This window comes from Burkholderia sola, assembly GCF_905400185.1.
Classification (GTDB): Bacteria; Pseudomonadota; Gammaproteobacteria; order Burkholderiales; family Burkholderiaceae; genus Burkholderia; species Burkholderia sola.
The window spans coordinates 1,134,021-1,190,867 of the sequence record NZ_FR989676.1 but is presented as its reverse complement, the minus strand read 5'-3'; the positions used below and the strand labels follow the sequence as shown (position 1 = coordinate 1,190,867).

Sequence of the window (56,847 nt, the reverse complement as noted above, 5' to 3'; positions counted from 1 at the left end):
ATGCATCGAGTTGCCCTTCTTCCTGCCGCCGCAACATGATCGTGACGTGGATGCGTTCTGCCGGATCGCACTGGCCGAGACACTTGGACTCGGCGACGATACGGGGTTCACGGTCGGCTTGAAGATGCCTTGCCATGTTCAGACCCTCCTTGGTACCGCGTTGCACGGAACAGCCAGGAAATCGGACATAGCCCGCGGAAGACGGTTCCGTTCGGTCAGTCGATTCGCGACGGCGCGTCTGCGACGGCGCGTTTGCGACGGCGCGAAGGTAGAGGAAGTTTAGAACAGTCAGACGATTTGCGCGCACGCCCTTCTGCGGCAAGCGTGCGCGCGAAGGCCGGCATCGCGCGCGGCCTGCCTACCCCGCGGCGACCATGCGGCGGCGCTCGGTCTCAGTCCATCGACAACCGCAGGGCAAAACCGATCAACGCAGCGGAAAAAGTCCAGCGCTGCACCGTCTGCGCGAGCGGATGCGCGCGCATCCACGCCGCGATGCGCGACGCGCCGAACACGCACGCGAGGTCGAAGCACACGCCGGCCGCCACCAGCAGCGCGCCGAGCGCGAACATCTGCCAGACGACCGGCCCGGCCTCGGGCCGCACGAACTGCGGCAGCAGCACCGAGCAGAACAGCAGCGCCTTCGGGTTCAGCAGGTTGGTCAGCAGCCCCTTCACGAACGATTGCCGCAACTCGCCCGCCGCCGCGTCGCCGTCGCCGAGCGCGAACACCGGCGAGCGGAACACCTGGATCGCGACGTACGCGAGATAGAACGCGCCGCCGTAGCGGATCACCTCGTACAACCAGGGCGCGCTGCGGATCAGCGCCGCGACACCGCACGCCGACAGCGTCACGTGCGCGGTGCGCGCGAGCGACAGGCCGGCCGCCGCGGCCATCCCCGGCCGCACGCCGCGGCCGATGCTGGTCTGCAGCACGAGCGCCATGTCGGGCCCGGGCACCGCGTAAATGGCCGCCAGCGCGGCGAGATAAATCAACAGCAAATGCGTGGAAATCATGGTCTGCCCCCGTCCTTCAATGACGATATGTTGCCGCTGAAGGCGGAGGGATTATTGGCCAACTTTGGCTCAGGAATGGCGATTCGTAGGGGAATCCGCCACAATCACGAAACTGTAAAAAGGATTCCACCAACATGACCGAGCTCGACAAAACCGACCGCGCGATACTCGCCGCGGTGCAACGCGACGGCCGCCTGCCGATCGCGCGGCTCGCCGAATCCGTCGGCCTGTCCGAGACGCCGTGCGCGCGGCGCCTGAAACGTCTGGAAAACGACGGCTACATCGAGCGCTATCGCGCGCAGCTGTCACGCCAGGCGCTGGGCTTCGGCGTGGTTGCGTTCGTGCTCGTGCGGTTCGCGACGCACGACCGCAAGGTCGCCGACCGGTTCGAACGGGAAGTGCTCGGCATCGAGCGGATCCTCGCGTGCCACAACGTAGCAGGCACGGCCGATTACCTGCTGCAGGTGGTCGCGCGCGACCTCGACGACTACGGCACGTTCCTGCGCGATTCGCTGCGGATGCTGCCGGGCGTGACGTCGATCGAATCGGCGCTGTCGTTGCGCGAGGTGAAGCACGACGCGGGGTTGCCGGTGCCGTGACGCACGCCGGGCCGACAAGCCGCGCGCGCAACGCTTGTTCACATTGTCGGCCGCGCCGGCGTCACACCGCGTCGAGCGACTGATGCGCGCGTTCGAGATCCTCGAGAAACGCTTCGACGACCGGATCGCCGCGCCCGTCGCGCGCCACGACCACGTGGAACGTGACTTCATAGTGCAGCTGCTCGGGATTGAGCGGCGCGAGCAGCCCCTGCGCGACATACGGCGCCGCGAAGTGCTGCGGCAGGTAGCCGAGGTGATGACCGGACAGGATCAGCAGCGCGACGGCCTCCATGTTGTCGGCGGTCGCGGTCACGCGATCGGGCGTCGTCGACATCTGCGCCTCCGGCAGCGGATACGAGCGCCAGGCCCACTCGAAGCCGGCGACGTCGGCCGGCGTCAGCGTGCCGGCGCGTTCGAACAGCGGATGGCCGCGGCCGCAGTACGCGACCTGCCGCTCGATGAACAGCGGCGTGTAGTGCAGCGTCGGCACGCGATGCCAGAAATAGCCGACCGCGATCTGGATCTCGTTGCTCAGCAGCTTTTCCTCGAGATCGCCCGGCGCGCGCACCGAAATCGAGAAGCGCACGGCCTCGTCGCGCGTGCGGAACGCGGCGATCGCCTCGGCGATCCGCGCATTCTGGCTGACCGGCGTATGACCGATCAGGCCGATGTTCAGCGTGCCGACCAGTTGGCGGTCCATGTGCCGCGCGGCCATCCCGAACTCGTCGAGCGCCGCGAGCAGCCTGCGGCTCATCGCGTGGAACCGCTCGCCCTTCGGCGTGAGCCGGAAGCCGCTGCGGCCGCGCTCGCAGAGCCGGTAGCCGAGCCGCGTCTCGAGCGACGACAGCTGCGCGCTGATCGTCGACTGGCCGACGTTCAGCATCGCCTGCGCGGCCGACACGCCGCCCGCGTCCGTGACCGCGAGAAACACGCGGATCAACCGCAGATCGAGGGTCGACAGATTCCCCAGCACGTTCATCCCCTTCCATACATCGATGAAGATCGATGTTTACGTCGATATCTTCGCATTCTTCTTTCCCGGCCGAGCGCGTAAAACTGTGCGCCAGGCCGCGTCGCATGATACGGCAGCCCCACACCGGAAGAGACGACCCCATGAACGACCCCATCCATTTCCAGCCGCTCGGCGGCAATGAAATGCCGCGCTCCGGCGGCATCGCGACGATGATGCGCCTGCCGCACGTGTCGAGCGCCGAAGGCCTCGACGCCTGTTTCGTCGGCGTGCCGTTCGATCTCGGCACGTCGAACCGCACCGGCGCGCGCTTCGGCCCGCGCCAGATCCGCACCGAATCCGTGCTGCTGCGCCCGTACAACATGGCCACGCGCGCAGCACCGTTCGATTCGCTGCAGATCGCCGACATCGGCGACGTCGCGATCAACCCGTACAACCTGCACGATTCGATCGCCCGCATCGAAGCCGCGTACGACGCGATTCTCGAGCACGACTGCAAGCCGATCACGCTCGGCGGCGACCATACGATCGCACTGCCGATCCTGCGCGCGATCCACCGCAAGCACGGCAAGGTTGCATTGATCCACGTCGATGCACATGCCGACGTGAACGACACGATGATGGGCGAAAAGATCGCGCACGGCACGCCGTTCCGCCGCGCGGTCGAGGAAGGACTGCTGCACGGCGACAAGGTCACGCAGATCGGCCTGCGCGGCACCGGCTACGCGGCCGAGGATTTCGACTGGTGCCGCGAGCAGGGCTTCCGCGTGGTCCAGGCCGAGGAATGCTGGAACAAGTCGCTCGCGCCGCTGATGGAAGAAGTGCGCGCGCGCATCGGCGACACGCCCGTCTACATCACGTTCGACATCGACGGCATCGATCCGGCCTACGCGCCGGGCACCGGCACGCCGGAAATCGCGGGCCTCACGGTGCCGCAGGCGCTCGAGATCATCCGCGGCGCGAAGGGGCTGAACATCGTCGGCTGCGATCTCGTCGAAGTCGCGCCGCCGTACGACCCGTTCGGCACCACCGCGCTGCTCGGCGCGAACCTCGCGTACGAGCTGCTGTGCGTGCTGCCGGGCGTCGCGTATCGCGACTGACGACCGATCCCGCTACACGACCTATTCCAAATCAGAGGATTCCAGAGGAGCACACAGAAAGATGGGGACTTCCGTCAAGCAACCGAAGCGGGCGGCGCTCGCGTCGTTCGTCGGCACCACGATCGAGTGGTACGACTTCTATAGTTATGCGACCGCCGCCGCCATCGTGTTCGGGCCGCTGTTCTTTCCCGGCGAAAACCGTTTCATCAGCCTGCTTGCATCGTTCGGCTCGTTCGCGGTCGGCTTCTTCGCGCGGCCGCTCGGCGGCGTGATGTTCGGCTATCTCGGCGACCGCTTCGGCCGCAAGCGGTCGCTGCTCGCGACGCTGATGCTGATGGCCGTGTCGACGGTCGCGATCGGCCTGCTTCCCACGCATGCGCAAGCCGGCGTGATCGCACCGATCCTGCTTGTGCTGATGCGCGTGCTGCAAGGCATCGCAGTGGGCGGCGAATGGGGCGGCGCGGTGCTGCTGGCCGGCGAGCATGCGCCCGAAGGCAAGCGCACGTTCTTCGCGTCGTTCGCGCAGCTGGGCAGCGCGAGCGGCCTGATCCTGTCGATGCTCGCGTTCGGCGCGATCAGCACGCTGTCGAAGGACGACATGATGAGCTGGGGCTGGCGCGTGCCGTTCCTCGCGAGTTCCGTGCTGCTGGTCGTCGGCTTCGTGATCCGTGCGAGCGTGTCGGAATCGCCCGAGTTCGAGGAAGTCAGGAAGAGCGGCAACATCGCGCAAAAACCGCTGCGCGAGGCGCTCAAGGTCTGGCCGCTGCTGCTGCTCGCGATCGGCGCGAACGTGTACGGGATCGCCGGCGTGTATTTCAGCAACATCTTCATGATCAGCTACGCGACCCAGTTCCTGTCGCTCGACCGGTCGATGGTGCTGCATTGCATGACGATCGTCGCGGTGCTGCAGTTCGTCGTGCAGCTCGCGGCCGCGTTCCTCGCGCAGCGCTTCGGCACCACGCGCGTACTGCTGATCACCGGCGCGTGGGCAATGATCGTCCCGTTCGTGATGCTGCCGCTCGTGCATATGGGCACGCCGGTGTCGATCACGGTCGGCGTCGGCCTCGCGACGCTCGCGGAATCGGGCTACTACTCGGTCGTCGCGGGCTTCGTCAGCGGCATCTTCATCGCACGGATCCGCTATACGGCAATTTCGATCGCGTACCAGGTGTGCGGCGCGCTCGCCGGCGGCCTCACGCCGCTCGTCGCGACGCTGATCGCGCAGAACGCGGCCCCGCAATGGTGGCCGCTCGCGCTCCAGTACACGAGCGCCGCCGTGCTGTCGTCGCTGTGCGTGTGGTTGATCTCGCGCCGCGTCAGCATCGACGATGCGGGCGCGCCCGGCAAGACGCGCGAAGCGCTGCCGCGCGGCGCACGCGCCGCGTAGCGCTCGACGCGTAGCGCCTGTCGCACATGCATGCATGACGTAAAACGACCCGCTTTCGCGGGTCGTTTTCTTTGCCGCCCGATCGATGATCGACGATCGGCGACCGCTACCGCCCTGCGTTCGCTGCGTGGTTACCGCACCTGGCTACGCAGCGTCTTCGCCGCGGCGACCATGTTCGTCAGCGCCGGAATCACTTCCTCCCACTGACGCGTCTTCAGCCCGCAGTCCGGGTTCACCCACAGACGTTCCGCCGGAATCCGCTCGGCCGCCTTCCTCATCAGCCCGACGATATGATCCTGCGTCGGGATGTTCGGCGAGTGAATGTCGTACACGCCCGGCCCGATTTCATTCGGATACTTGAAGGTGTCGAACGCATCGAGCAACTCCATGTCGGAGCGCGACGTCTCGATCGTGATCACGTCCGCGTCCATGTCGGCGATCGACGCGATGATGTCGTTGAACTCCGAATAGCACATGTGCGTGTGGATCTGCGTATCGTCCTGCACGCCGTTCGCGGTGATGCGGAACGACTCGACCGCCCACTTCAGGTAGTCGCTCCATTGCGCGCGGCGCAGCGGCAGCCCTTCGCGCAGCGCGGCTTCGTCGATCTGGATCACGCGCACGCCGGCCTTCTCGAGATCGAGCACTTCATCGCGGATCGCCAGCGCAAGCTGGTAGCACGACACCGAGCGCGGCTGGTCGTCGCGCACGAACGACCAGTTCAGGATCGTCACGGGGCCGGTCAGCATGCCCTTCATCGGCTTGTCCGTCAGCGACTGCGCATAGGCGATCCACTCGACCGTCATCGCCTTCGGGCGGCTGATGTCGCCGAACAGGATCGGCGGCTTCACGCAGCGCGAACCGTACGACTGCACCCAGCCGAACTGACTGAACGCATAGCCGTCGAGCTGTTCGCCGAAGTATTCGACCATGTCGTTGCGCTCGGCTTCGCCATGCACGAGCACGTCGAGTTCGAGCGATTCCTGTTCGCGCACGCTGCGTTCGATCTCGGCCTGCATCGCCGCGCGATAGCCGGCTTCGTCCAGCGCGCCGGCCTTGAACCGGCTGCGCGCCTGGCGGATGTCGGCGGTCTGCGGGAACGAGCCGATCGTCGTCGTCGGGAACGCCGGCAGGTTCAGGCGCGCCGACTGCTTCGATGCACGCTGCGTATACGGGCTCGCGCGGTTGCCGAGCGGCGCGTCGATGCGCGCGAGCGCGGCCTTCACCGCCGGGTTGTTCACGCGCGGCGAGCGGCGCCGCGAATCGATCGCGGCGGCATTCGCGGCGAGCGCGTCGGCCACCTTGTCGCGGCCTTCGTTCAGTGCGGTCGCAAGCACCTTCAGCTCGTCGAGCTTCTGCAGCGCGAACGCGAGCCACGAGCGGATTTCCGCGTCGAGCTTCTCTTCGCTCGCGAGATCGACCGGCACGTGCAACAGCGAGCATGACGGCGCGAGCCACAGCCGGTCGCCCAGTTGCTTCGCGAGCGGCTCGAGCCAGTCGAGCGCGGCGTTCAGGTCGGTCTTCCAGATGTTGCGGCCGTTGATCGCGCCGACCGACAGCACGCGCTCCGGCGGCAGTTCGCGCACCAGCGCGTCGACTTCGTCGCGGGCATTGATCGCGTCGATATGCAGGCCGTCGATCGACAGCGACGCCGCGAGCGTCAGATTGTCCTGAAGCTGGCCGAAGTACGTGGCGAGCAGCAGCTTGATGCGGCGCGTTTCCAGCGCCTCGTACGCGATGCGGAATGCCTGGCGCCATTCGGCATCGAGCTCGGTCACGAGAATCGGTTCGTCGATCTGCACCCATTCGACACCCTGCGCGGTCAGCGTGTCGAGCAGCGCGCCGTACACCGGCAGCAGCTTCGGCAGCAGCGCGAGGCGGTCGGAATCGTCCTTCGCCTTGCCGAGCCACAGGTACGTGACGGGGCCGAGAATCACCGGTTTCGCATTCACGCCCTGCGCGGTCGCTTCGGCGAGTTGCTGGAGCAGACGCGACGGATCGAGCGAGAAATTCGTGTCCGCATGGAACTCCGGCACGATGTAGTGGTAGTTCGTATCGAACCACTTCGTCATTTCACCGGCCGCGACCCCGCCGCAGCACGCGGCGTGCTCCTCCGTCGACTGCGCCGAACGGCCGCGTGCGACGCGGAAATAATTGTCGAGCGCATCGCCGTGGAAATCCTGCACGCGCTTCGGCAGGTTGCCGAGCGTGAAGCTCATGTCGAGCACCTGGTCGTAGAACGCGAAGTCGCCGATCGGCGCGAGATCGAGATCGCGCTGGTCGTGCCAATGACGCCGGCGCAACTCGGCGCCAAGCGCCTTCAGTTCGTCGCGCGACGATTCACCCTTCCAGTAGCGTTCGAGACCGAACTTGAGTTCGCGCTTCGCGCCGATGCGCGGAAAACCGAGGTTGTGTGTCGTGACCATGAAGCTGCCGTCCAGAAGAAAGTGTAGATCCGGCAGCCATCATAGGGATTTCAAACCATGAAATAAAATGGCATTATTTCATTCATCCATTAACATTTTTCATGCATCTGCCCGATGCACGCAATCCATGCTGGAACGATTCCATCTCGTCGTCATACGTGAAGTCGAGCGCCAGGGCTCGCTGACCGCGGCGGCCAATGCGCTGCACCTCACGCAATCGGCGCTCAGCCACACCGTCAGGAAAGTCGAGCAGCAGCTCGGCACGGCGATCTGGGACCGCGAAGGCCGCGGCCTGCGGCTCACGCAGGGCGGGCACTATCTGCTGAAGCTGGCGAACCGGCTGCTGCCGCAGTTCGAGCTCGCCGAGGAGCGGATGAAGCAGTACGCGAAGGGCGAGCGCGGCACGCTGCGCATCGGGATGGAGTGCCATCCGTGCTATCAGTGGCTGCTGAAGGTCGTGTCGCCGTACCTGTCGCGCTGGCCCGACGTCGACGTGGACGTGAAGCAGCGCTTCCAGTTCGGCGGCATCGGCGCGCTGTTCGGTTACGACATCGACGTGCTCGTGACGCCCGATCCGCTGAACAAGCCGGGGCTGCGCTTCGACCCGGTGTTCGACTACGAACAGGTGCTGGTGGTCGCGGATTCGCACCGGTTCGCGAATGTCGACTACGTGACGCCCGAACAACTGACCGACGAGATCCTGATCACGTACCCGGTCGAGACCGACCGGCTCGACATCTACAACCAGTTCCTGACGCCGGCCGGCATCGTGCCGAGGCGGCACAAGTCGATCGAGACGACCGACATCATGTTGCAGATGGTCGCGAGCGGGCGCGGCGTGGCCGCGCTGCCGCGGTGGCTTGCCGACGAGTATGCGGACCGGATGCCGGTCGTACCGGTCAAGCTCGGCAAGAACGGCATCGCGAAGCAGATCTTCCTCGGCATCCGCGAAGCGGACGCAGCGATCGACTATCTGGCCGCGTTCGTCGCGCTGGCGCGCGAATCGACGTGGAGCGCGCCGCGCATGCTGCGCTAGGCGCGCCCGGTTGCCCCGCGCGTCAGGCGGCGCGCAGGCCGGCGCGTTCGCCGCGCTCGACCCACGCGCCGAACAGTAGGCCGATCGTCGTCCACATGATCACCTGCATGCCGATGGCCGCCACGCGGAACCTCCACAGCAAGGTCGCCGGGAAATCGGCCGGCAACTCGCTGACCGACGGCAGCCCGATCTGCACGGCCGCGATGATCGCGACGAACACGAGCCCGGCGACGATCGATGCGTTCCACGGGCCGAGCTTCGCCAGCAGATGGCGGCGCACGCCGACCGAGAACACCATCGTCGCGACCGAGATCGCGATCATCAGGAAGAACAGGCCGGTGCGATAGCCGATCGTGTCGGGGTCGCCGACCGACGGCGGATTGGCCGGGTACTTGAGGTTCGGCACGACCACGAGCGCAACGAACGCCGCCAGCGCGAGCCATGCGGCCAGCGGCCGTGCCGGCAGGCGGCTGCCGCGTCCGTACGCATACGCGAAGACCAGCGAGAACAGTCCGCCGAATGCCGCGCCGTAGGTCACGACGCCCGTCAGCAGCCCGAGGCCGGCCTGCGTGTGGCGGCTGACCAGCTCGGGTTCCGGCGCCTCGCCTTGGGCGGCGGCGGTTTTCTCTTCGACGGCGATCGCCTGATCGACTTGCGGTTCGCCGACGATCCTGGCGAAACCGAACGTGAGGAGGCCCGCGGCGATGCCTGCGAGCATCCCGCGCATGAGTAGCTTTCCGACCATCGCAGGCTCCGCGTCAGTGGCAGGGAAAGCCGAGCAGATGGCGGCCGTCGTGGACGAATTCGTGGACATACATGCCCGGCACGAGCGACGTCGCGCCCTGTTCCGCACCGACGAAATACAGCGCGAGCAGCAGGATCAGGCCGACGAACACGGCCCAGGGCAACAGCTCGCGGACGGGGATGGGTGCCGGCACGACCGCCGGCTTCAGCACTGCTTCGCTCATGGATGCACCTCAGGGGAATCGCGCCCCGACAAATGATGGATGGGTACGAAGGCAGGTCTGGCTTCCGGGATCGTCGATTCCCCGGTTACAGTGGCGCGACCGCGCCGGAATTGCACCGGCTTCCGCGCTTCGTATCGGGCGAATTGTACGCGCGAACGTTCGCGTATTGAAGCGATGACACACGGGTAAGCGCGTCCCGCTCCGGATCATCCGACAACCGACATGACCAAACCTGCCTCGCTCTGCCTGATCGCACACGCATCGACCCGCGCGATGCGCACCGGCACGTTTCCCGACGACGACCTGCTCGACGCGCACGGGCTCGCCGAAGCCGCTGCGCTGCGCGGCCGGTTGACGGGTGCTGCCGGCTCGCTCGTGCTGTGCAGCCCGGCACGCTGCGCAACGCAGACCGCCGATGCGCTCGGGTTGCACGCCGACATCGACGACGCGCTGCGCGACATCGACTACGGCAACTGGCGCGGCAAGCGGCTGCACGATCTCGCGCGCGACCTGCCCGACGAACTGGCCGCGTGGATCGGCACGCCGTCCGCGTCGCCGCATCGCGGCGAATCGTTCGACGCCGCCGCGCATCGGGTCGGCACATGGTTGAGCACGCTGCCGACGGATCGCGATGTCGTCGCGATCACGCATGCGCCGATCGTCCGCGCAACCCTCGCGCACGTGCGGCGGATGAGCCTCGAGGCCGCCGCGCGTCTCGACGTCGCGCCGCTGTCGTGCACGACATTCGTCGCGTCGCCGAGCGGCTGGACGTTGGCCGCGACGGCCGCCAACGTGCGCGACACCGGCGCGTAAACTCACTGTCCTGCTCACTATGTGAGCGAACGATGCGCGCCGACGCGTCGCATGTCGCCGCTCGCCTTACATCCCGTAAGACACACCGTTCGTCATCCCGACTGTCATCAAACTGACTGCTAGCCGCAGCTAGGATCGGACGCGGTTCCCTCACGAGATGCCGTCATGAATCAACCTGCTTCATCCGCCCCGAACAATCCGGGCTCCGTCGCACGCACCCGGCAGATCGGCTATGCCGCGTTCCTGCTGGTGCTCGTGCTCGGCGCCGTCTATATCGCCACGCACCTGATCGACGATCTGGCGCCGGTCCGCGAAGGGACGTTGTTCCCGTACCTGCTGCTCGGCGCCGCGCTGCTGATCGCGCTCGGCTTCGAATTCGTCAACGGCTTCCACGACACCGCGAATGCGGTCGCGACCGTGATCTATACGCACTCGCTGACGCCGAACGTCGCGGTGATCTGGTCGGGCATGTGGAACTTCCTCGGCGTAATGGTTTCGAGCGGCGCCGTCGCGTTCGGGATCCTGCAGTTGCTGCCGGTCGAGCTGATCCTGCAGGTCGGCAGCGGCTCGGGCTTCGCGATGGTGTTCGCGCTGCTGATCGCCGCGATCGTCTGGAACCTCGCGACCTGGTATTTCGGGTTGCCGTCGTCGAGCTCGCACACGCTGATCGGGTCGATCATCGGCGTCGGGCTGATGAACCAGTTGCTGCACGGGCCGTCCGGCACGAGCGGTGTCGACTGGGGCCAGGCGCTCGGCGTCGGCAAGTCGCTGCTGCTGTCGCCGATCGTCGGCTTCCTGTGTGCGTCGCTGCTGCTGCTCGTGCTGAAGGCCGCCGTGCGGATTCCTGAGTTGTACAAGGAGCCGCCGAAGGATCAGCCGCCGCCGTTCTGGATTCGCTGCCTGCTGATCCTCACCTGCACCGGCGTGTCGTTCGCGCACGGGTCGAACGACGGACAGAAAGGGATGGGCCTCATCATGCTGATCCTGATCGGCACGGTGCCCACCGCGTATGCGCTGAACAAGGCCGTCACGCCCGCCGAATCGCAGACCTTCGTGGCGGTCGCGAACCAGGCGGCCGCGACGTTCGGGAAATACACGAACGGCGTCGCGCCGTCCGCGAACCCGCGCGCCGATGTCGAACACTACGTGCAGCATCGCGAACTGACGCCCGCCGTGCTGCCGGCCGTCGCGCAGCTGTCCACGTCGCTTGCGACCGCCGTCGGCGCGTCGGGCTCGATGGCGGCCGTGCCGCAGCGCGACGTCGACAACGTGCGCAACACGATGTATCTGGTGTCCGAAGCCATTCGTCTGATGGAGAAGTCGGGCCAGCCCGCGTTCGCCGCCGACGACAAGCTCGCGATCGACAACTATCGCAAGCAGCTCGACCACGCGACGAAGTTCATTCCGACGTGGGTGAAGGTCGCCGTCGCGATCGCACTGGGTCTCGGCACGATGGTCGGATGGAAGCGGATCGTCGTGACCGTCGGCGAAAAAATCGGCAAGCAGCATCTGACGTACGGACAGGGCGCATCGGCCGAACTGGTCGCGATGCTGACGATCGGCGCCGCCGACATGTACGGGCTGCCCGTGTCGACGACTCACGTGCTGTCGTCGGGTGTCGCGGGCACGATGGCGGCGAACGGCTCCGGGCTGCAATGGAGCACGGTGCGCAGCCTCGTCCTCGCATGGGTGCTGACGCTGCCGGCGTCGATCGCGCTGGCGGCTGGGCTTTACTGGTTGTTCCGGTCGCTGGCGTGATCGTGTACGCGGCGGGGGGCGGGCGATAGCCGGCTACCTGCTGCGGTAGGTTGGATGTGGCGCTTCTCCGCCTTTCCGCTTCCCTCGCCGCTCCGGCCCGTCGCCACATTCAGTGTGCCGATACCGCGCCTTCAACGTTTCCCCGTTTCCTGGCCGGAATTAAAGCGCAAGATCTGGAGCGTGCCGGCGCCCGGACGCCGCTAGACTGGGTTCGTCAACTTTCGTCGTGGATTCGACCGTGCGCGACCGCACGGCGCGACACCGCCGATGCCCCGAGGTACGCCCGTGAACATTCTCGATCTGCCCCCTGCCGTCGAACCGCCGGACATCGCGCAACGCGTCGACTCTCTCGACTGGCCGAGCGTCGATGCCGAGCTCGATCGCTACGGATGCGCGCGCGTGCCGGGCCTGATGTCGGCAAGCGAGTGCGATGCGCTCGCGTCGCTCTATCCCCGCGATGCGCTCTATCGTTCACGTGTCGTGATGGCGCGACACGGCTTCGGCCGCGGTGAGTACAAATATTTCGCGTATCCGCTGCCTGCGATCATCGCCGAGCTGCGCACGACGATCTACCCGCATCTCGCACCGATCGCGAATCGCTGGAACCAGGCACTCGGGATCGACGTCCGTTATCCGAAAAACCATGCGACGTTCCTCGATCGCTGCCACGCGGCAGGACAGACGCGATCGACGCCGCTGATCCTGCAATACGGCGCCGACGACTACAACTGCCTCCATCAGGACCTGTATGGCGAGCACGTGTTTCCGCTGCAGGTCGCGATCCTGCTGTCGGCGCCGGGCCGCGATTTCAGTGGCGGGGAGTTCGTGTTGACGGAACAGCGGCCACGCATGCAGTCGCGTGCGGAAGTGGTGCCGCTGACGCAAGGCGACGCAGTGATCTTCGCGGTACACGGCCGGCCCGTGCAGGGAACCCGCGGCGTCTATCGCGTCAACCTGCGCCACGGCGTGAGCCGGATCCGAAGCGGCCATCGCCACACGGTCGGCATCATCTTCCATGACGCGCAGTAGCGGGAGCGGGGACAGTTGCGCTGCTGCCGCGCCACTTATTGCGCATTGCATTCATGCTCGTCTCGGCACCGCATGCCATCGTGAGGAAAGCGGTCCAACCGAGCATGGCCGGCCAGAACACCGCTCGCCCGCGGCGGCCGAAGACCGATTGCGCTGACCGTCAAGCGATCGCGGTCGCAATGAATCAGCGCTTCCGGTGAGCACGACGAAACACGCTTACTCACCTGTCGCTCCGCGAACATGATTTGCAGTCCAGCCTATCCTCGCGCCACGCTGGCCCGCAGCCGGTCGCCGGCATCGAGCGCCAGCCGTGCGTAGCCCGGCAACGTCAGCAGCGCGAGCACGCCCGCCGCGACGAACGCCCAGCGGAAATCGTCGAGCACGTAATGCATGCCGGCCGCATCGCCGCGCCCCCATGCCGCGAGCCGCAGCGACAACGCACCGAACGCGATCCCCATCCCGATCGTCATCTGCTGCGCGGCGCTCCACAGCGTGCTGGCCGCGCTCGTCTGCTGAGCCGGGATATCCGCATAAGCCAGCGTCGCAAGCGTCGTGAACTGCATCGACCGCGTGAGCCCGTAGACGAATACGACGAGCAGCGTGATCGCCAGCGGCGTCGACGCGGTCAGCCAGCCGCATGCGATCGTGAAGATGCCGACGATCGTCACGTCGACGAGCGCAACGCGCCGAAAGCCGTAACGGTCGAGGATCCACGACGTGCCCGCCTTCATCCCGAGATTGCCGAGCGCGCTCGCGAGCAGCAGCAGCCCTGACTGGAACGGCGACAGCCCGAAACCGATCTGGAACAGCAGCGGCAGCAGGTACGGGACGGCGTTGATCGCCATCCGCGTGATCGAGCCGGTGATGACCGTCACCGAGAACGTCGGCACCTTCAGCGTCGTGAAATCGAGCAGCGGATGCGCGCAGCGTCGCGCATGCAACCATGCAGCGATGCCGAACAGCACGCTCGCGCCCACCAGGACAACCGCGCGCGCGAAGTCGACATCCTGCTGACCGGCCGCTTCGGTGCCGATCAGCAGGCAGGTCAAGGCGCCGCCGGCCAGCACGAAGCCGACCCAGTCGAGCGGCCGTTGCTCGTCGGTCCGCGTATTCCGGACGATCAGCCAGGTACAAACGAGCGCGGCCAGGCCGAACGGGACGTTCAACAGGAAGATCCATCGCCACGATGCATAGGTTGTGATGAAGCCGCCGATCGGCGGCCCGACGACGGGCGCGACGATGCCCGGCCACGTGATCGTCGCGATCGCACGCATCAGCTTCGCCTTCTCGGTACTGCGCACGACGATCATCCGCCCGACCGGCACCATCATCGCCCCGCCGACACCTTGCAGCAGCCGGGCAGCCGTGAACGACATCACGCCTTCGGACAGCCCGCACAGCACCGACGCACCGGTAAAGACGACGATCGCGCTCGCGAAGACGGTGCGCGAACCATAGCGATCCGCGATCCAGCCGCTGATCGAAATGAACACCGCCAGCGCCAGCATGTAGGCCGTCATCCCGAGGCTCAGTGCGTTCGGCCCCACACCGAACGAGCGCGCCATTTGCGGTAGCGCGGTCGCGATCACGGTCGTGTCGAGATACTCCATGAAGAACGTCGCGGCGACGAGATACGGCAAGAAGTCGGTCGTCCGACCACCTTGGGCAGGGCTGTCAGTCATGAACGATGCGTGAGACGGAATGCAAAAAGCGCCGATCGCGGGCGGATGCAGGCAAGCACCCGGGAATCGGGACGAACGGTGATATTACCCCGAAGGGTTGGCTCCCCGCTCTGCCGCGCATGTCGCGCACGTCGCGCGAATGAACTTTATGCGCATAGATTTTTGTGAGGATTTCGCGCTGCGTTCGCCGAGTAATGCGCATGACGCGGTGCCTCGAGGAACGCGCAGATGCGGAGATTTTCGCCAGAAAGCGGTATTTATCGATCATTGTCGCTCAATATCGCGCATCACCGGCCATCACAACATCGTCATCCGAAGTATGGCGTGTGACGGAATCGATCTGAAGATGGATGGGTCCGGTTGGCGGGAGGGGTGAGAGATTCAGACGGCACAACCGCGGAGTGCTCGAGAACGGCAGAGCGCTGAATGAGGGGCTCGCTCGCTGCGATGGATTGCGTAAGCGGAAAGCGGAGTCGCCTCGGTCACGCTTCGCCACATGCTTTTGGGGACGCCGAAATGCAAAAACCCCCGCCTTTCGGGCGGGGGTTCTTGGCTTAGGGAGCCTGACGATTACCTACTTTCACACGGGAATCCGCACTATCATCGGCGTAGAGTCGTTTCACGGTCCTGTTCGGGATGGGAAGGGGTGGGACCGACTCGCTATGGTCATCAGGCAAAGGGGGTTGTTGCGTTGCTTCGCAGCGCAACCAATCCTGGAAGAAGCAGTAATCTTGAGTTGTGTGTATCACACACGAGAATCCAACTTGTCTCATCTTGCTACGCAGGTCGCCGGTACTTCAACCGGCGCGCCGCATCGATCAGCTTCGCTGCTCGACGCTCTGCGTGGGATGCTCGTAAGTGCTGAAGCACTAACGATCATCGACAAGGCAGACTTGTTATAGGATCAAGCCTTACGGGCAATTAGTATCAGTTAGCTGAACGCATTACTGCGCTTACACACCTGACCTATCAACGTCCTGGTCTCGAACGACCCTTCAAGGGGATCTAGTCCCCAGGGATATCTCATCTTAAGGCGAGTTTCCCGCTTAGATGCTTTCAGCGGTTATCTCTTCCGAACATAGCTACCCGGCGATGCCACTGGCGTGACAACCGGTACACCAGAGGTTCGTCCACTCCGGTCCTCTCGTACTAGGAGCAGCCCCCTTCAAATATCCAACGCCCACGGCAGATAGGGACCAAACTGTCTCACGACGTTTTAAACCCAGCTCACGTACCTCTTTAAATGGCGAACAGCCATACCCTTGGGACCGGCTACAGCCCCAGGATGAGATGAGCCGACATCGAGGTGCCAAACACCGCCGTCGATATGAACTCTTGGGCGGTATCAGCCTGTTATCCCCAGAGTACCTTTTATCCGTTGAGCGATGGCCCTTCCATACAGAACCACCGGATCACTATGACCTGCTTTCGCACCTGCTCGACTTGTCGGTCTCGCAGTTAAGCACGCTTATGCCATTGCACTATCAGCACGATTTCCGACCGTACCTAGCGTACCTTCGTACTCCTCCGTTACGCTTTGGGAGGAGACCGCCCCAGTCAAACTGCCTACCATGCACTGTCCCCGACCCGGATCACGGGCCAAGGTTAGAACCTCAAACAAACCAGGGTGGTATTTCAAGGACGGCTCCACCGAAACTAGCGTTCCGGTTTCATAGCCTCCCACCTATCCTACACAGATCGGTTCAAAGTCCAATGCAAAGCTACAGTAAAGGTTCATGGGGTCTTTCCGTCTAGCCGCGGGTAGATTGCATCATCACAAACACTTCAACTTCGCTGAGTCTCGGGAGGAGACAGTGTGGCCATCGTTACGCCATTCGTGCAGGTCGGAACTTACCCGACAAGGAATTTCGCTACCTTAGGACCGTTATAGTTACGGCCGCCGTTTACCGGGACTTCAATCAAGAGCTTGCACCCCATCATTTAATCTTCCGGCACCGGGCAGGCGTCACACCCTATACGTCCACTTTCGTGTTTGCAGAGTGCTGTGTTTTTATTAAACAGTCGCAGCCACCAGTTTATTGCAACCCCTTCACCCTCCTGGCGCAGGCCAGTCAAGCTACAAGGGCGTACCTTATCCCGAAGTTACGGTACCAATTTGCCGAGTTCCTTCTCCCGAGTTCTCTCAAGCGCCTTAGAATACTCATCTCGCCCACCTGTGTCGGTTTGCGGTACGGTCATCGTTAGACTGAAGCTTAGAGGCTTTTCTTGGAACCACTTCCAATTGCTTCGCTCCCTAAGGAGCTCGCGCCACACCCTTGAATTGCGCGCCCGGATTTGCCTAAGCGCCTTCTCCAATGCAGCGACCGGGACTTCCAACACCCGGACAACCTTCCGCGATCCGTCCCCCCATCGCATCTAACAATGGTGCAGGAATATTGACCTGCTTCCCATCAGCTACGCATTTCTGCCTCGCCTTAGGGGCCGACTCACCCTACGCCGATGAACGTTGCGTAGGAAACCTTGGGCTTACGGCGAGGGGGCCTTTCACCCCCTTTATCGCTACTCATGTCAGCATTCGCACTTCCGATACCTCCAGCACCCTTTACAAGGCACCTTCGCAGGCTTACGGAACGCTCTCCTACCATGCGAGCAAGCTCGCATCCGCAGCTTCGGTATATAGCTTAGCCCCGTTACATCTTCCGCGCAGGACGACTCGATCAGTGAGCTATTACGCTTTCTTTAAAGGGTGGCTGCTTCTAAGCCAACCTCCTGACTGTTTTAGCCTTCCCACTTCGTTTCCCACTTAGCTATATTTGGGGACCTTAGCTGGCGGTCTGGGTTGTTTCCCTCTTGACACCGGACGTTAGCACCCGATGTCTGTCTCCCGTGATTGCACTCTTCGGTATTCGGAGTTTGCTATGGCGGGGTAATCTGCAATAGACCCCCCAACCATGACAGTGCTCTACCCCCGAAGGTGAGACACGAGGCACTACCTAAATAGTTTTCGGAGAGAACCAGCTATTTCCAGGTTTGTTTAGCCTTTCACCCCTATCCACAGCTCATCCCCTAACTTTTCAACGTTAGTGGGTTCGGACCTCCAGTACGTGTTACCGCACCTTCATCCTGGCCATGGATAGATCACCTGGTTTCGGGTCTACGCCCAGCAACTGAACGCCCTATTCGGACTCGCTTTCGCTACGCCTGCCCTATACGGTTAAGCTTGCTACTGAACGTAAGTCGCTGACCCATTATACAAAAGGTACGCCGTCACCCCTTGCGAGGCTCCGACTGTTTGTATGCATGCGGTTTCAGGATCTATTTCACTCCCCTCCCGGGGTTCTTTTCGCCTTTCCCTCACGGTACTGGTTCACTATCGGTCGATCACGAGTATTTAGCCTTGGAGGATGGTCCCCCCATCTTCAGACAGGATTTCACGTGTCCCGCCCTACTTGTCGCACACCTAGTTCTTTCATACTGTTTTCGCCTACAGGGCTATCACCTGCTATGGCCGCACTTTCCAGAGCGTTCGGCTAACAATACAAATAAAGAGTGCAAGGCTCATCCCATTTCGCTCGCCACTACTTTGGGAATCTCGGTTGATTTCTTTTCCTGCGGTTACTTAGATGTTTCAGTTCACCGCGTTCGCTTCACTGGACCTATGTATTCAGTCCAGGATGACCCAAAAGGGCCGGGTTTCCCCATTCGGACATCTACGGATCAAAGCTCGTTTGCCAGCTCCCCGTAGCTTTTCGCAGGCTACCGCGTCCTTCATCGCCTGTGATCGCCAAGGCATCCACCACATGCACTTGTTCGCTTGACCCTATAACGAGTCTGTCTCGTTACAGGTTGAGTTCTCGCGTTGTGCCGTATTCCAATTGAGTCGAACATAGAGTTCGAATCATCTTGAGATACATCGATACAATCACAACCCGGATAACTTCCACGTCCATCTCGAGACGCTTCCGCTATCCAAATTACTTACTTCTTCCAGATTGTTAAAGAACGACAGCCGATACATACTACGTATCACTCTGACTGGCTCAATCGCCAATGACAAAGACTCGAACAACGCTTCGTTCGAACGCTTGTCATTGAAGATTGGTGGAGGCAGACGGGATCGAACCGACGACCCCCTGCTTGCAAAGCAGGTGCTCTCCCAGCTGAGCTATGCCCCCATTGAGTACAGATGACCTCAGGTACTACAGCCTATCGGCATGGGCTGCTCGTAAGCGCTAAAGCGCTAACGATCACCGACACGTCAGACAATGGTGGGTCTGGTTGGATTCGAACCAACGACCCCCGCCTTATCAAGACGGTGCTCTAACCGACTGAGCTACAGACCCCTGAGTCTGTCTTTGATTTACAGCCGATAAGCGTGAGCGCTCAACTTTGCGAGATAGCTCTGGAAAGGAGGTGATCCAGCCGCACCTTCCGATACGGCTACCTTGTTACGACTTCACCCCAGTCATGAATCCTACCGTGGTGACCGTCCTCCTTGCGGTTAGACTAGCCACTTCTGGTAAAACCCACTCCCATGGTGTGACGGGCGGTGTGTACAAGACCCGGGAACGTATTCACCGCGGCATGCTGATCCGCGATTACTAGCGATTCCAGCTTCATGCACTCGAGTTGCAGAGTGCAATCCGGACTACGATCGGTTTTCTGGGATTAGCTCCCCCTCGCGGGTTGGCAACCCTCTGTTCCGACCATTGTATGACGTGTGAAGCCCTACCCATAAGGGCCATGAGGACTTGACGTCATCCCCACCTTCCTCCGGTTTGTCACCGGCAGTCTCCTTAGAGTGCTCTTGCGTAGCAACTAAGGACAAGGGTTGCGCTCGTTGCGGGACTTAACCCAACATCTCACGACACGAGCTGACGACAGCCATGCAGCACCTGTGCGCCGGTTCTCTTTCGAGCACTCCCACCTCTCGGCAGGATTCCGACCATGTCAAGGGTAGGTAAGGTTTTTCGCGTTGCATCGAATTAATCCACATCATCCACCGCTTGTGCGGGTCCCCGTCAATTCCTTTGAGTTTTAATCTTGCGACCGTACTCCCCAGGCGGTCAACTTCACGCGTTAGCTACGTTACTAAGGAAATGAATCCCCAACAACTAGTTGACATCGTTTAGGGCGTGGACTACCAGGGTATCTAATCCTGTTTGCTCCCCACGCTTTCGTGCATGAGCGTCAGTATTGGCCCAGGGGGCTGCCTTCGCCATCGGTATTCCTCCACATCTCTACGCATTTCACTGCTACACGTGGAATTCTACCCCCCTCTGCCATACTCTAGCCTGCCAGTCACCAATGCAGTTCCCAGGTTGAGCCCGGGGATTTCACATCGGTCTTAGCAAACCGCCTGCGCACGCTTTACGCCCAGTAATTCCGATTAACGCTCGCACCCTACGTATTACCGCGGCTGCTGGCACGTAGTTAGCCGGTGCTTATTCTTCCGGTACCGTCATCCCCCGACTGTATTAGAGCCAAGGATTTCTTTCCGGACAAAAGTGCTTTACAACCCGAAGGCCTTCTTCACACACGCGGCATTGCTGGATCAGGCTTTCGCCCATTGTCCAAAATTCCCCACTGCTGCCTCCCGTAGGAGTCTGGGCCGTGTCTCAGTCCCAGTGTGGCTGGTCGTCCTCTCAGACCAGCTACTGATCGTCGCCTTGGTAGGCCTTTACCCCACCAACTAGCTAATCAGCCATCGGCCAACCCTATAGCGCGAGGCCCGAAGGTCCCCCGCTTTCATCCGTAGATCGTATGCGGTATTAATCCGGCTTTCGCCGGGCTATCCCCCACTACAGGACATGTTCCGATGTATTACTCACCCGTTCGCCACTCGCCACCAGGTGCAAGCACCCGTGCTGCCGTTCGACTTGCATGTGTAAGGCATGCCGCCAGCGTTCAATCTGAGCCAGGATCAAACTCTTCAGTTCAAACCTGTTACTGTTTTCGGTTCGGTTAAGAACCGGTCGCTCACTCAAAGCTGACAGGAATATGAATCACTTCATAAACCTGACTTACTTTAGTGTGAGACTCTTGATACTTTCGCTATCTGATCCGAGGATCAGCTCGCTTTCATCAAGCGCCCACACTTATCGGCTGTTAATTTTTAAAGAGCATTCTGCGAGGAACTCCGTGTTTCCCGGCAGCGCTGCGTTTTCAGCAGCAGAGAAGCGAGATTATGAACCGCGTTTCGCAGCTCGTCAACAACTTTTTACACTACATCGTTGCGACTGCGGGGCTCAACTTCCTGTACCGCCAAGGCTCGCTACGACCGAACCCCAACAGCACCGCTTCCCTTCCTCCCGCGCCGCGTTTCCGTTAGCGCGAAAGAGGCGTGATTCTATGCATCGCCCGGCAATCGCGCAAGGGGTTTCGCGAAAAATATAAGGCGCCGCACGCTGCCGCGTGCGGCGCCTTATATAGAAGCAGCCGAACCGTCGTCAGGGGGCCGCGCGCACTTGGCGCGCGACGATCTCCATATAGTGAGCGAGATCCGGTGTCACCTTGCCTTCCTCCTTCGCCATGTCGTCCCAGCGACGCAGTCGCAGCGCGTCCTCCGCGAACGGGCGCTGCAGGAACGCTGCCGTCTCCTCTTCACTGAAAATGCCGCCCTGCAACGCCAGACTGCGCACCGAGTCCGGCGACAGGCTCTCGAAGTAGCCGGCGTCCGTGCGGCACAGGCAGCGCTTCGCGTCGACGTGCAGCCGAATCGGCTCCAGTACTGCGTCGGCAAACAGCGGCCGCAGGAACGGCAGCACGTAATACTGATGCAGATCGTCGATCCCGCGCACGCTCGGCGTGTCGCCCTGACGATTCAGCAGATGGCCGAGGTCGTGCAGGAACGCAGCCGCGACCAGCGCTTCGTCCGCCCCGGATTGCTCCGCCAGCAATCCACTCTGCAGTGCATGTTCGAGCTGCGTGACCGGTTCGCCGCTATAGGCCACATGGCCATGCTCGCGATACAGCCCGTGAATCTCTTCCACCGTCAACGCCATCCGTTTACTCCCAAGGCAGCGAAAACGTCTTCAGGTTCGTGAAGCTCTTCATCGCCTCCTGGACACCTTCCTTGTAACCGAGCCCCGAATCCTTGACTCCGCCGAACGGCGACAGCTCGATCCGGTAACCGGGCACTTCCCACACGTTCACCGTGCCAACGTTCAGTTCGTTCACGAACCGCACGACCGCCGCCGTGCTGTCCGTACAGACGCCCGACGACAACCCGAATGCCGTGCCGTTGCTGATCCGGATCGCATCGTCGATCGTGTCGAACGCGATGACGGGCGACACCGGCCCGAAGGTCTCCTCGCGCACGATCGTCATCGACGGATCGACGTTGTCGATTACGGTCGGCGCATACAGCGCGCCGCGCCGCACATTGCCGGTCAGCAGACGCGCGCCCCGCGCAACCGCCTCGTTCACGCGCGTCTCGAACAGTCGCGCCGCCGCCTCGTCGATCACCGTGCCCATTTCGTTCGCGGAATCGAACGGATCGCCGTATCTCCATGCGCGCGTCTTCTCGACGAGCAATTCGGTGAATGCGGGCGCGATCGAGCGCTGCACCAGCATCCGCTTGACGGCCGTGCAGCGCTGGCCCGAATTCCGGTACGAGCCGAGCACCGCCAGCGATGCCGCGCGGTCGAGATCGGCATCGGCGAGGACGATCAGCGGATCGTTGCCGCCCAGCTCCAGCACAATGCGCCGGTAACCGGCCCGCGCGGCAATCGCCTTGCCGATCGCGACGCCGCCCGTGAACGTGATCAGCGACGCATGCGGATGCGTGACGAGTTCGTCCGCGATCTCGGCCGGCGCGCCGGTCAGCACCTGCAGCATCGGCTCGGGCAGACCGGCCTCGTAGAGCAGGTCGGCCAGATAGAACGCCGACAGCGGCACCTTCTCCGACGGCTTCACGATCACGCGGTTGTTGGTCGCGATCGCCGGCGCGATCTTGTGCGCGACCTGGTTCATCGGATGATTGAACGGCGTGATCGCGACGATCACGCCGCCGAGCGGCTGGCGCTGCGAGAACACGCGCCGTGTCTTGCCGTGGGGCGTCAGGTCGCACGAGAAACTCTGCGCGTCGTCGCGCAACGCCTCGGCCGCCGCGAACTTCAGCACGTCGGCCACCCGGCCGATCTCGTAGCGCGAATCCTGTTTCGACAACCCCGACTCGAGCGTGATCAGGTCGGAGGCTTCCTCGGTGCGCTCGCGCAGCAACGCAGCCGCCCGTTCGAGAATCTGCGAACGCGCGTAGCGCGTGAGCGTCGGCTGGTAGGCCATCGCGTAATCGAACGCCGCGCGCACGTCGTCGACGCTGGCGAGCGGCGCGGTGCCGACGCGTGTGCCCGTGTACGGATCCGTGACGTCGAGCGTGCGCTCGCGCATCGCGCGCGTGCCGCACCAGCGCAACGCTTCGGCACGAAACGACGGATGATCCTGCCGCGGATGCGCCATCATATCGCGATCCGGTTCAGCACGAAATCGAACACGTCGAAGTTGCGCGGGCGACGGGCGGGATCGTCCCGCTCGATACGGCGATTGAACAGCAGCGGCACTTCCTGCTCGGACACGCCGCCATGCGAACGCAACGGCACCGTGAGGCCCGACAGGTCGTGTTCGCGCTCGCGGGTGCCGAGCGTCATGTCGCGGCGGCCGATCACGACGAGATCGCCGATCCGGTCGGGCGGCAGTTCGAAACGTGCGGCGGCTTCCGCGTTGTCGAGCACGAGCTCGACGCCGTCGAGGCCGCCGACGCGCCACATCGCGTCGGCCCGGTCGACGCCCGGCGCCAGGTAGATCGTCGCGAACGAACCGAGCGCACCGTGATGCACGACGTACGGATCGGTAATCGGCAGGATCACGCGCGCAGCCTGCGCGCCGTACCAGCCATCGAACGCATCCTGCAGATAGATCACGTTCGGCCGGCCCGTCGCCGGATCGTGCTTCGCGTTCATCCCGTGGTCCGCCGTGAGGCCGATCGCCCAGCCGAGCGCGTCGAGCAGCGCGAGGTAGCCGTCCATCATCGCGTAGAACGCGTTCGCGCCGGCACTGCCCGGCTCGCATTTGTGCTGCACGTAGTCGGTGGTCGACAGGTACATCAGGTCGACCTGCCGCGTCTGCGCGAGCCGTACGCCGGCCGCGAACACGAATTCCGACAACGCCGCGCTGTATACGTCCGGCGACGGCAGGCCGACCCAGTCGAGCACGTCGACGATCCCGTTTTCCGCGAGATTGGCCTGCGCGGCCTTCTCGGCCGAAAAGCAGATGCCCTTCAACTGCCAGCCGAGCAGCCGGCGCAGCTTGTCCTTCGCGGTGACGACGGCCACTCGCGCACCGGCATCGGACGCCGCCGCGAGCAGCGTGCCGGCGCGCAGGTAGGCCGGGTCGTTCATCATGACTTCGGCGCCGCGCCCGCCGTCAGCAGCAGGATCCCAGAAATAGTTGCCGCAGATCCCGTGGACCGACGGCGGCACGCCGCAAACGATCGACAGGTTGTTCGGGTTGGTGAAGGTCGGCACGACGCAATCGGCACGCCACGCGGTGCCTTGCTCGATCATCCGGCCGATGAACGGCGCGACGCCCGCTTCCACCGCGCGTTCGAGATAGTCGTACTCGCAGCCATCGACACAGGCGACGACGGTCGGCTCGACCGGCAACCGGTAGCGTCGGCCGTTGACGTCGATCGAGCGTCCCGCGAGGTTCGTCGACCCGTTGCCGGCGGCTGCTTGCTCGCCGGGGCGCCGCAACGCGAACGCGGCGTTCATGATGCGGCCTGCTTGCCGCGCGGCACACGCGCGGCGATCAGCAGCAGCGCCGCGAGCGACGCGCCGAGCATCAGCAGCGACAGCGCCGACGCCGGCAGGTAATAGCCGCGCTCCACCTGGCCGATCACGACGATCGGCACGGTCGCGAAGCCGGGCGGATACACCGTCAGCGTCGCGCCAAGCTCGCCGAGCGACAGCGCGAAGCCGAGCGCGAGGCTCGCGCGCAACGCCGGCACGAGCTGCGGCAGCAGCACGCGGCGCAGCACCATCGCGGGTGGCGCACCGAGGCTCGCGGCGGCTTCGCGCAGCACGGTCAATTCGGGGCGCAGCGCGGCGGCCGCGCAGCGATAGCAGAATGGCAGAATCAGCGCGAGCTGCACCAGCACGACGATCGCCGCCGAGCTCGACAGGTCGAGCGGCTTCTGGTGATACGCGATCAGCACCGCGAGCCCGAGCACGACGCTCGGCACGCCGTTCGGCACCATCACGAGCGCGTCGACGAGCGCGCCGAGGCCGCGCCGGTCGCGCCCTTCGAGCGCGAGCGCCAGCCACAGCCCGAGGATCGTGCCGAGAACCGACACGCCGAAGCCGATTTCGAGGCTCGTCAGCAGCGCGTCGTATTCCGGCGACCCGAGCCGCTCGAACCAGCGCAGGCTGTAGCCGGCCGGCAAAATCGTGCCCGACCACTGCGTCGACACGCTCGACAGCGCGACGACGATCACCGGCAGCACGAACAGCCAGAAGCACGCGAACGCGGCCAGCGCGAGCGCGGTGCGCGACGCATGCTTGAGCAGCGTGTCGGTCCAGCCGATCGGGTGACGCGGCACGGCGTGCCCGATACGGAATTCAGCGGACATCGTTCCCTCCCGTCGCGCGCCGGTTCACCCGGCGATAAACCGCATACAGCGCCAGCGACAGCGACAACATCACGACCGCGCCGGCCGACGCGGTCGGCAGGTCGAGATCGACGGTCGCGCTGCTGTAAATCGCGACCGGCAGCGTGACGAGCCGCGCACTGCCGAGCACGAGCAGGATGCCAAACTCGTTCAGCGTCAGCAGGAAGCACAGCACGGTGCCGGCGGCGATGCCCGGCCATGCGATCGGCAGCACGACGCGGCGAGCGAGCATCCAGCCGGGCGCGCCGAGGCTGCGCGCGGCTTCGATCAGCCGCAGGTCGAGCGTCGCGAACGACGCGAGCGTCGGCCGCACGACGAACGGCGTGTAGAACACGGTCTGCGCGAGGATCACGCCGCCGATGCCGAACAGGAAGTCGAGCGGCGGATTCTCGAGATGGAACAGGTGCTGCAGCGCGATGCTGATCGAGCCTTGCGAGCCGTACAGGAAGATCAGCGTGAACGCGACGAGGAACGACGGAAACGCGACGTACAGTTCCAGGAAGCGCGTGACGAGCGACGCGCCCGGGAACGGCCTGAAGAACAGCAGTGCGGCCAGCAGCACGCCGAGCACCGACGCGGTGCCGGCGCTCGCGAACAGCACGCCGAGCGTCGTCAGCAGCACGTTGCGCGTGTCGGGATTGCCGAAGAAGGTCCGGTACGCGGCGAAACTCAGCCCGTGATCGCCCGACACGCTCAGCAGCACGAGCCGCACCAGCGGATAGACGACGAGCGGGCCGAGCACGACGATCGCGAGCGCGGCCAGGTGCAGGTCGCCCATTCGCCTGCGGCGCCGCGCGGCGGCGGCGTGTGCCGCAGCCGACGCGAGCACGTGCGGCGGCAGGCCGGCTTCAGGGCTCGATAAGGACGACATCGTCTGCCTCGCAATGCAGGGACACGCGCGCACCGCGCTCGGGCGCCGCGCCGCGGCCGCGTTGCATCGTCACGCGCACGGGCTCGTCGGGCGCCGCGTCGATCACGACCGCGATCGAGAAGTCCGCGCCCTGCCATTCGACCGACGACACCGTGCCGTGCAGGCCGCCGGCCGCGGGCGGCATCACGGTCAGGCGCTCGGGGCGCACGCACGCGACCTTGCCGCGTATCTCGTGACGCGGATCGCCGAGCGGGAAGATCACGTGCGGCGGCAGCAGGTTCGCCGGGCCGAGATAGCGCGCGACGTAGCCGTCGCGCGGTGCGTCGTACAGCTGCTGCGGCGTGCCGAGCTGCGCGATGCGGCCGTCGCGCATCAGCAGCGCGCGGTCGGACAGCACGAGCGCGTCGTCGCGGTCGTGCGTCACGCAGACGACGGTCAGGTTCGGGAGGCGCTCGTGCAGCGCCCTCAGTTCGCTGCGCACCGACGCGCGCAGGTTCGCGTCGAGCGCCGACAGCGGCTCGTCGAGCAGCAGCACGTCGGGCTCGATCACGAGCGCGCGCGCCAGCGCGACGCGCTGCTGCATCCCGCCGGACAACTGCGCGGGCAGATGGTGGCCCGCATCGCCGAGTTGCACGAGCTTCAGCGCATCGGCGACGCGGCGCGTCACTTCCGACGACGCCATCCCGCGTGCGCGCAGCCCGAATGCGACGTTCTCGAACACCGACAGGTGCGGGAACAACGCGTAATTCTGGAACAGCAGACCGAGGTTGCGCTTGTGCGGCGGCGCATAGGTCAGGTCGCGGCCGGCCACGGTCAGCGTGCCGGTCAGGCCGTCGGCCTTCACGAATCCGGCGATGAAGCGCAGCAGCGTGGTCTTGCCGCAGCCGCTCTTGCCGAGTACGGTCAGAAATTCGCCGGCGCCGATCGACAGCGACAGATCTTCGAGCACCGTGCGTGCGCCGTAGCGCACGCTCAGGTGTTGGATCTGCACGCCGCCCGGCACGCCGGACCGCAGCGTCGCGTGCGGTTCGGCGGCGCCGAATGCGCCGGGATGGGTCAGGGCGGTATCCACCGGGTTCATCCTCTTGCTCGCTGATACAGGCGGCGTGCGCCGGTCACTTCGGCTTGACGACGTCGAGCTGCTTGCCCGAGCTGCCGATCACGTCCTTCTTCCAGCGCTCGATCCATTCCGGCTTCTTCGCCATCACGTGAGTCCAGTCGACCGGGATCAGATTCACGCCCGCGATCGCCTTCTTGACCGCTTCGCCGTTCTTGCCGGCCAGCGGCACGTCGGTGCGGCCCGGGATGCCGTACATGTCCGGTACCTTCGACTGCACGTCCGTCGACATCAGGTAGTCGATCAGCTTCCTGCCGGCGTCCTGGTTCGGGCCGCTCTTGATCAGGCCGATGCCGTACGGCAGCTGGAACGTGGTCGGCCGGTCGCCGTCCTTCGCGGCCAGGAAGATCGGCTTGACGGACAGCGCGCCGTGTTCGGCGTCGTCGAGATCCATCTGCAGATCGCCGTTCGCGACGCTGATCTCGTTGCGCGACAGCAGCACGTTCAGGTAGCCCGTGCCCTTCGTGTGGAACTTCACGCTCTGCGACAGCTTCGCGAGGTAGTCGAATGCCTTGTCCTCGCCCATCAGCGACGTCGTCAGGATCAGCACGGCCATCCCGTCACCGGCCGTGGCCGGGTTCGAGTACGCGACCTTGCCGGCGTAGGCCGGCGCGAGCAGGTCGGCGAACGTCTTCGGCTGGTTCTTCACGACGTCCGGATTGATCGCGAACGAGAAGTAGTTGTTGACGAAGGTCGCCCACGTGCCGTCCTCGGCCTTCGCGATGGCCGGCACGTTCTTGTAGTTCACGCTCTGGTACGGCTGCAGCAGGCCCATCTGGCCGGCTTGCTGGATGAACGGCGGCAGCGTGACGATCACGTCGGCCTTCGGAGAATTCTTCTCGATGTTCGCGCGGTTCACCACCTCGCCGCTGCCCGCCGTCACGATGTTGACCTTCACGCCTTCCTTCTTCTCGAAAGCCGGCAGCACATCGCGATAGAGGTTCTCGAGACCGTCCGCCGTGTACAGCACGACCGCATTCGCCGCCTGCGCCGGCATCGCGGCGCCTTGCAGCAGACCGGCGGCGCAGGCGGCCAGCGCGAGCTTGCGGAATGCGCCGGCGGCGGCGCGCGAGGGTTTCTGCAGTGTCATCTCACTTCTCCGTAGGCGGAACACCAAACGGCCGGGGCACGATCCGGCTCTCCTGTTGTCTTCGGGCAGGCCGCTGAACGGCCGCCGCGCTACCGCGCTCGGGCTGGGTGTCGCGCGGCAACCGAAGGATCACAGCGTTCGATGACAAAGCCGTGACGAATGCCACAATTTCCAAAAAATGACACATTTTGCCACTATCATGCAAGTCATCGAGAAATGCCGCCCGGCGTTCCGTTCGCCCTTTGCTGGAGACAAAAGCCATGCCCGACCCGATTCTGCTTACGCCCGGCCCGCTCACCACGTCCGCCACAACACGCCACGCAATGCAACATGACTGGGGGTCGTGGGACGCCGCTTTCAATCAACTGACGGCCAGCGTCTGCGCGGATCTCGTCGCCATCGCGCAGGGCGGCGACGCGTACGTGTGCGTGCCGATGCAGGGCAGCGGCACGTTCTCGGTCGAAGCCGCGCTCGGCACGCTGGTGCCGCGCGACGGCGTCGTGCTGGTGCCCGACAACGGCGCGTATTGCGCGCGCATCCTGAAGATCCTCGGCCGGCTCGGCATCGAAGCGATCGCGTTGCCGTTCGGCGAGGACGCGGCCGTCGACACGGCGGCCGTCGAGGCCGCGTTCGCGCGCGAGCCGCGCATCACGCACGTCGCGCTCGTGCACCTGGAAACGAGCGCCGGGATCCTGAATCCGCTCGATGCGATCGCGGCCGCATGCCGGCGGCACGGCAAGCGGCTGATCGTCGATGCGATGAGTTCGTTCGGCGCGCTGCCGATCGCGCTGGCGGGCAGCGACATCGACGCGCTGATCTCGGCCAGCGGCAAATGCCTGGAAGGCGTGCCGGGGATGGGATTCGCGATCGTGCGGCGCGACGCGCTCGACGCGAGCGAAGGCAACGCGCGGTCGCTCGCGCTCGATCTCCACGATCAGTACGCGTATCTGCGCAAGACGGGGCAATGGCGCTTCACGCCGCCGACGCACGTGATTGCCGCGCTACGTGCCGCGCTCGACCAGTACCTCGCCGAAGGCGGCCAGCCGGCGCGCGGTGCGCGCTATGCGGAGAACTGCCGGACGCTCGTCGAATCGATGCGCGCGCTCGGCTTCGTGCCGTTCCTCGACGCGAGCGTGCAGGCGCCGGTGATCGTCACGTTTCACGCGCCCGACCATCCGGCCTACGATTTCCGCCGCTTCTACGACGCGGTGAGGGATGCGGGCTTCATCCTGTATCCGGGCAAGCTCACGCGGCTCGAGACGTTCCGCGTCGGCTGCATCGGCGCGATCGATGCGGGCGATATCCGGCGTGCGGTCGCGGCGATCGCCGCTGCGGTCGAATCGCTCGCCATCGCGATGCAGCACGCATGAAGTGACGTACATGCCGGCCCGCCCGCCGGCGCCCGCAAACAAAAAAGCCCGGCGGCCGATTGGCCGCCGGGCGAACGCACCGTGTGTGCGGGGAACGGGTGCTTACAGCTCGATCCGCTTGATGTCGCCGACGACGAAGATGTACGACAGCGCACCAACCAGCGCGATCACGCCGATGAACACGAGCGCGCCGACGAACGAGCCGGTCGATGCGACGATGAAGCCGACGACGAGCGGCGTGATGATGCCCGCGAGGTTCGCCGCGAAGTTGAAGATGCCGCCCGTCACGCCGAGCAGGCCGTCCGGTGCGATATCCGACACGAGCGTCCAGCCGAGCGCGGCCATGCCCTGCGCGAAGAATGCGACCGACATGATCGCGATCACCGCTTCGTTGCTCTGCACGTAGTTCGCGAGAATGATCGTCGACGCGAGCAGCAGGCCCGCGATGATCGGCAGCTTGCGTGCGAGGTTCGCAGACTTGCCGCGGCGCAGCAGCCAGTCGGAGAAGATCCCGCCGAACATCACGCCGACCGACGCGGCGATGAACGGCATCACCGCGAAGAAGCCGATCTTCAGCCAGCCCATGTGGCGCTCGGTTGCCAGATAGGTCGGGAACCAGGTCAGGAAGAACACGAGCGTCGAGTTGCCGGCGAACTGGCCGAGGCAGATGCCCGCGAGCTGGCGCTTCTTCACCAGTTGGCCGACCATCGACCAGCTGAACTTCGGCTGCTCGGCCTTGCCGCTCTTGGCGTCGGTCTTGCGCACGCCGTGCACGAGGCCGCCGCCCGCTTCGATGTACGCGAGTTCCTCCGAGTTCGCGCCCGGATGGTTGCGCGGCTCGTGATAGAACTTCCACCAGACGAGGCCGAACGCGATGCCGACCGCGCCCACGACCCAGAACAGCGAGCGCCAGCCGAACGCGCCCATCAGCGCGAACAGCACGGGGCTGAAGAACGCGAGGCCGATGTATTCGCCGACGGTATAGGTGCCGGTCGCCATCGCGCGTTCGTTCTGCGGGAACCACGTCGCGACGACGCGGCTGTTGGTCGGGAAGCATGGCGCTTCCGTCACGCCGAGGCCCAGCCGGCACGCGAGCAACGTCGCGACGCCCGGCACGAAACCTTGCAGGAACGTGCACAGCGACCACAGCGTCATCGACCAGTAATAGGTGACCTTGCTGCCGAAGCGGTCGAGGAACAGGCCGCCGGGCACCTGCATCGCCACGTACGTCCACGAAAACGCGGAGAACATGATGCCCATCACGGCCGCGTTGATGCCGAGCTCCTTGGTAAGCTGCGGCGCAGCCACGCCCAGCACGGTGCGGTCGAGATAATTGATCATCGTGCCGATCGCGAGCAGCGCGAGGATCTTGTAGCGCGCCGACGTGCGCCGGACCGTGCCGGCCGCCTGCGCCGGCGCGGCGCTCGTGTGGGTAGTGTGCTGCATGGTCGTCTCCTGGTCTCTTTCTGTGTCTGTAAGGGGGTCAGCGCGCGACGAGCGACTGAAAGTGATCGAACATCCGCTCGGCGTCGGGCGTGCGCCCGGTGAAGAGCTCGAACGCGTCGACGGCCTGGTACACGGCCATCCCGCCGCCCGGCAGCGTCGCGCAGCCGGCCGCTCGCGCGGCGTGGATCAGTTCGGTTTCGAGCGGGAAATACACGATGTCGGCCACCCACATGCCCGCATGCAGCAGCTCGGCCGGCAGCGGCAGGCCCGGATGCTTGGCCATGCCGGTCGGCGTGCAGTGGATCAGGCCGGTCGCCGCGCGCATCGCGGCGGCGAGATCGCTGCCCGGCGTGACGCGGGCGGCGGGGAAGCGCTGCTGCAATTCGCCCGCCAGCGCGGTGGCGCGCGTGCCGTCGACGTCGAAAATCGTCAGTTCGGCCGCGCCCATCTGCAGCGCCGCGTGCGCGACGGCCGCGCCCGCGCCGCCCGCGCCGAGCTGGACGACGCGTTCGAGCGACGCGCCGGGCAGCCCACGGCTAAACGATTTCGCGAAGCCCGACCAGTCGGTGTTGTGGCCGATCCGCTTGCCGTCCTTGAACAGCACGGTATTCACCGCGCCGAGCGCACGCGCGTCGTCCGACAGCGCGTCGAGGTGCTCGATCACGCGCTGCTTGCACGGGTGCGTGATGTTCAGCCCGTTGTAGCCCATCCGCTGCGCGGCATCGAGCAGTTGCGGCAGCGCGTCGGCGGTCACGCCGAGCACGTCGAGATCGAGGCGCCGGTACACGTAGCCGAAGCCCTGGCGGAACCCCTCTTCCTCGTGCATCGCGGGCGACAGCGAACCGCCGATGCCCTGGCCGATCAGGCCGATCAGGAACGACGGGCGGCTCATCGTGCGGCTCCCTTCGCGAACACCGTCGCCAGGCGCTGCAGCGCGAACACGTAGCCTTCGGTACCGCAGCCGCAGATCACGGCTTCGGCGAGCGCCGACACATACGAATGGTGACGGAACGCCTCGCGGCGATGGACGTTCGAGATATGCACTTCGATCACCGGCTTCGCGATCGCGGAAAGCGCGTCGGCCAGCGCCACCGACGTATGCGTATACGCGGCCGGGTTGATCACGATGCCGTGCGTGTCGTGACGCGCGGCGTGCAGCCAGTCGATCAGCTGGTGCTCGGCATTCGACTGGCGAAAGTCGATTTCCAGCCCGAGCCCTTCCCCCGCCGTGCGGCAGCGCTGCTCGAGATCGGCGAGCGTTTCCGCGCCGTAGATATGGGGCTCGCGCGTGCCCAACAGATTCAGGTTCGGGCCGTTCAGCACCAGTACCTTGTGCTTGCTCATCGTGTTTCTGCTCCTGAAACAGGGGCGGACCACGATCGGCGCCGCCCCGAAGACATCGGAATTTGGCGCTAGTGTGCGCCCGTGCAAGCGGGCTGTCTTTCCGGGTTTTCGCTAATTTGTACCATCTAGTTAGTTTGTACAATACGGATGACTAGCCCAGTAAATTCGGGATATGGCGCCCGCGCCGAACTCAACGACTGGTTCATTCAGGGTCGGTTCGGCACGGTCGGTTAGACACGGTCGGTTAGACACGGTCGGTTAGACCGGCGTCATGCCCCGCTCATCCGCAGGAATCGCCCCATGCAGCGCTCGATCGCCACCGTGTCACTGTCCGGCACGCTCGCCGAGAAGCTCGCCGCCGTCCAGGCCGCGGGCTTCGACGGCGTCGAAATCTTCGAAAACGACCTCGTCTACTTCGACGGATCGCCGGCCGACGTCCGGCGCATGGCCGCCGATCTCGGCCTCGACATCGTGCTGTTCCAGCCGTTTCGCGACTTCGAGGGCGTGAGCGCGGCCCAGCTCGCGCGCAATCTCGACCGGATCAAGCGCAAGTTCGACGTGATGCATGCGCTCGGCACCGATCGCATCCTCGTCTGCAGCAGCGTGGCGGCCGATACGATCGCCGACGACGGGTTGCTCGTCGACCAGCTCGGCGTGCTCGCCGAAGCCGCGCGGCAGGCCGGCGTGGTGGCCGCGTACGAAGCGCTCGCGTGGGGCCGCGTCGTGAAGCGGTACGGCCACGCGTGGAAGCTCGTGAACGCGGTGAACAGCCCGCACCTCGGCCTCGCGCTCGACAGCTTCCACACGCTGTCGCTCGACGATTCGCCGGACGGGATCGCCGACATCCCCGGCGACCGGATCGCCTTCGTGCAGATCGCCGACGCGCCGAAGCTCGTGATGGACGTGATCGAATGGAGTCGCCACTACCGCTCGTTCCCCGGCCAGGGCGACTTCGACCTGGCGCGCTTCACCGCACGCGTGATCGAGTCGGGCTATACGGGGCCGCTATCGCTGGAGATCTTCAACGATGGCTTCCGCGCGGCGCCGACCGCGCTCACGGCCGCCGACGGCCATCGCTCGCTGCTCTATCTGGAAGACCTGACGCGTGCGCGGCTCGCCCAGGAGGGCCGCGCGCCGGCCGCCAGCCAGCCGCTGTTCGCACCGCCCGCGCCGCCCGCGCACGTCGGGTTCCAGTTCATCGAATTCGCGGTCGACGCGCAGGCGGCGGCGACCGTCGGCCAATGGCTCGGCCGGATGCGCTTCCGGCTCGCCGGCCGGCATCGCTCGAAGGACGTGACGCTGTTCCAGCACGGCGCTGCATCGATCGTGCTGAACGCCGAGCGCGACTCGTTCGCCGATGCGTTCTTCCAGCAGCACGGGCTGTCGCTGTGCGCGTCGGCGTTCCGCGTCGACGACGCGAAAGTGGCGTTCGAACGCGCGGCCGGCTTCGGCTACGCGCCGTTTTCCGGCCGGGTCGGGCCGAACGAGCGCGTGCTGCCGAGCGTGAAGGCGCCGGACGGCAGCCTCGAATATTTCGTCGACGAAGCGCCGGATGCGCCGACGCTGTATGAATCGGACTTCGTGCTGACCGACATCGACGGCCCCACCGAAGTCGGCCCGCTGACGGGTATCGACCATGTGTGCCTCGCGCTGCCGGCCGACGCGCTCGACACGTGGATCCTGTTCTTCAAGACTGCGTTCGGCTTCGACGCCGAGCGCAGCTGGCTCGTGCCCGACCCGTACGGGCTGATGCGCAGCCGCGCGGTACGCAGCGCCGACGGCTCGGTGCGGATCGCGCTGAACGCGTCGGTCGACCGTCATACGGCCGTCGCCGAATCGCTCGACCGCTACCACGGCACCGGGCTGAACCACGTCGCGTTCCGCACGGACGACATCGTGAAGACGGTCGCCGCGTTCGCGGCCGACGGCGTCCCGTTCCTGCGCATTCCGGCCAACTACTACGACGATCTCGCCGCGCGCTATGCGCTACCGGACGAACTGATCGACACGCTGAGCGCGCATCACCTGCTCTACGACCGCGACGAGGATGGCGGCGAATTCCTGCATGCGTATACGGAACTGGTCGACAACCGCTTCTCGCTCGAGATCGTCGAGCGGCGCGGCGGGTATGACGGCTACGGCGCGGCGAACGCGGCCGTGCGGCTTGCGGCGCAGGCGCAGGCGCAGCGGCGGAAATAAGGATGAGAGAAGTTCGGGGCCGGAGCGCGCTCGCGATTCGGCGATCGATTGGACCGCGCGATCTCGCCGCGCGCCATCGTCGCACATCGGGCAGCCAGGTACCGGCCTGCGCGGTCGGCCGCGGCCATGCCGGAACCCGCGCGCCGGCCGCCGTTACATCCCGTAACCCGTACCGCGGTGCAGCATTGCGCCGCTCGCCCCGGTTTTAAGAATCGCTTAAGTCTTCGACGGCACCATCCGCAACCAGTACCCGATGGTTATCTCGAAAAGGAGGAAAGCGATGAGCGCCGTAGAAGCACCCGCGGGCCGCCCGGCCGCGCCCCCTGCAAAGAAGACGATGCTGCGCCGCCTGCTCAGTCATCATGAAATCGCGACGTTGCTCGTGCTGCTGCATGCACCGATCGGCGCGAACGCCAAACCCGAATTGCCCGCGCTGCAGGAAGCCGGCCTCGTCGAAATGGTCAAGCTCGACCCCGATACGAGCCCGAGCTTCCGGCTGACCGAAGACGGCACGGCCGTCCTGAAAGGGCTCGGCTACCGCTGAGCCAGCGCTTCACCCTTTCCCGTTTCCCCGCCTTACCCCGCCTTACCCCGATCCCTGTGACGCGCCGGCCGCCCCGGCGAGTCGCGTCACCCTGCCCGCTCCTGCAGCATCAACCGGTATTCCGTCGGCGTCACGCCGACCGTCGCCTTGAACTGGCGCGTGAACGCGCTGTGATCCGTATAGCCGCATAGCGCGGCGACGTCGGTCACCTTGTCGTGCGTGACGAGCAGCGCGGTGGCCGCGTCGAGCCTCGTCTTCAGCAGCACCTGGCGCGGCGTCAGGTGGAACACCTTGTGGAAGTAGCGTTCGAGCTGCGCGACCGACATCCCGGCCATCTGCGCGAGCTGCTTCAGGTTCAGCGGCTGCACGTAATGATCCTGGATGTGCTGGACCACGTCGGCGAGCCGGCTGTACGCCGGGTGCGATCCCTCGTGCGCCTTCAGGTCGCGCGAGATGCCGGCGAGGCCGACCACCCGGCCCGCGGCGTCGCGCAGCGGCTCCTTGCAGGTCAGGCACCAGCCCGGCTGGCGGCCCGGATACAGGTGCAGCTCGAGCTGATCCATCAACTGCTGGCCGGCGTTGATCGTCGCCATGTCCTGCTCGAAATAGCTGCGGCCGAAGCGGCGCGGAAACACCTCGTCGGCCGTCTTGCCGAGCAGGTCGCGCTTGTCCTTGTAGCCGCAGCGCATCGCCAGCGTGCGATTGACGATCGCATAGCGGCCGCTCGCATCCTTCACGAAAAACGCGACGTCCGGCAGCGCATCGAACACCGGTTCAAGCAGGCGAAAATGCGCGAGCATCGCGCCGAAATCGGCGTTGTCGGGCTGGTAGCACAACGTATCGGACAGGCTCATGGGCGGTACGGCAAGCAAGGTCGTCATCCCGGCAACCGCGAAGCGAGTGGCAGATGGCGTCGATTATAGGAGCGCCCCTTCGATCGCGTCGCATCGAATGCGGGGCGGACAAGACTGTGGCCGGCGGCATCGCACGCCGCCGATCGGCTCCATCGGTGGGCGCCGCTGGTTGTGCACGCAACTAATGCGCATATGGTGTGCGGGCTAGCGACCGTTCCGCCCTCTCCGTAGCCGGCGCAGCGCACCGACACGCCGGCACCACGCACCCCAATCCCGTCATCGTAAAAATGCCGACGACCCGCGTCTTGGCGGGTTTGCGCACTCGTCATGACGATTTCGGCATATATCAGGGTAATCGACGATATGCCGATATCGTCGCCGGCCGCGCATCGAATGCGCAAGACGCACGCATTTTCGCTAACTAGACTTCGCTTCACGGTCACGAGACGACCTCCCGGTGCTGCCGCAATCGGCACGCACGGGTCACCGCATCCGCTGTCGCGTACGACGATTCCGGCACAACGCGCGTGGCACGCGGCGAGCACGCATGGCCTGCGCATCGGCCTGCCGACCGAACCGTCTCGCCCGGTTTACCGGCGCCGCCCGCATGCGCGCGGCGCCCCCAACCACGCCATCAAGGGGAAGTGAAAGTGAAGCTGAAGGTATCGCACGTCGCGCTGGCCGCCGCCTGCGCACTGTCGGGCGCGCACGCCGTCGCCGCCGACGTCGTCAAGATCGGTTTCGCCGCACCGCTGACCGGCCCGCAGTCGAATTACGGCACGGACATGCAGAAGGGCGTGCAGCTCGCGATCGCCGATTTCAACGCGACGCATCCGACGATCGGCGGCAAGCCCGTCACGTTCCAGCTCGACGCGCAGGACGACCAGGCCGACCCGCGCACCGGCACGACCGTCGCGCAGCGGCTGATCGACGACAACGTGCGCGGGATCATCGGCCACTTCAACTCGGGCACCAGCATTCCCGCGTCCGACCTGTACGATCGCGCGGGGCTGCCGCAGATCTCGATGGCGACGTCGCCGCAATACACGGCGCGCGGCTACAAGACGACCTACCGGTTGCTGACGAGCGACGCGCAGGCGGGCCGCATCGTCGGCACGTACGCGGTGAAGACGCTGCGCTTCAAGCGCATCGCGATCATCGACGACCGCACGGCCTACGGCCAGGGCATCGCCGACGAATTCGCGAAGGCCGTCGAAGCGGCCGGCGGCACGATCGTCAAGCGCGACTTCACGAACGACAAGGCGCTCGATTTCTCCGCGATCCTGACCAACCTGAAGGGCGTGAATCCGGACGCGGTCTTCTACGGCGGCGGCGACGCGCAATCGTCGCCGATGATCCGCAAGATGCGCCAACTCGGGATGAAGTCGGCGTTCGTGACGGGCGAGATGTCGCGCTCGCCGACGTTCCTGAAGGTCGGCGGCGACGCGGCCGAAGGCGCGATCGTCTACATGGGCGGGCTGCCGAAGGAAAAGATGCCGGGCTTCTCCGGCTACGCCGCACGCTACAAGGCGCGCTTCAACGAAGACGTGATCACGTACTCGCCGTATTCGTACGACGGCACGATCGCGCTGCTCAGCGCGATGAAGGACGCGAACTCGACCGATCCGAAGGTGTACACGCCGTATCTCGGCAAGGTGTCGATCAAGGGCGTGTCGGCGCCCAGCATCGCGTACGACGCGAAGGGCGACCTGAAGGATGCGCCGGTGACGATCTACAAGGTCGAGCGCGGCGCGTTCAAGCCGGTCGACTCGATCGCCGGCAACTGATAACCGATACGCGGCCCCTGCCCCGCGCGGCGCGCCCGCGGCTCACCGGCCGCCCGCGCCGCGCGCTTCGGCTGCATGGTCCGAAGCCGCTCACGGCGCGCGCCCGCGCGCGGGCATTTCGCGCTCCTGTAGAATCCCCCCACCCGCTTTGACGCTTCGTCTCCGCCGTGCCCCATCCCGGTGCGGCGGCGCGTGTTGCGTGCCTCACCCGGCACGCGGCGCGCTTCGACGACGCAAGCCGCGCCTTGTCAGTCCATGCCGAAAAGCGGGCCCTGGAGACGCAGCACCGACAACACCATTCGAAAAACGATCGTCCTGACCATGCAAGCTTCCGAATTGAGCGGCGTGCCTCGCGCCGCCGAACGCGCGCTCACGCGCAGCGACTACAAGACCCTTGGCCTCGCCGCACTCGGCGGCGCCCTCGAGTTCTACGACTTCATCATCTTCGTGTTCTTCGCGCCGGCGATAGGGCAGCTCTTCTTCCCGCACGACATTCCGGACTGGCTGCGCCAGCTGCAGACGTTCGGCATCTTCGCGGCCGGCTATCTCGCGCGCCCGCTCGGCGGCGTGATCATGGCGCACTTCGGCGACCTGTTCGGCCGCAAGCGGATGTTCACGCTGAGCGTGCTGATGATGTCGGTGCCGACGCTGCTGATGGGCCTGCTGCCGACCTACGACACGATCGGCATCCTCGCGCCGGTGTTGCTGCTGCTGTTCCGCGTGCTGCAAGGCGCGGCGGTCGGCGGCGAAGTGCCGGGCGCGTGGGTGTTCGTGTCCGAGCACGTGCCGTCGCGCCACATCGGCTATGCGTGCGGCACGCTGACCGCGGGCCTCACGGCCGGCATCCTGCTCGGCTCGCTCGTCGCGGCCGGCATCAACAGCCGTTACTCCGCGGCCGAAGTCGGCGCGTTCGCATGGCGCATCCCGTTCCTGCTCGGCGGCGTGTTCGGGCTGTTCTCCGTGTACCTGCGCCGCTGGCTGCATGAAACGCCGGTGTTCGCCGAAATGAAGGCGAAAAAGGCGCTCGCGGCCGAGATTCCGCTGAAGGCGGTGCTGCGCGACCACGGCCGCGCGGTGATCGTGTCGATGCTGCTCACGTGGATGCTGTCGGCCGCGATCGTCGTCGTGATCCTGATGACGCCCGCGCTGCTGCAGAAGCAGTTCCACCTGGCGCCCGCGACCACGCTGTTCGCGAACAGCATCGCGACGCTGTGCCTGACGGCCGGCTGCATCACCGCCGGTTCGCTCGCGGGCCGGATCGGTGCGAAGCGCGTGCTGGGCATCGGCGGCATCGGGCTGGCCGCGTGCTACTACCTGCTGTTCGTGCAGGTCGCGGCCGATGCGTCGACGCTGCCGCTCTACTACGGGATCGCGGGCTTCATGGTCGGCACGATCGGCGCGGTGCCGTTCGTGATGGTCAGGAGCTTCCCGGCCGTCGTGCGCTTCTCGGGCATCTCGTTCTCGTACAACGTCGCGTATGCGATCTTCGGCGGGCTCACACCGGTGATCGTGTCGCTGATGATGAAGTCGAATCCGCTCGCGCCGGTCGTATACGTCGCGGCGATCTGCGTGCTCGGCGCGATCGCCGTGCAGTTCTCGAAGGATGCGAAGGACGTGAAGGACGCACGCTGAACGTCGGCGCGCACGCGCCGGCCGGATGAACGAAGGGCCGAATCCCGCGGCGTGCGGGATTCGGCCCTTTTGTGTTGCGTCGGCGTCGCGACGACTACCCAAGTGTGCTCAGTTCAACGCAGCACGCCGTACGACGAATTCGGCCGGCGCAGCGCGTCGATGCTCGCGCCGCCGGCGCCGGTGACGAACAGCAGCAGGAACCCGCCGGCGATCGCGACGTTCTTCCAGAAGTGAATCACCATGTCGTGCTGGACGGCGGCGTTCGTCGCGTCCCAGAAATTGTGCCCGACCATCGCGGTCGCGATCGTGTAGACCGCCATCAGCAACGCGAGCGGCCGGACCTTGTAGCCGACGATCAGCAGCAGGCCGCCGAGCCCCTCGATCGCGACGACGATCGGCGCAACGACCTGTTGATAGGGCACGTTCATCCCGTGCAGATACGCGACGAAATCGCTGTAGCCGAGCAGCTTCATGATGCCGCCCCACAAGAACAACGCCGCCAGCGCCAGGCGTGCGAAAAAAATGACGCCGGAATCGACGGTACGCGTCATGCCTCTCTCCTCGTATGCAATTCGGCCGCCCGCGCCGGGCGCGCCCGGGCGGTTCGGCGCCGCGCGGCCCGGGAGGGCGCGCGGCAAATGGGCCAGCATAGAGGGTCTTTCCGCGGTGTCCAAGAAAAAGGTTGTAGCAAATCTTTACACTGCGGCGGCCGCGCCGGCGGCCCGGCGCGCTGAAAAACGCGTTTAGCCCGCGTCGCTCAACAGCACGCCTTTCTTGAAGATGAAGCAGCCGTAGCCGCGCGTTTCGCCGGTGACGATCACCGCATACGTCTGCTGCGCGCGCTCGTAGAACGCGAAACGCTCGACGCCGGTCAGCGGCACCGAGCGCCCTTCCGCGCGGTCGATTTCGGCCTGGACTTCGCGCTGCACGGGCGGCACCGCGGCCGCGTCGCCGACGACTTCCATCCGCCACGCGGGCGTGTCGACGAACGTGTCGAGCGGCAGCACCGACAGCACCGCGCGCACGACGCGCGCCGAATCGGCGCCGTCGACGCGCAGCGCGCGGCCGACCACCGTGTGCTCGGCGACGGATTCCGCCGGGAAGTTCGCGTCACAGATCGCGATTTCGTCACCGTGGCCCATCGCGCGCAGCGTGTGCAGGATGTCGGCGTGCAGCAGCGGGTCGAGATTCTTCAGCATGTCGGTGGGTCTCCGGGGTGGGGAACGAATCGCATAACGTTACCCGATCCCGGCGGCCGTGGTGCATGCATCGTTCACGTCACGACGCCCCGGCCGGCATTTCGTCGATGAAACCCGTGACCGACGCGAGGCGGCCCGACGCGTCGACGATGCCGAAGTCCGAGCCCTTCACGATCGCCGCGCCGTCGGGCGACACGAGCGCCCACGAGAACCGCAGATGCTGGCCGAACGCGTCCACGTCGGTCGTGCGGCGAAAGCGGTACGCGGGGAAGCGTTGCTGCACGGCGGCGATCATCGTGTCGATGCCCGCGTGGCCGTCGCCGGCCATCAGCGAATCGCGATAGGCCGCGTCGCTTGCGTACGTCGCGTCGATCAGTTCGCGGCGGCGCGCGGCGTCGGATTCGTTCCACGCGTCGAAGTAGCGGTCGATCAGGTCGGCGTGAACGGACGAAGCGGATTGAGCGGTGTTCATGGCGAGGCTCCTTGTGTCGGTAGACGATGTCGCGGACGTTTCGGGTCCGCGTGCCGCTATCGTCGCCGGGGCCGCGCAAGCGGTCGATTACGCGCGAGGTAAGGAAATCGCGCCGACCATGCGCGGCACGCCTGCGCCGCCGAATCGGGAATACGCCGCCGCAAAGAAAACGGGCGCCCGAAGGCGCCCGCATCGTCTTGCCGCCACCACCGCGCGCGTCAGGCGTCAGGTCACCGGCGCCGGATTGAACAGCGTCAGCGCATTCGCGAGCTTCCATTGCTCGGCCCACGTGCGGCGCTTGCCGCTGGCGACGTCGAGCATCAGCCGGAACAGTTCCCAGCCCATGTCCTCGATCGTTGCCGCGCCGGTCGCGATCTGCCCCGCGTCGAGATCCATCAGGTCGTGCCAGCGGCGCGCGAGATCGCTGCGCGTCGCGACCTTGATCACCGGCACCTGCGCGAGCCCGTACGGCGTGCCGCGGCCGGTCGTGAAAATATGCAGGTTCATCCCCGCCGCGAGCTGCAGCGTGCCGCAGATGAAATCGCTCGCGGGCGTCGCCGCGTACAGCAGCCCCTTCTGCCGCGCGCGATCGCCGGGGCGCACGACGCCGGCGATCGGCGCGCTGCCCGACTTCACGATCGACCCCATCGCCTTCTCGACGATGTTCGACAGGCCGCCCTTCTTGTTGCCCGGCGTCGTGTTCGCGCTGCGGTCGACGCGGCCACGCTCCAGATAGCGGTCGTACCAGTCCATCTCGCGGATGATCTCGCGGGCCACCGCTTCGTTCGCCGCACGCGACGTGAGCTGCGCGACGCCGTCGCGCACTTCGGTCACTTCCGAGAACATGATCGTCGCGCCCGCGCGCACGAGCAGGTCGGCCGCGAAGCCGACGGCCGGGTTCGCGGTGAGCCCCGAGAACGCGTCGCTGCCGCCGCACTGCACGCCGACGACGAGGTCCGATGCCGGGCAAGTTTCGCGGCGCCGACGGTTCAACCGCTCGAGATGCGATTCGGCCATCTTCATGATCGAATCGATCATCGAATGGAAGCCGACGTGCGCGGCGTCCTGCAGGCACACGACGCCGCCGTTGTCGGTCGCGCCGTCGGCGGCCACCGGAATCGCGCCCGGCGGCAGCAGGCGCTCGGGCTGCAGCTTCTCGCAGCCGAGGCTCACTGTCATCACTTCGCCGCCGAAGTTCGGGTTCAGGCTGATGTTGCGCAGCGTGCGGATCGGGATGTCGGCGTCGGGCGCATCGATCGCGACGCCGCAGCCGTACGTATGTTCGAGCCCGACCACGTCGTCGACGTTCGGGTAGCGCGGCAGCAGCTCGTCCTTGATCCGCTTCACCGCGTGCTCGACGACGCCCGACACGCACTGCACGGTCGTCGTGATCGCGAGGATGTTGCGCGTGCCGACCGAGCCGTCCGCATTGCGAAAGCCCTCGAACGTATAGCCTTCGAGCGGCTCGAGCGGCGGCGCGGCACGCGTCGCGAGCGGCAGGTCGTCGAGCCCCGGCGGCTCGGGCATGCGCATCGTGCGCTCGTTGACCCAGCTGCCGCGCCGCAGGTCGGTCAGCGCATAGCCGATCACCACGTTGTAGCGAATGACCGGATCGCCGGTCGCGAGGTCGACGAGCGCGACCTTGTGCCCCTGCGGCACGCCTTCGCACAGCGTCAGCCCGTCGGCGAAGGTCGCGCCTTCGGACAAACCGCCGTCGTTGACGACGATCGCGACGTTGTCGTCCGGATGCACGCGGATGTAGAGAGGAGAAGCAGTCATCGGAATTCCTGGAAGCCTATCTGCGATATCGTTAGTCATCATACGACATTCAACCTCACTTGATGATGCTGCGTAAACCCTTATCCGGAAAGACCCTACCCCCGACCCGCCAGCAAACCGCTTGCGTCGCTCATTCATGCGTTGTACGATGACATACAACGACATCGCCAATTCGGCTCGTATGCCGTTTCCGACGAACCAGCACTCGCGCTAGACGGACGACCCAACCATGACTTCACCGCAAGAACTCAAACAAATCATCTCCCACGGCCTGCTGTCGTTTCCGCTGACGGATTTCGACGCCGACGGCAGCTTCCGTCCGACCACCTACGCCGAGCGCCTCGAATGGCTGGCGCCGTATGGCGCGAGCGCATTGTTCGCGGCCGGCGGCACCGGCGAATTCTTCTCGCTCACGCAGCGCGAGTATTCGGACGTGATCCGCGTCGCGACGGAAACCTGCAAGGGCAAGGTGCCGATCCTGGCCGGCGCGGGCGGCGCGACGCGCGTCGCGATCGAATATGCGCAGGAAGCCGAGCGCCTCGGCGCGAGCGGCGTGCTGCTGATGCCGCACTACCTGACCGAAGCGAGCCAGGAAGGGATCGCCGACCACGTCGAGCAGGTGTGCCGCGCGCTGAAGATCGGCGTCGTGGTGTACAACCGCGCGAATTCGAAGCTGAATGCGGACATGCTCGAGCGCCTCGCCGACCGTTGCCCGAACCTGATCGGCTTCAAGGACGGCGTCGGCGAAATCGAGAGCATGGTCACGATCCGCCGCCGTCTCGGCGATCGTTTCGCGTACCTCGGCGGCCTGCCGACGGCTGAAGTCTATGCGGCCGCGTACAAGGCGCTCGGCGTGCCGGTGTACTCGTCGGCCGTGTTCAACTTCATCCCGAAGACGGCGATGGCATTCTACGAAGCGATCGCGAACGACGACCACGCGACGGTCGGCCGCCTGATCGACGAGTTCTTCCTGCCGTACCTGAAGATCCGCAATCGCCGCGCCGGCTACGCGGTCAGCATCGTGAAGGCGGGCGCGAAGCTCGTCGGCCACGACGCGGGCCCGGTGCGCGCGCCGCTCGTCGACCTGACCGACGAAGAAGCAGCCGAACTCGACGTGCTGATCAAGAAGATGGGCCCGCAGTAAGCCGGGTTCGCCGGCGGCGCAGGGCCTTCATCGGCACGGCGCGCCGGCTCCCGCAGTCCTCCCTATCCGTATCGCGCAATGGCCACGTGGCTCGACGAGCCGGCGCGGCCATTGCATTACATCTGCGCGATCGCGCCGATGATCCGCTGCCGCACGCTCGCGAGCGTACGCTGCGTCTCGTCGATCCCCTTGCGGGCCGCGAGCGGCCGGCCGCGCGCCGGCGACTCGGCGCCCACGATCTGTTCCAGCACGTCGCGATCGACGACCGCATCGAAGAAGCGCCCGACGGTAAACATCGCGTACTGCTTCGCGGTCGCGAGATGCGTGTTGGCCTGCGTGAGCGCGTCGGCGCGCTCCGCGCCGTTCGGCCCGTCGATGCTGCGGCGATGCTTCAGCGCGAACACCACGGCCTCCATGTCGTACTTGAAGCGCTCGACGGCCCTGCCGAAGATCAACGAATGCGGATCGGAGCCCGCGACGGGCCGCCCCTGGTTGATCGTCACGTCGAATTCGCTGCCGCCCAGTTCGCGCTGCAGCGCGAACAGCGCGTCGGCCAGCACGCGCCCTTCGCTGGTTTCGCCGATCTGGGTACGGACCGATTTCGCGACGTCGCCGATCGTTTTCCACAACCCTGCCGCGAACAGGTGGTCGCCACGCTTGCTGATAGTCATCGGATGGTTCCTTGTTGGTCTTGTGATCTCTCAGGCTCGCCTGCGGGCCGGACGGCCCGAGGCTTCGCTACTGTAGGAGAAACGCGGGCAACAGGAAAGCCGACCTCTCGCCGCCCCGTCCGCGCATCAATATGATCACCACTTGATGTCATAATTGATGCATCGACTTTTCCCGGGAGCCGCCCATGCGCACCACCTTGTCCCTCGACGACGCACTGCTCGCAAAAGCGCAGCAATTGACCGGCCTCACCGAAAAGTCGGCGCTCGTGAGAGAAGCGCTGCGCGCATTGATCGCCCGCGAAAGCGCGCGACGACTCGCCCGCCTCGGCGGCACCGAGCCCGACCTTGAATCGGTTCCACGCCGCCCGTCGGAGCCCGCATGATCCTTGTCGACACTTCGGTCTGGATCGATCACTTGCGGGCCGGCGACGCGACGCTCACCGCATTGCTGGAAGCGGAGCGCGTGTTGATCCATCCGTTCATCGTCGGCGAGCTTGCCCTCCGTAGCATGCGCAATCGCGAGACCGTGCTGGATGCGCTGCGCGACCTTCCGGCCGCAACCGTTGCAACCGACGACGAGGTGCAGCGCATGATCGATGCCGTCCCGCTTCACGGGCTCGGCATCGGTTACGTCGATGCCCACCTGCTTGCGTCGGCCAGACTGACCAGCGACAGCAAGCTATGGACGCGCGACCGGCGCCTGCTGGCTGCAGCGGAACGCTTGCAACTCGTCGCCCGCCCCGCTCACTGACCGAGCGAAACCGGCACCAAAGCCCGCGCGGAATAAAAAAGCGGCGGGGCCCGTGGGCCCCGCCGCCGTGTTCCAACGTGCCGGGACGCATCCCTCCCGGGACAGTGCGTTCACCGGTTATGCCACGTCACTCCGCCTTGCCGTCCCGCAGCCGCGGAATCGCGAGCGGATTGCCTTCCCGCAGCCCTTCGGGCAGCAGGTCGTCCGGGAAGTCCTGATAACACACCGGCCGCAGGAAGCGCTCGATCGCGGTCGCGCCGACCGACGTGACGGCCGGGTTCGACGTCGCGGGGAACGGCCCGCCGTGCACCATCGCATCGCACACCTCGACGCCGGTCGGGTAACCGTTGACGAGCAGGCGGCCGGCCTTGCGCTCGAGGATCGGCAGCAGCCGGCGCGCGAGCGGCTTGTCGTCGGCGTCGATTTGCAGCGTGGCCGTCAACTGGCCTTCGAGCGCGTCGAGCACACGCGCGACTTCGTCGAGATCGCGGCAGCGCACGATCAGCGACGCCGGCCCGAACACCTCGTGGCTGAACGCCGGCTCGGCCAGGAACGCCTGCGCGCCCACTTCATACAGCGCGCCGCCCGCCTGGCAGTCGGTCTGCGCGGCCTCGCCCGCGCCGATTTCGCGCACGCCCGGCAATTCGGCCAGCTTGCCGCGGCCATTGCGGTACGCATCCGCGATGCCGTGCGTCAGCATTACGCCGGCGGGCTTCTTCGCGAGCGCCTGCGCGGCGACGGATTCGAAACGGTCGAGATCGGGGCCGTCGATCGCGAGCACGAGGCCCGGATTCGTACAGAACTGACCGACGCCGAGCGTCAGCGAATCGACGAAGCCCGTCGCGATCGCGTCGCCGCGCGCGGCCAGCGCGGCCGGGAACAGCACGACCGGGTTGATGCTGCTCATTTCCGCATAGACGGGAATCGGCTGCGGGCGCGCGTTCGCGTGCTGCACGAGCGCCATCCCGCCCTGCCGCGACCCGGTGAAACCGACCGCCTGGACCGCCGGATGGCTGACCAGCGCCGCGCCGATCACGCGGCCGGGGCCGACCAGCAGCGAGAACACGCCGGCCGGCATGCCGGTTTTCTCGACCGCGGCGCGGATCGCGCGGCCAACCAGTTCGGACGTGCCGAGGTGCGCTTCGTGCGCCTTCACGATCACCGGGCAGCCGGCCGCGAGCGCCGACGCGGTATCGCCGCCGGCCACCGAGAACGCGAGCGGGAAATTGCTCGCGCCAAATACGACGACGGGCCCGAGCGCGACTTTCTGCAGCCGCAGGTCCGAGCGCGGCAGCGGCGTGCGTGCCGGCTGCGCGGGATCGATCGACGCGGCGAGGAAGCGCCCGTCGCGCACGACGCGCGCGAACAACCGGAGCTGGCCGACGGTGCGGCCGCGCTCGCCCTGCAGCCGCGCGACGGGCAGGCCCGTTTCGGCGTGCGCGCGCTCGATCAGCGCGTCGCCGAGCGCGACGATCTCATCGGCGATCGCTTCGAGAAACGCCGCGCGGGCCGCGAGCGACTGCGTACGGTACGCATCGAACGCGTCGCGTGCGAGTTCGCACGCGCGGTCGACGTCGGCCTGCGTCGCGACGCCGAACGCCGGGGCCTCGATCGGCGCGCCCTTCGTCGGGTCGAACGCGTGCAAGGTGCCTGCCGAGCCGGCCACCGCTTCGGCGCCGATCAGCATCTCTCCTGTCAGTTGCATGGGTGTGCTCCGTGGTTCGGGAATGGATGGCTCATTGTAACGCAACAGATACGATGTCTGCCGACGGCATTGCGTCATTCTCGCCGCCTGCGAGGGCGCGGACGATACACCGGTGCGCGTTGTCCGGCCAGTAAATCGCGAAATTCCCATATTGTGACGCGGACTTCAAAGGGAAAACCCGAGGTTTCTGAATTCGTGTATTGCCAATACACTTTCGGCCATGTCATACGACGACGTACGTTTAAAATGCGCAATCCGTCCTCCCCTCGCGATCTTCCACTCGACCTCGCGCGCACCGCGCGCCGCACCGCGGTGCGTTACTGGATCCTGGCGATGCTGTTCGTCGTCACGACGCTCAACTATGCGGACCGCGCGACGCTGTCGATCACCGGCACGCCGATCCGCAAGGCGTTCGGCATCGACCCGGTGACGATGGGCTACATCTTCTCGGCGTTCAGCTGGGCGTACGTGCTCGCGCAACTGCCGAGCGGCTGGCTGCTCGACCGCTTCGGCGCGCGGCGCGTGTATGCGGCGAGCATCTTCCTGTGGTCGGCGTTCACGCTGCTGCAGAGCACGATCGGCCTCGGCGGCAGCGCCGCGTTCGCGGTCGCCGCGCTGTTCGCGATGCGCTTCGCGGTCGGCATCGCGGAGGCGCCCGCGTTCCCGGCGAACGCGAAGGTCGTCGCGAGCTGGTTTCCGACCGCCGAGCGCGGCACCGCGTCGGCGATCTTCAACGCCGCGCAGTACTTCGCGGCCGTGGTGTTCTCGCCGCTGATGGCCTGGCTCACGCATGCGTACGGCTGGCACCATGTGTACCTGTGGCTGGGCCTGGCCGGCATCGCGCTCGCGTTCCTGTGGCTGCGCGTCGTGAAGGACCCGGCCGACCATCCGGCCGTGAACCGCGCGGAACTCGATCATATCGAGCAGGGTGGCGGCCTCGTGCGGTCGACGGGCGGCGCGCGCGGCAGCGGCGGCGGCGCTTCCGAGGGCAGCCGCGTGGCCGGCTGGTACTACGTGCGCCAGTTGCTGTCGAACCGGATGCTGATTGGCGTGTACCTCGGCCAGTACTGCGTGAACGTGCTCACGTACTTCTTCCTCACGTGGTTCCCGATCTACCTCGTCCAGGCGCGCGGGATGTCGCTGCTGAAGGCCGGCTTCATGACGTCGCTGCCGGCGATCTGCGGGTTCCTCGGCGGCGTGCTCGGCGGGATGCTGTCGGACGCGCTGATCCGCCGCGGCGTATCGCTGACGCTCGCGCGCAAGATTCCGATCGTCGGCGGGATGCTGCTGTCGATGACGATCATCGGCTGCAACTACGTCGACAGCGAAGCGCTGGTCATCATGCTGATGGCCGTGTCGTTCTTCGGCAAGGGGATCGGCTCGCTCGGCTGGGCCGTCGTCGCGGATACCGCGCCGAAGGAAGCGATCGGCCTGTCGGGCAGCCTGTTCAACATGTTCGGCAACACGGCGGGCATCGTCGCGCCGATCGCGATCGGCTATCTCGTCGGCGCGAGCGGCTCGTTCAACGGCGCACTGGTGTTCGTCGGGCTGAATGCGCTCGTCACCGTGTTCAGCTATCTCGTGATCGTGAAGGACATCAAGCGCGTCGAACTGCGTCATCGCGACGCGTGAGGTTCGGCCTTTGAAAAACGGCGGCCGCCTTTTACGCGGCCGCCGCTTTTTTGCATCGGATCGGCGTCAGGTCGACCCATGCACGACGCTCAGCATGTCGTGCACGCCGGACGTCATCAGCGCGAGGAACGCGAGCAGGCCGACGTAGCAGAGCGCGTAGGTCGTTTTCGTCTCGATCGACGTCGCGTAATACATGCGGTTCTCCGGCGCGTCGGGATCGTAGCGCCACGCGCGCTTCAACTGCGGCAGCGCGAGGATCGCCATCACGATCAGCAGCGGGCTCGGCCGATACGCGAACAGCGCGATCAGCACCGGCACGCCCGCGAACCAGATGCGCGGCGACAGCACCGCGGTGATCCGCCCGCCGTCGAACGGCGACAGCGGAATCATGTTGAACAGGTTGAGAAAGAACCCCGTGTACGACAGCGCAAGCAGCAGGTTGCTGTCGGTGTGGCGCGCGGCCGCGTAGCAGGCCAGCGCGCCGAGCGTGCCGACGAACGGCCCGGCGAGCCCGACGTACGCTTCCGTTTCCGCGTCGTGCGGCATTTCCTTCAACTGGATCCATGCGCCGACGAACGGGATGAAGGTCGGCAGCCCGACGTCGAGCCCGCGCCGCTGCGCGGCGACGTAGTGGCCGGCTTCGTGCACCAGCAGCAACGCGACGAAGCCGGCCGCGAAACGCCAGCCGTAGAACAGCGCATAGACCGCGATCGACGCGAGCATCGTGCCCGCCGATACGAGCACCTTGCCGAGCTTCAGGCCGCCGAAGATCAGCAACAGCAGCTTCGTCATTCCTTGCGCTCCGTGGCGGCTGTGGCGGATGCGTCGGCGACGGCCGGCACCGCGGCCGCCTTCGGCTTGCGCCCGAAGAAGCGCTTGAGCGCCGCGCCGCCGGCCAGCAGCGCAACCGCGCCGATCTTGAAGAACTTCACCGCGAACGCGCCGATCAGCGCGAGCAGGCCGAGCTTTTTCGCGCCGACGCCAACGATCAGCGCCGCGAGCCCGTACTCGGCGACGTGGTCGGTCGATTGGTTGAAGTCGGCATAGCGCTTGCCATCGTTGAAACGAATGTTCGACAGCAACTCGTCGGCCGACGCCTTGTACTTCGGCAGGTCGGCGAGCGTCGACGCCATCGTCAGCGACAGGTAGCCGTCGCGGCCGAGCACGAGCGTCCGGTAGTTCACGCCGTCGTTCGCGGCATTCGGCGCCGCGCCCTTGTCGCGAATGATCGCCGACCACACGAGCCGGTGCGTGGCCGCGTCGTAGGCGGGCGCCTTCGCCCAGCCGACCACCTCGGTTTCGGGCAGGCCGCGCTCCTTGCGCGCCGGGTTGCTTTCCTCGGTGCCGGCCTGCAGGCTTTTCAGCAGCTCGTCGGGCTTCCAGTCCTTCGCGTCGTCGTCGCGGATGTAGCCGCTCGGCTCGAACGACACGACCGAGATCCAGTCGGCGTCCGGATCGTCGGGCAGCACGAGGCCGACCAGTTTCGATTCGTCGATCGCGTTGCCCATCGAGCGCAGGTAGCGGCCGGCTTCGGCGGCCGGCACGAACGATTCGCCGGCCTTCAGCTTCAGCACGGCTTCGTGTTTGACGTCGATGTCGGTCGGCCCCTTCACGACCGCTTCGTTGGCGGCCGCGGCGGCGGCCCTCATTTCGACCTGCGCAGCTTCGGTCTGCGCGTGGCCGCTGGTCGCGGCGAGTGCGAGCGTCGCCACGCAGGCGAGCCGGACGGCACGTTTTTTCATTGTTGGATTCCCCTGGAATGCCTTGTTGTCGATGTGCGCGGCGACCGGCCCATGCGTTGTGGTCGCGGGTCCGGCACCGCCTCTCAGGTGGCACGGGCGCTATGGTAACGCAGCTTCCAGCGGCTTCCGGCAACGGAATGCGGCTGTGAGACGGCGCCGCGCGTGCCGGCTGGCGGACCCGGCGACGCGCGCCGATCCGGAATGCTTACCTCGCAGGTAATGCCCGGCGTGCGCGGGATTGCCTATCATCCTCCCCATGAACTCGACCGCCGCCCTCCCATCGCCCCCTCCGTCCGCCGGCCGCGCGTCCGGCATCGGCCCGCTGCTGCGCACGTGGCGGCAACGCCGGCGCCTGAGCCAGATGGCGCTCGCGCTCGATGCGGAAGTCTCCGCGCGCCACCTGAGCTTCGTCGAATCGGGCCGCGCGCAGCCGAGCCGCGAGATGGTGCTGCATCTCGCCGAACGCCTCGACGTGCCGCTGCGCGAACGCAATGCGCTGCTCGTCGCGGCCGGCTTCGCGCCGCTGTTTCGCGAACGGCCGTTTTCGGACCCGCAACTGGATGCCGCGCGTCATGCGGTCGAAGCCGTGCTGCGCGGACACGAGCCTTATCCGGCGCTCGCGGTGGACCGCCACTGGACGCTGCTCGCGGCGAACCGGATGCTCGGCGCGCTGGTCGCGCAGGCCGATCCGGCGCTGCTGCAGCCGCCCGTCAACGTGCTGCGGCTGAGCCTGCATCCGGACGGTCTCGCGTCGCAGATCGTCAACTGGCACGAATGGCGCGCGCATATCCTGCATCGGCTGCAACGGCAAATCGACGCGAGCGGCGACCGCACGCTGCATGCGCTGCGCGACGAGCTCTCCGCGTATCCGGCGCCGGCCGGGCAGCCCGACGATTCGCACGCGCGCACCGATTTCGCGGATATCGCCGTGCCGCTGCGGCTACGCACAACGAGCGGCGAGCTGACGTTCTTCAGTACGACGACGGTGTTCGGCACGCCGGTCGACGTGACGCTGTCGGAACTCGCGATCGAGGCGTTCTTTCCGGCGAACCCGGAAACGGTGGAGGCGATGCGGGCGCTGGCGGACGCGTTGCCGGCGTAGTGACACGCCGACAACGCAGCGCGGCGCACGAATCCCGTCTTCAGGTGGACGACCGGCAAGCGAAGGCCGGTGCCGCCTTCGCGTGAGCACATGCAATCAGGCAGCGTCGCCGTCTCCTCTTCCTCGCCAGCGAGCGCGTGATCGTCGGCAACCCGGCTGCCCGGCGCCGGTGATCGCTCACTGCCTCATCACGCCCCTACTCAACGAATGTCTGCCGAAGCATAGCGTTCAGCCGCCGCGGCAAACATGCGCACGACCCGAACCCATCAAAATGCGTCGTCGCGATCCGGACTTCGGATTCGCGAAGTTTTGACACAGCCGTAACGGAAACAAGCAAGTCGCCGTAATCCGCGCCCTGCTCCCGTCGCGTCGAGACCGGCGAACGTTAAATTTCGTTAGTAGACCTTTCATTTTTACAGATCGAAAAACCGATACCTGTCACGAAAGAGACACGAACGAATCGATGCAACCGGGACGGCGAGCGGGGGCCATGCAAGCCACAACACGATTTTTACATCGAGCTCAGGAAAACAAATGAACACGCATCATCAAGGGTTGGGAAATTCCGTACAACGCGCACCGCGCAAATCGAAGGTCGCGCTTGCCGTCACGGTCAGCGCGGCCGTGGCAGCCTTCGCCGCTTCCGCGCCCGCGCGAGCCGACTATGTGCAGAACGGCACGTCGACCGAAACGGCCGCGGGCTGCGTCGGCAACATCGCCATTTCGGGCAGCAGCACGTATCCGGCCGCGGCAACCGGCTGCGACAACATCGCGATCGGCACGGCGGCCGTCGCGAATTCGGGCTCGTCGACCGGCGCCTATAGCGAGACCGTCGCGATCGGCCGCATGGCGGCCGCGACCGGTACGTTCGCGACGGCCGTCGGCGGAAACGCCGTGGCGACCGGCGACCAGGCGACGGCGATCGGAACGGCTTCGAGCGCAGTCGGCGGCCAGGCAACGGCGGTCGGTAACGGCGCGATCGCGACCGGCGGCACGGCGTCCGCCTTCGGCCAGGGTGCATTCGCAGTCGATCAGTCGATAGCCGTCGGGCAAGACGCGAGTGCCACCGCGACGTTCTCGACGGCCGTCGGCAAGGGCAGCATTGCAGCAGGCGGTACGGCTCTCGGCTTCCAGGCCAATGCCGGTGCGGCCGATGCGGTCGCGCTCGGTGTCGACAGCTCGGCATCCGCGACCGGCAGCGTCGCCATTGCCCGTGCGACGGCCTCCGCCGTGAACGCGGTCGCCATCGGCGAGGGGGCGAACGCCGCCGACGCGAACGCCGTCGCGCTGGGCTCGAACGCGACCACGCGCGCCTATACGACCGTCAACAGCGTGGCGCTCAACGGCGTGACCTACAGCGGCTTCGCGGGCACGCCGGTCGGTGTGGTCAGCGTCGGCAGCGCGGGTGCCGAGCGTCAGATCGTCAACGTCGCGGCTGGCGCCATCAGCGCGACCAGCACCGATGCGGTGAACGGCTCGCAGCTCTTCTCGATCGCCAATCAGGTGTCGACGCTGACGGCGGACCTGGCCAATCTCACGACGACCGTCGGCAAGATCTCGTCGAGCGTCCCGGGCGGCACGGTGACGAACCCGACCGACACCGCGATCGGCACGAATACGTCGGTCACCGCGACGAACGGCACCGCGGTCGGCAACGGCTCGAACGTCTCGGGCGACAACGGTACGGCTGTCGGCGTCAACTCCACGGTCACCGCAACGAACGGAACGGCCATTGGCACGAATTCGAAAGTCACGACGGCGAACGGAACGGCGATCGGCACGGGCTCGAACGTGTCCGGCACGGATTCGACCGCGATCGGCACGAACAGCCGGGCCACCGCGAACAATGCTGTGGCGCTGGGCGCGAATTCGGTTGCCGATCGGGACAACACGGTGTCGATCGGCTCGCCCGGGGCCGAGCGCCAGTTGACCAACGTGGCGGACGGCACCGCACCGACGGACGGCGTGAACGTGCGCCAGTTGAACGGTGCGATCAACTCCGTGCGCGAGGAAATGTCGAAGTACCGCAAGGACGCGAATGCGGGCACGGCGAGCGCGATCGCCATGGCGAACCTGCCGCAAGCCGTGCTGCCGGGCGAGAAGGTCGTCGCGCTCGGCGGCGGCACGTACGGCGGTCAAAGCGCGATGGCGGTCGGCTTGTCCGTCGCGACGGCGAAATGGCTCGTCAAGGGCTCGGTCACGACGGCGGTGTCGGGGCACGGCTCGTTCGGCGCGGGGGCGGGCGTCGGCTACCGCTGGTAATCGGCTTGCGACAGCGACGCGTCAGGGCGCGGCTCCTGACGTCGGGCGGCCCGCCATCGGCGCCACGGCGCAGGGGGCGGGCCGCCTTCACGTATAGAGCGACGCCTGCGGCAACGCCGCGGTCAGCGCGAACCGGCCCACGTCGCGCAGCCGGTAGTCGAGCGGATCGTGCAGCGTATGCGTGCGCGCATTCCGCCAGAAGCGGTCGAGGCCGAGCGACGCAGCCGTCGCGCGCGCGCCGCATGCGTCGAACAGCGCCTCGCCGTTGTCGAGCGCCGCGCGCTGCGCGACGATCTTCGCTTCCGATACCGCGAGCGCGACTTCGGCGCGTTCGTCCGCCGTCAGCGCATCCTGCCGCGCCCACGCGTGCTGCAACGCGTGGGCCGCGCGATCGGCCAGCGCCGCCGCCGCAACCGCGCGCACGCGCATGTCGCCGAAGCGCTGCAGCGTGTACGGATCGTCCTCGGCCCGCTCGACGCCCGAGTGAATCCAGGGGCGGCCATGCTGCCGCACGTAGTCGCGCGCCTCGGCCAGCGCGCCTTCCGCGAGGCCGACGAACAGGTTCGTCAGCACGAGCTGCGACACGAGCGTGCGCAGCGTCGCGCGCGGCGTCGGCGCAGTCTCGGAGCGGTGCAGCACGTCGTCCGGCGCGAGCGTCACGCCGTCGAAGCGCACGCTGCCGCTATCGGTCTGACGCTGGCCGACCGGATCCCAGTCTTCGTTGACCGTGATGCCGGCCCGATCGGTCGGCACCACGCCGAACACCGTGCGGCCGATCGCCGGATCGTGCGCGGACACCGTCATCCGTTGCGAGCCGCGCGTGCCGGAACAGAAACCCTTCACGCCGTCGAGCCGGTAGCCGCCGTCGGGCGTCGCCGTGGCGACGAGCCGCGTGTCGAGCGGATTGACCGCGTTGCCCCACCACCAGCGCCCGTCGACCGTGCCGCGCAGGTAGCGCTCGCGCTGCGCGGCGCTGCCCCACACGTCGACGCTCACTACCTGCAGGCACTGGAAGCCGACCAGATGCGCGAGCGCGCTGTCGACCCGCGCGACCTGCCGGATCACGTCGTAGATCGCGGGCCACGCCGCTTCCTGCCCGCCGAACGCACGCGGCACCGCGAGCGTCAGCAGGCCCGCGTCGGCGAGCCACTGCTTCTCCTGCGCCGCATGACCGCCGGCGCGGTCGCGCTCGGCGGCGCTCACGCGCAGCGCATCGATCGCGCGTGCCAGCGCGGCGCGGTCGACGGCCGGTGTATCGGTATCCGGCGCCAGCGTCGCCGGGCCGCGTGGATCGTTCATGCGACAGCTTCCTGTTCAACGGTTTCGCCCGACAGCGGGACGAGGGCGCCAAGCCGGCGGCCGGTCAGCCGCGACAGGATCTCGCGCCGCCAGTCGTCGTAGATCGCACGATAGTCGGCGATATCCGCGCCGAACACCAGTGCGGTATGCGCGTATTCGTCGTGCAGATAGCCGTCGAGCCGCGCCTGGGTTTCCTCGTCGGCCGCGATCACGCGATCGATCAGCGCGTCGCGCTCGGCCACCGGCAGCGCCTGCAGCGTGTCGAACCACCACTGGACGATCTGCACGCGATGCCATTCCTCGTCCGGGCGAATCCGGTTCTCGCCGTGCTCGCGCATCGCGCTGTCGCCGATGCGGCCGGTCTTGCGCTGGATCCACAGCTTCGCGAGGATGTGCAGCTCGTAATGCCATTCGAACGCGAGAAAGCCCGCGACGTCGCGCACCGCGATATCGCCGATGCGCGCCCAGTGCGCGGCGACGAGGCGGTCGACTTCCGGCAGCGGGTCGCGCCCCGTGAGTTCGGTCACGCGCTCACGGCCAATCACCGCGTGCGCGCCGTCGTCGCCCAATTGGCGCGACAAGATCAACTGGAAATGCGGATCGTCGCGGAACAGCGTGTCGATCGCCTTCGCGACGACCTGCACGATGAACAGGTCGTGCGACGCCATCTTCGTGTAGTAGTCCGCGACGGCAGCCAGCTCGTCGCCGTTGCGCGGCTCGCGCGGCGGCGTCGCCACCTTGTCGGGGAAGTCCGGGCGATGGCGTCGCGCCACCTGCAGAAACAGCGCTTCCTCGAATTGTCCGTTCCATTCGCGCGGCGCGCCGATGGGCAAGGTCATGGTTTTTCTCTCAGGATCAGGAATGAAGCGAGCGGACGCTTGTGGCGTCGCTCAGGTTCGCCGGGTCACGCGTCGGACCAGGCGGTCGCCCGTGATTTGCACGGCCGAGACGAGCGCGATCAGGATCACGATCACGGTCGCCATGACGGTGGTGTCGAAACGTTGATAGCCGTAGCGGATCGCGAGATCGCCAAGGCCGCCCGCGCCGACGGCGCCCGCCATCGCGGTCGAGCCGATCAGCGCGACGACGGTGATCGTGAAGCCGCCGAGCATGCCGGGCAGCGCTTCGGGCAGCAGCACGTGCCACACGATGTGGCGGCGCTTCGCGCCCATCGCGAGCGCGGCCTCGATCAGCCCGCGATCGACTTCGCGCAGGCTCACTTCGGCGATCCGCGCGAAGAACGGGATCGCGGCGATCGACAGCGGCACGACGGCCGCCCACACGCCGATCGTCGTGCCGATCAGGATGCGCGTGAACGGCAGCAGCGCGACCAGCAGGATGATGAACGGCGTCGAGCGGAACACGTTGACGAGCGCGCCGAGCACCGCGTTCACGCCGCGCCGCGCGTAGATGCCGCCGGGCGCGGT

Annotated in this window: 48 protein-coding genes, 2 tRNA genes, 3 rRNA genes and 1 riboswitch (2 of these 54 running past the window's edge); of the genes, 19 read left to right on the top strand and 34 right to left on the bottom strand. The window is 66.0% G+C overall.

Features of this window, described 5'->3' with window-relative positions:
• A protein-coding gene (locus KR541_RS21940) for a S53 family peptidase (protein ID WP_089489688.1) crosses the window boundary here: on the bottom strand, positions 1-136 show its start. Its footprint begins 1,454 nt before the window's first position; the window shows 136 of its 1,590 coding nt (coding positions 1-136); its start codon is at positions 134-136; the stop codon falls past the left edge of the window.
• A 256-nt stretch (positions 137-392) separates the two neighbouring features.
• Entirely contained in the window at positions 393-1,013 is a 621-nt protein-coding gene (locus KR541_RS21935) for a LysE family translocator (protein WP_050016313.1), read from the bottom strand.
• 134 nt (positions 1,014-1,147) lie between these two features.
• On the opposite strand from KR541_RS21935, the gene KR541_RS21930 reads away from it, so the two are divergent.
• Positions 1,148-1,612, top strand: coding sequence for an Lrp/AsnC family transcriptional regulator (locus KR541_RS21930; protein ID WP_050016315.1), 465 nt, complete (start codon positions 1,148-1,150; stop codon positions 1,610-1,612).
• A gap of 61 nt (positions 1,613-1,673) precedes the next feature.
• On the opposite strand, the gene KR541_RS21925 is transcribed toward KR541_RS21930, so the two are convergent.
• Complete coding sequence (locus KR541_RS21925) at positions 1,674-2,591, bottom strand: LysR family transcriptional regulator (protein WP_200891634.1); 918 nt, start codon at positions 2,589-2,591, stop codon at positions 1,674-1,676.
• A 134-nt stretch (positions 2,592-2,725) separates the two neighbouring features.
• On the opposite strand from KR541_RS21925, the gene speB reads away from it, so the two are divergent.
• On the top strand, positions 2,726-3,682 hold the full coding sequence (gene speB, locus KR541_RS21920) for an agmatinase (RefSeq protein ID WP_050016317.1): 957 nt from the start codon (positions 2,726-2,728) through the stop codon (positions 3,680-3,682).
• A gap of 61 nt (positions 3,683-3,743) precedes the next feature.
• Positions 3,744-5,069, top strand: coding sequence for an MFS transporter (locus tag KR541_RS21915; protein WP_050016318.1), 1,326 nt, complete (start codon positions 3,744-3,746; stop codon positions 5,067-5,069).
• A gap of 131 nt (positions 5,070-5,200) precedes the next feature.
• Here KR541_RS21915 and metE read toward each other — a convergent pair whose 3' ends face one another.
• Entirely contained in the window at positions 5,201-7,495 is a 2,295-nt protein-coding gene (gene metE / locus KR541_RS21910; RefSeq protein WP_050016321.1) for a 5-methyltetrahydropteroyltriglutamate--homocysteine S-methyltransferase, read from the bottom strand.
• A 127-nt stretch (positions 7,496-7,622) separates the two neighbouring features.
• On the opposite strand from metE, the gene KR541_RS21905 reads away from it, so the two are divergent.
• Entirely contained in the window at positions 7,623-8,531 is a 909-nt protein-coding gene (locus KR541_RS21905) for a LysR family transcriptional regulator (RefSeq protein WP_089489691.1), read from the top strand.
• A gap of 22 nt (positions 8,532-8,553) precedes the next feature.
• Here KR541_RS21905 and KR541_RS21900 read toward each other — a convergent pair whose 3' ends face one another.
• Together KR541_RS21900 and KR541_RS21895 are read right to left on the bottom strand one after the other, a co-directional pair.
• Positions 8,554-9,276 (bottom strand): CbtA family protein, encoded by a 723-nt coding sequence (locus KR541_RS21900; RefSeq protein ID WP_216089782.1) that lies wholly within the window; start codon positions 9,274-9,276, stop codon positions 8,554-8,556.
• 13 nt (positions 9,277-9,289) lie between these two features.
• The gene (locus tag KR541_RS21895) at positions 9,290-9,499 is read right to left on the bottom strand and encodes a CbtB domain-containing protein (protein ID WP_006488502.1); all 210 of its coding nucleotides are present in this window, start codon (positions 9,497-9,499) and stop codon (positions 9,290-9,292) included.
• A gap of 33 nt (positions 9,500-9,532) precedes the next feature.
• Positions 9,533-9,671, bottom strand: a riboswitch (cobalamin riboswitch).
• A 50-nt stretch (positions 9,672-9,721) separates the two neighbouring features.
• Here KR541_RS21895 and KR541_RS21890 point away from each other — a divergent pair.
• The 3 genes from KR541_RS21890 to KR541_RS21880 all read left to right on the top strand — a co-directional run bounded on the left by KR541_RS21890 (position 9,722) and on the right by KR541_RS21880 (position 13,099).
• Entirely contained in the window at positions 9,722-10,312 is a 591-nt protein-coding gene (locus KR541_RS21890) for a histidine phosphatase family protein (protein ID WP_050016327.1), read from the top strand.
• Between the two features lie 165 nt (positions 10,313-10,477).
• Positions 10,478-12,070 (top strand): inorganic phosphate transporter, encoded by a 1,593-nt coding sequence (locus KR541_RS21885; protein WP_050016329.1) that lies wholly within the window; start codon positions 10,478-10,480, stop codon positions 12,068-12,070.
• Positions 12,071-12,337: 267 nt separating this feature from the next.
• The gene (locus KR541_RS21880; RefSeq protein WP_060733620.1) at positions 12,338-13,099 is read left to right on the top strand and encodes a 2OG-Fe(II) oxygenase; all 762 of its coding nucleotides are present in this window, start codon (positions 12,338-12,340) and stop codon (positions 13,097-13,099) included.
• Between the two features lie 257 nt (positions 13,100-13,356).
• Here the strand turns inward: KR541_RS21880 and KR541_RS21875 are convergent, their stop codons facing one another.
• The 13 genes from KR541_RS21875 to phnS all read right to left on the bottom strand — a co-directional run bounded on the left by KR541_RS21875 (position 13,357) and on the right by phnS (position 28,486).
• The gene (locus KR541_RS21875; protein ID WP_216089781.1) at positions 13,357-14,781 is read right to left on the bottom strand and encodes a DHA2 family efflux MFS transporter permease subunit; all 1,425 of its coding nucleotides are present in this window, start codon (positions 14,779-14,781) and stop codon (positions 13,357-13,359) included.
• Between the two features lie 561 nt (positions 14,782-15,342).
• Positions 15,343-15,455: ribosomal RNA gene (rrf, locus tag KR541_RS21870) — 5S ribosomal RNA — on the bottom strand.
• 226 nt (positions 15,456-15,681) lie between these two features.
• Positions 15,682-18,562, bottom strand: a 23S ribosomal RNA gene (locus KR541_RS21865).
• A gap of 279 nt (positions 18,563-18,841) precedes the next feature.
• Positions 18,842-18,917, bottom strand: a tRNA-Ala gene (locus KR541_RS21860).
• Positions 18,918-19,008: 91 nt separating this feature from the next.
• Positions 19,009-19,085, bottom strand: a tRNA-Ile gene (locus KR541_RS21855).
• Positions 19,086-19,148: 63 nt separating this feature from the next.
• A 16S ribosomal RNA gene (locus KR541_RS21850) occupies positions 19,149-20,681 on the bottom strand.
• Together the 16S, 23S and 5S rRNA genes with 2 tRNA genes alongside form the textbook arrangement of a ribosomal RNA operon.
• A 510-nt stretch (positions 20,682-21,191) precedes the next feature.
• Positions 21,192-21,746, bottom strand: a complete 555-nt coding sequence (locus tag KR541_RS21845) for a phosphonate degradation HD-domain oxygenase (RefSeq protein ID WP_089489797.1) — start codon at positions 21,744-21,746, stop codon at positions 21,192-21,194.
• Between the two features lie 4 nt (positions 21,747-21,750).
• Positions 21,751-23,205, bottom strand: coding sequence for a phosphonoacetaldehyde dehydrogenase (gene phnY / locus KR541_RS21840; protein ID WP_089489798.1), 1,455 nt, complete (start codon positions 23,203-23,205; stop codon positions 21,751-21,753).
• Positions 23,202-24,512 carry a phosphonoacetate hydrolase gene (gene phnA / locus KR541_RS21835; protein WP_050017293.1) on the bottom strand — a complete coding sequence of 437 codons (1,311 nt, stop codon included), beginning with the start codon at positions 24,510-24,512 and terminating at the stop codon, positions 23,202-23,204. Before phnA ends, phnY begins: the two co-directional genes overlap by 4 nt.
• The gene (phnV, locus tag KR541_RS21830; protein ID WP_050017294.1) at positions 24,509-25,369 is read right to left on the bottom strand and encodes a 2-aminoethylphosphonate ABC transport system, membrane component PhnV; all 861 of its coding nucleotides are present in this window, start codon (positions 25,367-25,369) and stop codon (positions 24,509-24,511) included. Before phnV ends, phnA begins: the two co-directional genes overlap by 4 nt.
• Positions 25,359-26,279 (bottom strand): 2-aminoethylphosphonate ABC transporter permease subunit, encoded by a 921-nt coding sequence (gene phnU, locus KR541_RS21825; protein WP_027806028.1) that lies wholly within the window; start codon positions 26,277-26,279, stop codon positions 25,359-25,361. The genes phnV and phnU overlap by 11 nt, the downstream gene beginning before the upstream one ends.
• Positions 26,257-27,360 carry a 2-aminoethylphosphonate ABC transport system ATP-binding subunit PhnT gene (gene phnT / locus KR541_RS21820; RefSeq protein ID WP_216089780.1) on the bottom strand — a complete coding sequence of 368 codons (1,104 nt, stop codon included), beginning with the start codon at positions 27,358-27,360 and terminating at the stop codon, positions 26,257-26,259. The genes phnU and phnT overlap by 23 nt, the downstream gene beginning before the upstream one ends.
• A gap of 34 nt (positions 27,361-27,394) precedes the next feature.
• Positions 27,395-28,486, bottom strand: a complete 1,092-nt coding sequence (phnS, locus tag KR541_RS21815) for a 2-aminoethylphosphonate ABC transporter substrate-binding protein (protein ID WP_050017296.1) — start codon at positions 28,484-28,486, stop codon at positions 27,395-27,397.
• A gap of 260 nt (positions 28,487-28,746) precedes the next feature.
• Between phnS and KR541_RS21810 the strand changes: the two genes are divergently transcribed.
• Positions 28,747-29,856 (top strand): 2-aminoethylphosphonate--pyruvate transaminase, encoded by a 1,110-nt coding sequence (locus KR541_RS21810; RefSeq protein WP_050017297.1) that lies wholly within the window; start codon positions 28,747-28,749, stop codon positions 29,854-29,856.
• Positions 29,857-29,958: 102 nt separating this feature from the next.
• On the opposite strand, the gene KR541_RS21805 is transcribed toward KR541_RS21810, so the two are convergent.
• Genes KR541_RS21805 through aroQ form a run of 3 tightly spaced genes read right to left on the bottom strand, consistent with a single transcriptional unit; the run spans position 29,959 to position 32,646 of the window.
• Positions 29,959-31,302, bottom strand: coding sequence for an MFS transporter (locus KR541_RS21805; RefSeq protein ID WP_050017298.1), 1,344 nt, complete (start codon positions 31,300-31,302; stop codon positions 29,959-29,961).
• 37 nt (positions 31,303-31,339) lie between these two features.
• Positions 31,340-32,194 carry a shikimate dehydrogenase gene (locus KR541_RS21800; RefSeq protein ID WP_050017299.1) on the bottom strand — a complete coding sequence of 285 codons (855 nt, stop codon included), beginning with the start codon at positions 32,192-32,194 and terminating at the stop codon, positions 31,340-31,342.
• On the bottom strand, positions 32,191-32,646 hold the full coding sequence (gene aroQ, locus KR541_RS21795) for a type II 3-dehydroquinate dehydratase (protein WP_050017300.1): 456 nt from the start codon (positions 32,644-32,646) through the stop codon (positions 32,191-32,193). The genes KR541_RS21800 and aroQ overlap by 4 nt, the downstream gene beginning before the upstream one ends.
• A 300-nt stretch (positions 32,647-32,946) precedes the next feature.
• Between aroQ and KR541_RS21790 the strand changes: the two genes are divergently transcribed.
• Positions 32,947-34,845, top strand: a complete 1,899-nt coding sequence (locus KR541_RS21790) for a bifunctional sugar phosphate isomerase/epimerase/4-hydroxyphenylpyruvate dioxygenase family protein (protein ID WP_050017301.1) — start codon at positions 32,947-32,949, stop codon at positions 34,843-34,845.
• Between the two features lie 280 nt (positions 34,846-35,125).
• On the top strand, positions 35,126-35,389 hold the full coding sequence (locus tag KR541_RS21785; protein ID WP_050017302.1) for a hypothetical protein: 264 nt from the start codon (positions 35,126-35,128) through the stop codon (positions 35,387-35,389).
• Positions 35,390-35,475: 86 nt separating this feature from the next.
• Here the strand turns inward: KR541_RS21785 and KR541_RS21780 are convergent, their stop codons facing one another.
• Entirely contained in the window at positions 35,476-36,270 is a 795-nt protein-coding gene (locus KR541_RS21780; RefSeq protein WP_050017303.1) for an AraC family transcriptional regulator, read from the bottom strand.
• Between the two features lie 300 nt (positions 36,271-36,570).
• On the opposite strand from KR541_RS21780, the gene KR541_RS21775 reads away from it, so the two are divergent.
• From KR541_RS21775 to KR541_RS21765, 3 genes are all read left to right on the top strand, one after another.
• Positions 36,571-36,891: a hypothetical protein gene (locus KR541_RS21775; protein ID WP_160300529.1), complete on the top strand. Its 321-nt coding sequence runs from the start codon at positions 36,571-36,573 to the stop codon at positions 36,889-36,891.
• Positions 36,892-36,893: 2 nt separating this feature from the next.
• Positions 36,894-38,030, top strand: a complete 1,137-nt coding sequence (locus KR541_RS21770) for a branched-chain amino acid ABC transporter substrate-binding protein (RefSeq protein ID WP_216089779.1) — start codon at positions 36,894-36,896, stop codon at positions 38,028-38,030.
• 321 nt (positions 38,031-38,351) lie between these two features.
• Positions 38,352-39,662 (top strand): MFS transporter, encoded by a 1,311-nt coding sequence (locus tag KR541_RS21765; RefSeq protein WP_050017304.1) that lies wholly within the window; start codon positions 38,352-38,354, stop codon positions 39,660-39,662.
• 113 nt (positions 39,663-39,775) lie between these two features.
• Here KR541_RS21765 and KR541_RS21760 read toward each other — a convergent pair whose 3' ends face one another.
• The 4 genes from KR541_RS21760 to garD all read right to left on the bottom strand — a co-directional run bounded on the left by KR541_RS21760 (position 39,776) and on the right by garD (position 43,112).
• Positions 39,776-40,213, bottom strand: a complete 438-nt coding sequence (locus KR541_RS21760) for a DoxX family protein (RefSeq protein ID WP_050017305.1) — start codon at positions 40,211-40,213, stop codon at positions 39,776-39,778.
• 192 nt (positions 40,214-40,405) lie between these two features.
• Positions 40,406-40,861, bottom strand: coding sequence for an RbsD/FucU family protein (locus KR541_RS21755; RefSeq protein ID WP_050017306.1), 456 nt, complete (start codon positions 40,859-40,861; stop codon positions 40,406-40,408).
• A 79-nt stretch (positions 40,862-40,940) separates the two neighbouring features.
• Positions 40,941-41,333, bottom strand: a complete 393-nt coding sequence (locus tag KR541_RS21750) for a nuclear transport factor 2 family protein (RefSeq protein WP_050017307.1) — start codon at positions 41,331-41,333, stop codon at positions 40,941-40,943.
• A gap of 225 nt (positions 41,334-41,558) precedes the next feature.
• A complete protein-coding gene (gene garD / locus KR541_RS21745; protein WP_050017308.1) occupies positions 41,559-43,112 on the bottom strand; it encodes a galactarate dehydratase in 1,554 nt (517 codons plus the stop codon).
• A gap of 229 nt (positions 43,113-43,341) precedes the next feature.
• Between garD and kdgD the strand changes: the two genes are divergently transcribed.
• On the top strand, positions 43,342-44,256 hold the full coding sequence (gene kdgD, locus KR541_RS21740) for a 5-dehydro-4-deoxyglucarate dehydratase (RefSeq protein WP_089489801.1): 915 nt from the start codon (positions 43,342-43,344) through the stop codon (positions 44,254-44,256).
• Positions 44,257-44,372: 116 nt separating this feature from the next.
• On the opposite strand, the gene KR541_RS21735 is transcribed toward kdgD, so the two are convergent.
• Positions 44,373-44,927: a hypothetical protein gene (locus KR541_RS21735; protein ID WP_050017310.1), complete on the bottom strand. Its 555-nt coding sequence runs from the start codon at positions 44,925-44,927 to the stop codon at positions 44,373-44,375.
• Positions 44,928-45,112: 185 nt separating this feature from the next.
• On the opposite strand from KR541_RS21735, the gene KR541_RS21730 reads away from it, so the two are divergent.
• The gene (locus KR541_RS21730) at positions 45,113-45,310 is read left to right on the top strand and encodes a type II toxin-antitoxin system VapB family antitoxin (protein WP_050017311.1); all 198 of its coding nucleotides are present in this window, start codon (positions 45,113-45,115) and stop codon (positions 45,308-45,310) included.
• Entirely contained in the window at positions 45,307-45,678 is a 372-nt protein-coding gene (locus KR541_RS21725; RefSeq protein WP_050017312.1) for a type II toxin-antitoxin system VapC family toxin, read from the top strand. Before KR541_RS21730 ends, KR541_RS21725 begins: the two co-directional genes overlap by 4 nt.
• 127 nt (positions 45,679-45,805) lie before the next feature.
• Here KR541_RS21725 and KR541_RS21720 read toward each other — a convergent pair whose 3' ends face one another.
• Complete coding sequence (locus tag KR541_RS21720; RefSeq protein WP_050017313.1) at positions 45,806-47,383, bottom strand: aldehyde dehydrogenase (NADP(+)); 1,578 nt, start codon at positions 47,381-47,383, stop codon at positions 45,806-45,808.
• Between the two features lie 246 nt (positions 47,384-47,629).
• Between KR541_RS21720 and KR541_RS21715 the strand changes: the two genes are divergently transcribed.
• On the top strand, positions 47,630-49,015 hold the full coding sequence (locus KR541_RS21715; protein WP_050017314.1) for an MFS transporter: 1,386 nt from the start codon (positions 47,630-47,632) through the stop codon (positions 49,013-49,015).
• Positions 49,016-49,081: 66 nt separating this feature from the next.
• On the opposite strand, the gene KR541_RS21710 is transcribed toward KR541_RS21715, so the two are convergent.
• Both KR541_RS21710 and KR541_RS21705 read right to left on the bottom strand, forming a co-directional pair.
• The gene (locus KR541_RS21710) at positions 49,082-49,807 is read right to left on the bottom strand and encodes a site-2 protease family protein (protein WP_050017315.1); all 726 of its coding nucleotides are present in this window, start codon (positions 49,805-49,807) and stop codon (positions 49,082-49,084) included.
• Entirely contained in the window at positions 49,804-50,757 is a 954-nt protein-coding gene (locus KR541_RS21705; RefSeq protein ID WP_089489803.1) for a DUF2167 domain-containing protein, read from the bottom strand. The genes KR541_RS21710 and KR541_RS21705 overlap by 4 nt, the downstream gene beginning before the upstream one ends.
• Before the next feature lie 256 nt (positions 50,758-51,013).
• Between KR541_RS21705 and KR541_RS21700 the strand changes: the two genes are divergently transcribed.
• Positions 51,014-51,859, top strand: a complete 846-nt coding sequence (locus KR541_RS21700; RefSeq protein WP_050017317.1) for a helix-turn-helix domain-containing protein — start codon at positions 51,014-51,016, stop codon at positions 51,857-51,859.
• A gap of 534 nt (positions 51,860-52,393) precedes the next feature.
• On the top strand, positions 52,394-54,121 hold the full coding sequence (locus KR541_RS21695) for a YadA family autotransporter adhesin (protein ID WP_089489804.1): 1,728 nt from the start codon (positions 52,394-52,396) through the stop codon (positions 54,119-54,121).
• Between the two features lie 87 nt (positions 54,122-54,208).
• Here KR541_RS21695 and KR541_RS21690 read toward each other — a convergent pair whose 3' ends face one another.
• The 3 genes in view from KR541_RS21690 to KR541_RS21680 are tightly spaced (at most 51 nt apart) and all read right to left on the bottom strand, a layout consistent with a single transcriptional unit that may run on beyond the window.
• Entirely contained in the window at positions 54,209-55,420 is a 1,212-nt protein-coding gene (locus tag KR541_RS21690) for an acyl-CoA dehydrogenase family protein (RefSeq protein WP_185731879.1), read from the bottom strand.
• Positions 55,417-56,259, bottom strand: coding sequence for a hypothetical protein (locus KR541_RS21685; protein WP_050017320.1), 843 nt, complete (start codon positions 56,257-56,259; stop codon positions 55,417-55,419). Before KR541_RS21685 ends, KR541_RS21690 begins: the two co-directional genes overlap by 4 nt.
• 51 nt (positions 56,260-56,310) lie before the next feature.
• On the bottom strand, positions 56,311-56,847 hold the 3' portion of the coding sequence (locus tag KR541_RS21680; RefSeq protein ID WP_050017321.1) for a methionine ABC transporter permease. The gene runs 120 nt beyond the window's last position; 537 of the gene's 657 nt are visible here — the last part of the coding sequence; its start codon lies off the right edge, out of view; its stop codon occupies positions 56,311-56,313.

What these genes read in the sequence shown, in the direction of transcription:
- KR541_RS21685 (WP_050017320.1), bottom strand. Translation starts at nt 56,259, where the DNA reads ATGACCTTGCCCATCGGCGCGCCGCGCGAATGGAACGGACAATTCGAG.
- KR541_RS21690 (WP_185731879.1), bottom strand. Translation starts at nt 55,420, where the DNA reads ATGAACGATCCACGCGGCCCGGCGACGCTGGCGCCGGATACCGATACA.
- KR541_RS21915 (WP_050016318.1), top strand. Translation starts at nt 3,744, where the DNA reads ATGGGGACTTCCGTCAAGCAACCGAAGCGGGCGGCGCTCGCGTCGTTC.
- KR541_RS21790 (WP_050017301.1), top strand. Translation starts at nt 32,947, where the DNA reads ATGCAGCGCTCGATCGCCACCGTGTCACTGTCCGGCACGCTCGCCGAG.
- KR541_RS21760 (WP_050017305.1), bottom strand. Translation starts at nt 40,213, where the DNA reads ATGACGCGTACCGTCGATTCCGGCGTCATTTTTTTCGCACGCCTGGCG.
- garD (WP_050017308.1), bottom strand. Translation starts at nt 43,112, where the DNA reads ATGACTGCTTCTCCTCTCTACATCCGCGTGCATCCGGACGACAACGTC.
- KR541_RS21805 (WP_050017298.1), bottom strand. Translation starts at nt 31,302, where the DNA reads ATGCAGCACACTACCCACACGAGCGCCGCGCCGGCGCAGGCGGCCGGC.
- phnA (WP_050017293.1), bottom strand. Translation starts at nt 24,512, where the DNA reads ATGAACGCCGCGTTCGCGTTGCGGCGCCCCGGCGAGCAAGCAGCCGCC.
- KR541_RS21700 (WP_050017317.1), top strand. Translation starts at nt 51,014, where the DNA reads ATGAACTCGACCGCCGCCCTCCCATCGCCCCCTCCGTCCGCCGGCCGC.
- phnT (WP_216089780.1), bottom strand. Translation starts at nt 27,360, where the DNA reads ATGAACCCGGTGGATACCGCCCTGACCCATCCCGGCGCATTCGGCGCC.
- metE (WP_050016321.1), bottom strand. Translation starts at nt 7,495, where the DNA reads ATGGTCACGACACACAACCTCGGTTTTCCGCGCATCGGCGCGAAGCGC.
- speB (WP_050016317.1), top strand. Translation starts at nt 2,726, where the DNA reads ATGAACGACCCCATCCATTTCCAGCCGCTCGGCGGCAATGAAATGCCG.
- KR541_RS21715 (WP_050017314.1), top strand. Translation starts at nt 47,630, where the DNA reads ATGCGCAATCCGTCCTCCCCTCGCGATCTTCCACTCGACCTCGCGCGC.
- KR541_RS21875 (WP_216089781.1), bottom strand. Translation starts at nt 14,781, where the DNA reads ATGACTGACAGCCCTGCCCAAGGTGGTCGGACGACCGACTTCTTGCCG.
- KR541_RS21845 (WP_089489797.1), bottom strand. Translation starts at nt 21,746, where the DNA reads ATGGCGTTGACGGTGGAAGAGATTCACGGGCTGTATCGCGAGCATGGC.
- KR541_RS21780 (WP_050017303.1), bottom strand. Translation starts at nt 36,270, where the DNA reads ATGACGACCTTGCTTGCCGTACCGCCCATGAGCCTGTCCGATACGTTG.
- KR541_RS21695 (WP_089489804.1), top strand. Translation starts at nt 52,394, where the DNA reads ATGAACACGCATCATCAAGGGTTGGGAAATTCCGTACAACGCGCACCG.
- KR541_RS21810 (WP_050017297.1), top strand. Translation starts at nt 28,747, where the DNA reads ATGCCCGACCCGATTCTGCTTACGCCCGGCCCGCTCACCACGTCCGCC.
- phnS (WP_050017296.1), bottom strand. Translation starts at nt 28,486, where the DNA reads ATGACACTGCAGAAACCCTCGCGCGCCGCCGCCGGCGCATTCCGCAAG.
- phnV (WP_050017294.1), bottom strand. Translation starts at nt 25,369, where the DNA reads ATGTCCGCTGAATTCCGTATCGGGCACGCCGTGCCGCGTCACCCGATC.
- KR541_RS21725 (WP_050017312.1), top strand. Translation starts at nt 45,307, where the DNA reads ATGATCCTTGTCGACACTTCGGTCTGGATCGATCACTTGCGGGCCGGC.
- KR541_RS21925 (WP_200891634.1), bottom strand. Translation starts at nt 2,591, where the DNA reads ATGAACGTGCTGGGGAATCTGTCGACCCTCGATCTGCGGTTGATCCGC.
- KR541_RS21800 (WP_050017299.1), bottom strand. Translation starts at nt 32,194, where the DNA reads ATGAGCCGCCCGTCGTTCCTGATCGGCCTGATCGGCCAGGGCATCGGC.
- KR541_RS21720 (WP_050017313.1), bottom strand. Translation starts at nt 47,383, where the DNA reads ATGCAACTGACAGGAGAGATGCTGATCGGCGCCGAAGCGGTGGCCGGC.
- KR541_RS21935 (WP_050016313.1), bottom strand. Translation starts at nt 1,013, where the DNA reads ATGATTTCCACGCATTTGCTGTTGATTTATCTCGCCGCGCTGGCGGCC.
- KR541_RS21730 (WP_050017311.1), top strand. Translation starts at nt 45,113, where the DNA reads ATGCGCACCACCTTGTCCCTCGACGACGCACTGCTCGCAAAAGCGCAG.
- KR541_RS21750 (WP_050017307.1), bottom strand. Translation starts at nt 41,333, where the DNA reads ATGAACACCGCTCAATCCGCTTCGTCCGTTCACGCCGACCTGATCGAC.
- KR541_RS21710 (WP_050017315.1), bottom strand. Translation starts at nt 49,807, where the DNA reads ATGACGAAGCTGCTGTTGCTGATCTTCGGCGGCCTGAAGCTCGGCAAG.
- KR541_RS21785 (WP_050017302.1), top strand. Translation starts at nt 35,126, where the DNA reads ATGAGCGCCGTAGAAGCACCCGCGGGCCGCCCGGCCGCGCCCCCTGCA.
- kdgD (WP_089489801.1), top strand. Translation starts at nt 43,342, where the DNA reads ATGACTTCACCGCAAGAACTCAAACAAATCATCTCCCACGGCCTGCTG.
- phnU (WP_027806028.1), bottom strand. Translation starts at nt 26,279, where the DNA reads ATGTCGTCCTTATCGAGCCCTGAAGCCGGCCTGCCGCCGCACGTGCTC.
- phnY (WP_089489798.1), bottom strand. Translation starts at nt 23,205, where the DNA reads ATGATGGCGCATCCGCGGCAGGATCATCCGTCGTTTCGTGCCGAAGCG.
- KR541_RS21775 (WP_160300529.1), top strand. Translation starts at nt 36,571, where the DNA reads ATGACGATTTCGGCATATATCAGGGTAATCGACGATATGCCGATATCG.
- KR541_RS21755 (WP_050017306.1), bottom strand. Translation starts at nt 40,861, where the DNA reads ATGCTGAAGAATCTCGACCCGCTGCTGCACGCCGACATCCTGCACACG.
- KR541_RS21895 (WP_006488502.1), bottom strand. Translation starts at nt 9,499, where the DNA reads ATGAGCGAAGCAGTGCTGAAGCCGGCGGTCGTGCCGGCACCCATCCCC.
- KR541_RS21735 (WP_050017310.1), bottom strand. Translation starts at nt 44,927, where the DNA reads ATGACTATCAGCAAGCGTGGCGACCACCTGTTCGCGGCAGGGTTGTGG.
- KR541_RS21880 (WP_060733620.1), top strand. Translation starts at nt 12,338, where the DNA reads ATGCCCCGAGGTACGCCCGTGAACATTCTCGATCTGCCCCCTGCCGTC.
- KR541_RS21885 (WP_050016329.1), top strand. Translation starts at nt 10,478, where the DNA reads ATGAATCAACCTGCTTCATCCGCCCCGAACAATCCGGGCTCCGTCGCA.
- KR541_RS21900 (WP_216089782.1), bottom strand. Translation starts at nt 9,276, where the DNA reads ATGGTCGGAAAGCTACTCATGCGCGGGATGCTCGCAGGCATCGCCGCG.
- KR541_RS21705 (WP_089489803.1), bottom strand. Translation starts at nt 50,757, where the DNA reads ATGAAAAAACGTGCCGTCCGGCTCGCCTGCGTGGCGACGCTCGCACTC.
- KR541_RS21890 (WP_050016327.1), top strand. Translation starts at nt 9,722, where the DNA reads ATGACCAAACCTGCCTCGCTCTGCCTGATCGCACACGCATCGACCCGC.
- aroQ (WP_050017300.1), bottom strand. Translation starts at nt 32,646, where the DNA reads ATGAGCAAGCACAAGGTACTGGTGCTGAACGGCCCGAACCTGAATCTG.
- KR541_RS21765 (WP_050017304.1), top strand. Translation starts at nt 38,352, where the DNA reads ATGCAAGCTTCCGAATTGAGCGGCGTGCCTCGCGCCGCCGAACGCGCG.
- KR541_RS21905 (WP_089489691.1), top strand. Translation starts at nt 7,623, where the DNA reads ATGCTGGAACGATTCCATCTCGTCGTCATACGTGAAGTCGAGCGCCAG.
- KR541_RS21930 (WP_050016315.1), top strand. Translation starts at nt 1,148, where the DNA reads ATGACCGAGCTCGACAAAACCGACCGCGCGATACTCGCCGCGGTGCAA.